The 54,938-nt window shown below is 61.3% G+C and carries 47 protein-coding genes and 3 pseudogenes; 14 read left to right on the top strand and 36 right to left on the bottom strand.

Annotation, left to right across the window (positions count from 1 at the left end):
- The 6 genes from DH08_RS16960 to DH08_RS16935 all read right to left on the bottom strand — a co-directional run.
- Positions 1 to 275 (bottom strand): DUF1403 family protein (locus DH08_RS16960; RefSeq protein WP_246800894.1); only part of this gene is annotated, 275 nt, incomplete at its 3' end.
- A 118-nt stretch (positions 276 to 393) separates the two neighbouring features.
- A complete protein-coding gene (gene rlxS, locus DH08_RS16955) occupies positions 394 to 2,367 on the bottom strand; it encodes a relaxase/mobilization nuclease RlxS (RefSeq protein WP_192180385.1) in 1,974 nt (657 codons plus the stop codon).
- 179 nt (positions 2,368 to 2,546) lie between these two features.
- The gene (locus DH08_RS16950) at positions 2,547 to 3,230 is read right to left on the bottom strand and encodes a lytic transglycosylase domain-containing protein (protein ID WP_192180384.1); all 684 of its coding nucleotides are present in this window, start codon (positions 3,228 to 3,230) and stop codon (positions 2,547 to 2,549) included.
- Positions 3,218 to 3,766, bottom strand: coding sequence for a S26 family signal peptidase (locus tag DH08_RS16945; protein WP_192180383.1), 549 nt, complete (start codon positions 3,764 to 3,766; stop codon positions 3,218 to 3,220). Before DH08_RS16945 ends, DH08_RS16950 begins: the two co-directional genes overlap by 13 nt.
- Positions 3,763 to 4,032: a helix-turn-helix transcriptional regulator gene (locus DH08_RS16940; protein ID WP_192180382.1), complete on the bottom strand. Its 270-nt coding sequence runs from the start codon at positions 4,030 to 4,032 to the stop codon at positions 3,763 to 3,765. The genes DH08_RS16945 and DH08_RS16940 overlap by 4 nt, the downstream gene beginning before the upstream one ends.
- Positions 4,033 to 4,208: 176 nt before the next feature.
- Positions 4,209 to 4,532, bottom strand: a complete 324-nt coding sequence (locus DH08_RS16935) for a DUF736 domain-containing protein (RefSeq protein ID WP_192180381.1) — start codon at positions 4,530 to 4,532, stop codon at positions 4,209 to 4,211.
- 891 nt (positions 4,533 to 5,423) lie between these two features.
- Here DH08_RS16935 and DH08_RS16930 point away from each other — a divergent pair.
- Positions 5,424 to 6,605 carry a TlpA disulfide reductase family protein gene (locus DH08_RS16930; RefSeq protein ID WP_192180380.1) on the top strand — a complete coding sequence of 394 codons (1,182 nt, stop codon included), beginning with the start codon at positions 5,424 to 5,426 and terminating at the stop codon, positions 6,603 to 6,605.
- A 393-nt stretch (positions 6,606 to 6,998) separates the two neighbouring features.
- Complete coding sequence (locus tag DH08_RS16925) at positions 6,999 to 9,263, top strand: S8 family peptidase (protein ID WP_192180379.1); 2,265 nt, start codon at positions 6,999 to 7,001, stop codon at positions 9,261 to 9,263.
- A 310-nt stretch (positions 9,264 to 9,573) separates the two neighbouring features.
- Here the strand turns inward: DH08_RS16925 and DH08_RS16920 are convergent, their stop codons facing one another.
- The 5 genes from DH08_RS16920 to DH08_RS16900 form a co-directional block, all read right to left on the bottom strand.
- The gene (locus DH08_RS16920; RefSeq protein WP_192180378.1) at positions 9,574 to 11,304 is read right to left on the bottom strand and encodes a ParB/RepB/Spo0J family partition protein; all 1,731 of its coding nucleotides are present in this window, start codon (positions 11,302 to 11,304) and stop codon (positions 9,574 to 9,576) included.
- Between the two features lie 77 nt (positions 11,305 to 11,381).
- Positions 11,382 to 11,801, bottom strand: coding sequence for a DUF2958 domain-containing protein (locus tag DH08_RS16915; RefSeq protein WP_192180377.1), 420 nt, complete (start codon positions 11,799 to 11,801; stop codon positions 11,382 to 11,384).
- 128 nt (positions 11,802 to 11,929) lie between these two features.
- The gene (locus tag DH08_RS16910; RefSeq protein ID WP_192180376.1) at positions 11,930 to 12,892 is read right to left on the bottom strand and encodes an ArdC family protein; all 963 of its coding nucleotides are present in this window, start codon (positions 12,890 to 12,892) and stop codon (positions 11,930 to 11,932) included.
- Positions 12,893 to 13,787: 895 nt separating this feature from the next.
- Positions 13,788 to 15,695: a putative bifunctional diguanylate cyclase/phosphodiesterase gene (locus DH08_RS16905; RefSeq protein WP_192180375.1), complete on the bottom strand. Its 1,908-nt coding sequence runs from the start codon at positions 15,693 to 15,695 to the stop codon at positions 13,788 to 13,790.
- 372 nt (positions 15,696 to 16,067) lie between these two features.
- Positions 16,068 to 17,942, bottom strand: a complete 1,875-nt coding sequence (locus DH08_RS16900; RefSeq protein WP_192180374.1) for an acyltransferase family protein — start codon at positions 17,940 to 17,942, stop codon at positions 16,068 to 16,070.
- 46 nt (positions 17,943 to 17,988) lie between these two features.
- Here DH08_RS16900 and DH08_RS37445 point away from each other — a divergent pair.
- A pseudogene (locus DH08_RS37445) lies at positions 17,989 to 18,241 on the top strand (transposase); the annotation flags it as partial.
- Between the two features lie 330 nt (positions 18,242 to 18,571).
- On the opposite strand, the gene ubiM reads toward DH08_RS37445, so the two are convergent.
- The 9 genes from ubiM to ccoN form a co-directional block, all read right to left on the bottom strand.
- Positions 18,572 to 19,753: a 5-demethoxyubiquinol-8 5-hydroxylase UbiM gene (ubiM, locus tag DH08_RS16890; RefSeq protein WP_192180373.1), complete on the bottom strand. Its 1,182-nt coding sequence runs from the start codon at positions 19,751 to 19,753 to the stop codon at positions 18,572 to 18,574.
- A 457-nt stretch (positions 19,754 to 20,210) separates the two neighbouring features.
- Positions 20,211 to 20,366, bottom strand: a complete 156-nt coding sequence (gene ccoS / locus DH08_RS16885) for a cbb3-type cytochrome oxidase assembly protein CcoS (protein WP_192180372.1) — start codon at positions 20,364 to 20,366, stop codon at positions 20,211 to 20,213.
- The gene (locus tag DH08_RS16880) at positions 20,363 to 22,648 is read right to left on the bottom strand and encodes a cation-translocating P-type ATPase (protein WP_192180371.1); all 2,286 of its coding nucleotides are present in this window, start codon (positions 22,646 to 22,648) and stop codon (positions 20,363 to 20,365) included. Before DH08_RS16880 ends, ccoS begins: the two co-directional genes overlap by 4 nt.
- Complete coding sequence (locus tag DH08_RS16875; protein ID WP_192180370.1) at positions 22,645 to 23,142, bottom strand: FixH family protein; 498 nt, start codon at positions 23,140 to 23,142, stop codon at positions 22,645 to 22,647. The genes DH08_RS16880 and DH08_RS16875 overlap by 4 nt, the downstream gene beginning before the upstream one ends.
- A complete protein-coding gene (ccoG, locus tag DH08_RS16870) occupies positions 23,139 to 24,701 on the bottom strand; it encodes a cytochrome c oxidase accessory protein CcoG (protein ID WP_192180390.1) in 1,563 nt (520 codons plus the stop codon). The genes DH08_RS16875 and ccoG overlap by 4 nt, the downstream gene beginning before the upstream one ends.
- A 205-nt stretch (positions 24,702 to 24,906) precedes the next feature.
- Positions 24,907 to 25,770, bottom strand: coding sequence for a cytochrome-c oxidase, cbb3-type subunit III (gene ccoP, locus DH08_RS16865; protein ID WP_192180369.1), 864 nt, complete (start codon positions 25,768 to 25,770; stop codon positions 24,907 to 24,909).
- Between the two features lie 2 nt (positions 25,771 to 25,772).
- Positions 25,773 to 25,922 carry a cbb3-type cytochrome c oxidase subunit 3 gene (locus DH08_RS16860; protein ID WP_095496049.1) on the bottom strand — a complete coding sequence of 50 codons (150 nt, stop codon included), beginning with the start codon at positions 25,920 to 25,922 and terminating at the stop codon, positions 25,773 to 25,775.
- 11 nt (positions 25,923 to 25,933) lie between these two features.
- Positions 25,934 to 26,665 (bottom strand): cytochrome-c oxidase, cbb3-type subunit II, encoded by a 732-nt coding sequence (gene ccoO, locus DH08_RS16855; protein WP_192180368.1) that lies wholly within the window; start codon positions 26,663 to 26,665, stop codon positions 25,934 to 25,936.
- Positions 26,665 to 28,287: a cytochrome-c oxidase, cbb3-type subunit I gene (gene ccoN / locus DH08_RS16850; RefSeq protein ID WP_192180367.1), complete on the bottom strand. Its 1,623-nt coding sequence runs from the start codon at positions 28,285 to 28,287 to the stop codon at positions 26,665 to 26,667. The genes ccoO and ccoN overlap by 1 nt, the downstream gene beginning before the upstream one ends.
- A 395-nt stretch (positions 28,288 to 28,682) precedes the next feature.
- Here ccoN and DH08_RS37440 point away from each other — a divergent pair.
- Positions 28,683 to 28,856: pseudogene (locus DH08_RS37440) on the top strand (hemerythrin domain-containing protein); the annotation flags it as partial.
- 107 nt (positions 28,857 to 28,963) lie between these two features.
- Here DH08_RS37440 and DH08_RS16840 read toward each other — a convergent pair.
- Positions 28,964 to 29,704, bottom strand: coding sequence for a Crp/Fnr family transcriptional regulator (locus DH08_RS16840; protein WP_192180366.1), 741 nt, complete (start codon positions 29,702 to 29,704; stop codon positions 28,964 to 28,966).
- Positions 29,705 to 29,860: 156 nt separating this feature from the next.
- On the opposite strand from DH08_RS16840, the gene hemN reads away from it, so the two are divergent.
- On the top strand, positions 29,861 to 31,210 hold the full coding sequence (gene hemN, locus DH08_RS16835) for an oxygen-independent coproporphyrinogen III oxidase (RefSeq protein ID WP_192180365.1): 1,350 nt from the start codon (positions 29,861 to 29,863) through the stop codon (positions 31,208 to 31,210).
- 493 nt (positions 31,211 to 31,703) lie between these two features.
- Here hemN and queE read toward each other — a convergent pair whose 3' ends face one another.
- From queE to queC, 3 genes are read right to left on the bottom strand one after another with little or no spacing between them, the layout of a single operon-like run.
- Positions 31,704 to 32,438, bottom strand: coding sequence for a 7-carboxy-7-deazaguanine synthase QueE (gene queE / locus DH08_RS16830; RefSeq protein WP_345892410.1), 735 nt, complete (start codon positions 32,436 to 32,438; stop codon positions 31,704 to 31,706).
- Positions 32,435 to 32,791, bottom strand: coding sequence for a 6-carboxytetrahydropterin synthase QueD (gene queD, locus DH08_RS16825; protein WP_192180363.1), 357 nt, complete (start codon positions 32,789 to 32,791; stop codon positions 32,435 to 32,437). The genes queE and queD overlap by 4 nt, the downstream gene beginning before the upstream one ends.
- Entirely contained in the window at positions 32,791 to 33,489 is a 699-nt protein-coding gene (queC, locus tag DH08_RS16820) for a 7-cyano-7-deazaguanine synthase QueC (protein WP_192180362.1), read from the bottom strand. Before queC ends, queD begins: the two co-directional genes overlap by 1 nt.
- 593 nt (positions 33,490 to 34,082) lie before the next feature.
- On the opposite strand from queC, the gene DH08_RS16815 reads away from it, so the two are divergent.
- Positions 34,083 to 34,466 carry a hypothetical protein gene (locus DH08_RS16815; RefSeq protein ID WP_192180389.1) on the top strand — a complete coding sequence of 128 codons (384 nt, stop codon included), beginning with the start codon at positions 34,083 to 34,085 and terminating at the stop codon, positions 34,464 to 34,466.
- 878 nt (positions 34,467 to 35,344) lie between these two features.
- Here DH08_RS16815 and DH08_RS16810 read toward each other — a convergent pair.
- From DH08_RS16810 to DH08_RS16760, 12 genes and pseudogenes are all read right to left on the bottom strand, one after another.
- On the bottom strand, positions 35,345 to 35,599 hold the full coding sequence (locus tag DH08_RS16810) for a helix-turn-helix domain-containing protein (protein WP_192180361.1): 255 nt from the start codon (positions 35,597 to 35,599) through the stop codon (positions 35,345 to 35,347).
- Between the two features lie 372 nt (positions 35,600 to 35,971).
- On the bottom strand, positions 35,972 to 36,268 hold the full coding sequence (locus DH08_RS16805) for a hypothetical protein (protein ID WP_210328771.1): 297 nt from the start codon (positions 36,266 to 36,268) through the stop codon (positions 35,972 to 35,974).
- A 281-nt stretch (positions 36,269 to 36,549) separates the two neighbouring features.
- A complete protein-coding gene (gene glmS / locus DH08_RS16800; protein ID WP_192180360.1) occupies positions 36,550 to 38,373 on the bottom strand; it encodes a glutamine--fructose-6-phosphate transaminase (isomerizing) in 1,824 nt (607 codons plus the stop codon).
- Positions 38,374 to 38,975: 602 nt separating this feature from the next.
- Complete coding sequence (locus tag DH08_RS16795; RefSeq protein ID WP_192180359.1) at positions 38,976 to 39,950, bottom strand: hypothetical protein; 975 nt, start codon at positions 39,948 to 39,950, stop codon at positions 38,976 to 38,978.
- Between the two features lie 200 nt (positions 39,951 to 40,150).
- A complete protein-coding gene (locus tag DH08_RS16790) occupies positions 40,151 to 40,717 on the bottom strand; it encodes a DUF2285 domain-containing protein (RefSeq protein ID WP_246800893.1) in 567 nt (188 codons plus the stop codon).
- Positions 40,620 to 40,994: a transcriptional regulator domain-containing protein gene (locus tag DH08_RS37435; RefSeq protein WP_428338487.1), complete on the bottom strand. Its 375-nt coding sequence runs from the start codon at positions 40,992 to 40,994 to the stop codon at positions 40,620 to 40,622. Before DH08_RS37435 ends, DH08_RS16790 begins: the two co-directional genes overlap by 98 nt.
- Positions 40,995 to 41,015: 21 nt before the next feature.
- Positions 41,016 to 41,648, bottom strand: a complete 633-nt coding sequence (locus DH08_RS16785; protein ID WP_192180358.1) for an acyl-homoserine-lactone synthase — start codon at positions 41,646 to 41,648, stop codon at positions 41,016 to 41,018.
- A 92-nt stretch (positions 41,649 to 41,740) separates the two neighbouring features.
- Positions 41,741 to 42,001, bottom strand: coding sequence for a helix-turn-helix domain-containing protein (locus DH08_RS36885; protein WP_345892407.1), 261 nt, complete (start codon positions 41,999 to 42,001; stop codon positions 41,741 to 41,743).
- 731 nt (positions 42,002 to 42,732) lie between these two features.
- A complete protein-coding gene (locus DH08_RS16775) occupies positions 42,733 to 44,124 on the bottom strand; it encodes a TolC family outer membrane protein (protein WP_192180386.1) in 1,392 nt (463 codons plus the stop codon).
- Between the two features lie 484 nt (positions 44,125 to 44,608).
- Entirely contained in the window at positions 44,609 to 45,334 is a 726-nt protein-coding gene (locus DH08_RS16770; protein ID WP_192180357.1) for a LuxR family transcriptional regulator, read from the bottom strand.
- 118 nt (positions 45,335 to 45,452) lie between these two features.
- Positions 45,453 to 46,355, bottom strand: coding sequence for a pantoate--beta-alanine ligase (gene panC, locus DH08_RS16765; RefSeq protein WP_192180356.1), 903 nt, complete (start codon positions 46,353 to 46,355; stop codon positions 45,453 to 45,455).
- Positions 46,356 to 46,429: 74 nt separating this feature from the next.
- Positions 46,430 to 46,579: pseudogene (locus tag DH08_RS16760) on the bottom strand (3-methyl-2-oxobutanoate hydroxymethyltransferase); the annotation flags it as partial.
- 173 nt (positions 46,580 to 46,752) lie between these two features.
- Between DH08_RS16760 and DH08_RS16755 the strand changes: the two are divergent.
- The 8 genes from DH08_RS16755 to DH08_RS16720 all read left to right on the top strand — a co-directional run.
- Complete coding sequence (locus DH08_RS16755; protein ID WP_192180355.1) at positions 46,753 to 47,721, top strand: NUDIX hydrolase; 969 nt, start codon at positions 46,753 to 46,755, stop codon at positions 47,719 to 47,721.
- A gap of 64 nt (positions 47,722 to 47,785) precedes the next feature.
- Positions 47,786 to 48,760, top strand: a complete 975-nt coding sequence (gene nadA / locus DH08_RS16750; protein ID WP_192180354.1) for a quinolinate synthase NadA — start codon at positions 47,786 to 47,788, stop codon at positions 48,758 to 48,760.
- Positions 48,757 to 50,301: an L-aspartate oxidase gene (locus tag DH08_RS16745; protein WP_192180353.1), complete on the top strand. Its 1,545-nt coding sequence runs from the start codon at positions 48,757 to 48,759 to the stop codon at positions 50,299 to 50,301. The genes nadA and DH08_RS16745 overlap by 4 nt, the downstream gene beginning before the upstream one ends.
- Positions 50,298 to 51,152, top strand: a complete 855-nt coding sequence (gene nadC / locus DH08_RS16740; RefSeq protein WP_192180352.1) for a carboxylating nicotinate-nucleotide diphosphorylase — start codon at positions 50,298 to 50,300, stop codon at positions 51,150 to 51,152. The genes DH08_RS16745 and nadC overlap by 4 nt, the downstream gene beginning before the upstream one ends.
- Positions 51,153 to 51,304: 152 nt before the next feature.
- Positions 51,305 to 52,246 carry a biotin synthase BioB gene (gene bioB, locus DH08_RS16735; RefSeq protein ID WP_246800895.1) on the top strand — a complete coding sequence of 314 codons (942 nt, stop codon included), beginning with the start codon at positions 51,305 to 51,307 and terminating at the stop codon, positions 52,244 to 52,246.
- Positions 52,243 to 53,379 (top strand): 8-amino-7-oxononanoate synthase, encoded by a 1,137-nt coding sequence (locus DH08_RS16730; RefSeq protein ID WP_192180350.1) that lies wholly within the window; start codon positions 52,243 to 52,245, stop codon positions 53,377 to 53,379. Before bioB ends, DH08_RS16730 begins: the two co-directional genes overlap by 4 nt.
- The gene (bioD, locus tag DH08_RS16725; RefSeq protein ID WP_192180349.1) at positions 53,376 to 54,011 is read left to right on the top strand and encodes a dethiobiotin synthase; all 636 of its coding nucleotides are present in this window, start codon (positions 53,376 to 53,378) and stop codon (positions 54,009 to 54,011) included. Before DH08_RS16730 ends, bioD begins: the two co-directional genes overlap by 4 nt.
- Positions 54,011 to 54,938, top strand: a 928-nt coding sequence (locus tag DH08_RS16720; RefSeq protein WP_192180348.1) for an adenosylmethionine--8-amino-7-oxononanoate transaminase, incomplete at its 3' end; no start/stop codon positions are given. The genes bioD and DH08_RS16720, both read left to right, overlap by 1 nt.

Below are 54,938 nucleotides of genomic sequence, written 5' to 3'. Positions count from 1 at the left end.
TGCCGCCAAGCGCCGGCCCAGGCAGGCTGCGCGCTTGCGAGCGTGTCGAGGGCACCCAGGGCGGCGCCGGCTCGGAAGGCGGCATCCGCGTCGCTCGGCCCGCTGCCGGCGGCGCGCGCCCAGGCCGGGACGATTGGCGGCGCGGAGGAACTGGCGGTCGCGGGATCGAGGCGAATCATGCTTTCGAGGGTAAAGCGGCCGTGCGCTTTTCGCCATCGATTTCGGCTCAAAACGCACAGCCTGTCGGCGCACCAAAACGAATGATAATGTTGCATTATCAGTCGTTTAACTCTTCACGACTTATCGTCCCAGCTAAAGCTAGCCGGCTAATAAATCAGTTCTCGACAGGGCGCCCTTCTGCACAGCCCGGATGAAGATTCCCGTGCAGTCATGTCACGAAACACTCGGCCCGCTCCTCTGCCGGCCGATGCTCCATGAAATCCCCTCCCCCCGCATGATGCCAGAGACGTCCTTGCCGATGTGATTATCAAGCACGGACCGCCAGGGGACGAGCGTGAACTCGCGCGACTTCTCGACCACGGCATATTTACCGCTGGTCAGTTCGATCGATCGGCGCAGCGTGCCCTCCACTCGATCTCCTGTTCGAACTTCGGCATAGGACAGACCGAGCTCATCCGATAGTTGGCCGGCAACCCGGTTCAGCTCACGCTGACGCAGGACAGAAAGGAGGTTGGCTCGATAGACGACCCGACCCTGGTCTTCGTGCGCGAACCCTTGAGCAATCAGCCACTGCCGCCGCCGCGCCTGCGCCTGTCGGACCTCACGGCCGAACCCGGAGTTGCGGACGGCCACCGGCGTATCGGAAGTCAGTTCCCGATCGATCCAGGTGGCGCCGTCGAAGCTGACCTGTCGCTCAAGCGGAATTGACGAGAGGTTGTCGACAGCGACAGGCTCGCTCCTGGCCCGCTGGCGCTCATACTCCGCGACCCGCACGAGATGATCCGGCGCGATGATCCAGGTGCCGTCCGGCTGGCGCTCTACGCCACCGGTTGCGCGGCGGATTGCCTCCAGCCGCCGAACGTGCGTCTCGGCGAAGCTTTGGGTGGCGGACGGATCATGCTTGAGATGGATGTCGACGTTGTAATGCCCGTCATGGGCGGCCGCGATCTCGACGATCGTATGGTCAACCTGTCTTGGCTCGAGGTTTCTCGGCGTGACGCGGACTATGCAGCCATCGGGCGTCGGTTCAGTTGCCTCCGCTTTGCCGATGTCGATGTAGTGGCTTTTGCCGTCCAGGCCATCGACGATGAGGTAATGCCGGTCGTTGATTTCATCGGCCAGCCCACGCGTGACAACGCGGCCGATCACACGCTGAGTGTCCCGTTGTTCCGGCTGGCCATGGAGGACATAGTCTGCGGCACTGCGCGCGAGCCCCTTGCCGGTCAGCTCACGATGCATCGTCTTGATGATATCGCCGCGCTGGCCGATGCGGCGTAGCGTGGTTTCGAGCTCGTCATCCAACCGCCAGCGGCCTGAGCCGAATTCCTCGGCCAGACCCATTCGCTGGAGCTTCCGAAGCCGGCCCTGGTGCAGGGTGTGGCGAAAGGGGTCGTGGCCATCCGGCGAAACAAGTCCTTCGATATCGCGCATACGCAGCAGCTGCCGGTCGATGCTGGTGAAGCGTTCCTGCTCGATTTCCTGGCGCAGGCGCTGTTCGATCTCGCGGTCGGTGCGGGGGCCGAGGTCGAGGCTGACCAGCTCGGCCGCCCGTTCGCGGAGTCCACTCGCAATGTACTCCGGCGCGATGACGAGATTGTCGCCGCGGTCGTCCTTGCCGCGCACGATGATGTGGGTGTGGGGATGGCCGGTGTTGAAATGGTCGACGGCAACCCAGTCAAGCTTGGTGCCGAGGTCTTCTTCCATCTGCGCCATCAGGCGCCTCGCGAACGGCTTGAGGTCGTCGTACTCGATGCCGTCTTCGGGCGCGACGATGAAGCGGAACTGATGCCGGTCACCGTCGGCACGATCGATGAAGGCCTTGCCATCGACGTGGTCGCTGTCGGCACCATAGAGCCCGCCAGGCTCGCCTTCGCGGGTGACGCCGTCGCGCTGGAGATAGCGCAGGTGCGCACGCGCCCCGTCAACACCCTTGCCGGCCAGCTTCACAACCCGTGCCTTGACCATCACACGACGCTGACGGAAGGCAGCATATCGGTCGCGTGACTTGAGCAGCGCGGCGGCAGCCCCACCGCGCCCAACCCGGCTTCCCGTGAAGCGGCCGCCGCGCTGGGGCCTGCCCCCGGCCCTGTTGATTGCTGCCCGGACCTGACCGGCGAAGCGTTTTCCTGCCTTCGAGCCCCGCGACCCGATTTTGCCAAGCTTCGGCCTGAACTCGTCGTCTGTCACGCCAGCCTCCCGGATAACCATAGAAAGATCAGTCGCGTATGCGCCCCACCCTCCTGGCGCCGCAGGCAGCCTCCTAGGAAAACGATGTGCAGACAAAGACTTCACCGCCTCTTGGAGGCGGTGCCTTTATCTTGCCTTACGCGCCCTCCCCTCCAGGACACCCCCCGCCCCGCACATTGCTAGCGATCCGGCCTCTTCAGCCGCGCGCCATCCGTCCCGAGCGGCACGAAGAGATCGCCGTTCCTGTCGCGGGCGCGAACACCATCATGAAGGAAGAAGAGCGAGCGTCCGGAGGGAGCGTTTGGCCCCGTTGAAGCGGCCGATTCGCCTTTGAATTCGTTCATGTCATTCGCCGAAACCCCCGTCGCCTTGAGCTGTTTGAGGTAGTCAACGGTCTCCCTTGGCAGCGGGTTGCCACGCTTCAAATGGCTTGCGTAGCCCTCCGGTCCGGCGTTGTAGGCGGCAAACAGACCTGGGAATCCGAAGCGGTCATACATGGCGCGCAGATAGGCGGTCCCGGCCAGAATATTGTCGCGCGGATCGTGCGGATCCGGTCCCAGACCGTATTCGACACGCATATCGTGATAGGTGCCAGGCATCACCTGCATGAGGCCCATCGCGCCGGCGCGTGAAGTGATGGGGCGGCTGTCGAGCAGGGTCTTGCCGCTGCTTTCAGCATTCATGACGGCGTAAATCCAGGCTTTGGGAATGCGGAAGCGTCTGCTTGCTTCCGCTACGAACTCCTGCCATCGTTGAAGTTGCGGATCACGGGAGATGACGGCCGGCTCAGCGCCGGTCGAGGCGGAACAGGCGCATGGCGCAATAGCGATCATGCCGAGCATCAGGAGGGTCACTCGGTCCATAGCGGCACGAGCCTCCCGATGATATTTGCGGCCGGCACCGGCCCGAAATAGCGGCTGTCGAAGGATCGGTCCGCGTCGTCGCCGAGCAGGAAAAGCTCGTCGTCAGCGAGCTTGCGGCACCCGTTCCACCATGGCAGCGTACGGCCTTTGGCGTCGGTTGCGAGCCGGCGGGCGACGATCTCGCCGCCGATGATGATGGCGTCGTTGAAGGCGCATACATGCTCTGCCGGCAGCGCGGCAAGGCGCTTCACCAGTGGCACATTGCGAGGCAGATAGCCGCGTTCGGCGGCGAGACTGGCAACCGATTTTGGTGGCAAGACGAGCACGAGATCGCCGCGAGCCGGTGCTGCAAACCCGATGCGATAAAGGCCGACGGGCGCGCTTGCTGAGGCGTTCCAGACCAGCCAGGGCGATGGCTTGACGAAGTCGGCGAAGCCGATCAGACCCAGGCCAAACGCGGCAATGATGATCGTGTTGCGCGCCCGGATGCGCCGCAGGCGACTGCCGATCAGCCGGATGGAAGGGCGCCGGCTCATGAGCGGCCTTCCTCGACGGCAGCGCTAGGACCGGCCTCGCCATCTTCGGGCGTAGCGTCCTGCGAGCGGCCTTTCGACCAGTCGTCGAGCTCGTCGATGTGGTAGCGGACATAGCGGCCGTGCTTGCGGAATTTCGGGCCACCGCCCTTGAGCCGCATCTTTTCCAGCGTGCGCTGGGAGAGCCCGATATAGAAGGCGGCTTGGGCTGTGTTGAGAAACGGGCTGCCCTTCTTGGCGCGGGCCGCGCGTTCGTTTTCGTCGTCCATCATGGTCCTCGTTTGCTTAAGGAGAAGCGAAGGCGAGGATGGGCGAGCGAGGTCGTCTCGGGGACGGGCGAAGAGTCGGGGGAGAGTTTTCGCCGCCCCTTGGAGTGGCGAGCTTCGCAGTAGAAACCTGGAAAGAGCCCCGCGCCGGTTGCGGCGCGAGGCTCGAGTTCGGCCGTTCAGTCGGCCGGATTCCAGATGATGGCGTAGGTGCCGTCATCGTCCTGGCCGGCGGCGCGGCCGAGATTGGCGTAGAGCTTGCGCTGGCCGAACTCCGGGGCAGCAATCGACAGGCTCACATAGTCCTTGCCGGAGGTCTCGCCGGTACGGATCCAGCCGGCACCCACTTCGACCCCTTGCGTCAGCACCCGGAAGTCGGGATGGTTGTCGGCGCTCTTGGCCTGATTGGGCACGATGTCGATGTCGGCGCGGACGCTGAGCGTCTTGAGCTGGCCCTTGTAGCCGCCGTTTTCTTGGCTAGTGACGTAACCGATCGCGGTCATTTGAAGTCTCCTTTTTGCTGTCGCAAGGGACCATTCCCCTGCGATGGCGGACCGTGATGGGCGCGTCCGGACCGTCCGAACCCGACAGGGCCGCAGCGGCAGCGCAGGACCCGAGCGGGCAGCTTTTTTGAAGCGAAGCGGCGCGAGGAAGCCGCCGCAGGCGGCGGGGAAAAAAGCTGTTGGCGAGGGTTTCGGGCGGGCCGGATCCGCCCATAGGTCAACAAGCCAGCCGCAGGGGAATGGTCTTTGAAGAGAGCACGGAGACGGTCGCCGCGAACGGGTGACGCGACGAGCAGCAGGCAAGGCAGGGCGACGGCTTGCGCGCTCCGACGCATCCCGGATCGGCATAGTTGCCCATGCGCATGGCGCCTCAGCAAGCATGCCATCGTGCTGGAGCGCTGCCGAATGGCGTCGAATTGGCGTCGGGATTCCTCGCGCGATACGCGCTCGAAGACGGTCAAATGTGCAGTCGGCAACGCCCGGAAAGGCCCCAAGCGGCGGGACTCGAAAGAATCGCTGCTCAGCTTGATTGATTCATTCCGCGACGAACAGCGGCTGGACTCTGCCCACTGATCGGCAGTGCGGAACCGCCTCGAAGCGCGGGTGATGCGTGTCCAAAACCTGACAGCGAACACAAAACATGTCGGGTTCAATACAACCGGCCATCTCGAGCACATGGCGGTTTTTCGAAGCCTAATCATGCGCTTATTGCGCGATGAGCGCGCTGGCACGGCCTTTGCAAATTGAGATGCGGCAACACGGACTGAGGGCTGACTGCATGCAGACGCGCGAGACGAGCGATGCTCTCCTTTCCTTGAACCCGTGTGCCCCCGTCTTAAGGGGCAAACAAGCTCGCGCATGAGGTCGCGCAACATAGCTTTGGAGAGCAACATGGTATTGCGGATGGAGTCACCGGCTCCTTCGATCAGAGTGGAGAATTGGCTGCGTGGCGAGCCTCTCACGAACTTCCAGCCCGGCAAAGTCTACATCGTCGAATTTTGGGCAACCTGGTGCGGACCCTGTGTGGCGGCGATGCCCCATCTGGTGCAGCTGCAGGAGCAATACAGGGATAGCGGACTTGAGGTCATCGGCGTCGCGGCTGATGAAAACGCTCCAACGGCCGAAGAGGCCCGAACCAAGTTGGACGCGTGGTTGAGCGAAAAGTGCTCGAATCTGAACTACCGGATCGCGTTCGACCACACCGGCGAAATGAACAAGCTTTGGAGGGAACCCAGCTTTTCTGTCGGGATTCCGGCCTCGTTCGTGGTCGACCGAGACGGCCACATCGCCTTTGTCGGTCATCCGATGCAACTCCATGAGGTTTTGCCGAAAGTGCTTAACGGCAGCTGGCGCGCCAGCGATGAAGCGAAAGCCGCCGATGCGGAGCGGATTGCCAGGCACCAACGCAAAGCGCGCGAACTGACGCTGACCAACCCGATATACGCCAAACTTCGGCCGGCGATGGAGGCCCAGGATTGGACGGCGGCGCTCTCGGCTGTCGAAGAGGGCGTCGCCTTGATGCCCGACAATATCGACTTGCGGGAGACTCAGGCGAATCTACTGCTTCACAAAATGCGCGACATGCAGACCGGCTTGCCGGTTATGCGCCAATTAGTTCGGGACGCGATCCGCAAAAAGTTCGAGGCCGAGCATTGGACGGCTATGGCCCTCGACCAACTCTTCGATCCCGCGACGGACAACTCGCATCTCCCGCCTGCTGAGCGCTTTGCGATGGGCAAGGAGCTCTCCGAACAGATCCTGGCCCTGAATCCCCCGCAAGGCGACGGCCCCAAGTTCTGGTCTTATCCGGCGGTCGCTCGGTACTATCATGAGAGTGGCAATAAAAATCGCGCGATCGAGTTGGTCGAGCTGGCATTGAAGTCACTGGACGATCCTCAGATCTCGGACGGACTGAAACAGCGCCGTCTACCGGATTTGCTGCAGGCGCTGGCCAATTACAAGGGCGAGAAGGTTTGTTACGGCGCTCTCTGTGCGGCTCCGCAAAACAATTTCCCGAAGCTGCCAAAGCGCGCCCGGACGAGGACAAAACATAAAACCGAGGAGAAAACGTAAAGAGGAGTGATGGTCAGAATGATTACTGGCCAATCCATTTCTCCGGCGTGGCCGCTGCACGCAGGGTCCATGCAGCACCTGCCGTTTGCAGCAGGTTAGAGACTCCAACCTTGCGATGAACTTCGGCCGCATCGCGGCCAGCTGAAGTGCGGTGCGGAACTTCGTCCGCGTCGACGGCACGCAGAAGGTGGAGAAGGAGAATTTGACTTGAAGATGCACAAGAGGACTTCTTGAATGCCCTTCCTTGACGTTTGCACCATAAGCTCGGCGCATCGCTGCTCCCTCTCCACCCTTCGCAAGCATCTCAAAACGACAGTTGTATTAACGGCGGCGCTGCTCGCCGCAGCGTCGGCGCGAAGTGAGGCGCGGCAGTATGTTGATGCTGACGGCAGCATGACCTCCGACCTGGAAGCCGCGCGCGCGAGCTGGCGCAATGACGTCGAATTCAACGGCAACGTCGGACTCGGAGTCATCAACGCGGATGCCGCCTATGCCATGGGCTTCACCGGCAAGGATGCGAATATCGGCTTCATCGACCAGCCGGTCTGGGCGGCGCATCCAGAGTTTGCCGGCCGGCTGACCTTTCTCCCCACCTCGGGCACACGCGTCTATACAGACCCTTACATTCCGGTCGAAGCCGGCGATCCGTTTGTCGCCGACGGCCGGCAGTACATCGACGGCTTGGACACTGTTTCGGCGCACGGGACCCATGTGGCGGGCATAGCCGGCGCCAACAGGGACGGGACCGGCACGATGGGCGTGGCGTTCGATGCCGACCTTTTCGCCGCGAACAGCTACGACCCCGGACCCGAGGATGGTCGAGTGAAGGGCAATGACGGCGCCGTTTATGGCGCGGCCTGGCAGGTGATGATCGATGCCGGCGTCGACATCGTCACCGACAGCTGGGGCATCGGCCTATCGGTTTCGTCGTGGTCCTACGTGCAGGCCTATTCGCAGTTCCAGGAGATCGAGGCGATCCGCGGCACGCCCGATGGCGGCGCCTATGACGGCGCCATCAAGGCGGCACGCAGCGGCATCGTCGTCGAATTCTCGGCCGGCAACGACGGCGGGCGGCAGCCGGATGCGATGGCCGGGCTTGCCAGCTTCGTGCCCGACATCGAAAAACACTGGCTGACGACGATGAGCGTCGTCGCGGATACGAAAAACCCGCATTCGAAGAGCAGCTCGTCCAGCATTTGCGGCTACGCGAAGTATTATTGCGTCGCCGCGCCAGGGACCCAGATCAACAGCAGCATTCCAGGAAGCGACATTGTCGGCCTTAAGCGGGGCGACATCGTCCACGAGTACCGTCTGCACACGGCTTACCACAAGTTCGGCGGTACCTCGGTGGCCGGTCCATTCGCCACCGGCGCTTTCGCAGTGATGAAAGAACGCTATCCCTACCTCGCCAATGGCGAGCTCAACGAGATTCTCAAGACGACGGCAACTGACCTCGGCGACGCCGGCGTCGACGACGTTTTCGGCTGGGGGCTCATCGATCTGGAGAAGGCGCTGAAGGGCCCCGCTCAGTTTCTGGGGCGCTTCGAGGCAAAGCTGCCCGGCTTTTATCGCGGCTCCAGCGAGGAGGTCTGGAGCAACGACATTTCGCAGGGCGGCCTGGATCAGCGCAAGGGCGAGGACCAGCAGACGATCGCCGATTGGGAAGCAAGGAAGATCGCCGAACGTTGGCAGAACGGGGTGAGAGAGGAGGCGATCCAGAAAATCAGGAACGACGTCGCGGCAGAAGTGACGCCCCACGCCTTCAGCGAGGCGATCAAGCTGGTGCGGGTTCGCTACGAAGCGGCCGACGCTGTGGCATGCGAAGGCGGCTCCGAAGAGGCCTTCAACGCGGCTGAGAAGGCCATGCATGCAAATCCGATCGCCATCGCCCTATGGAACGCATTCGGTGCCATGGCACCCAACACGAGCATTCCGCAGACGGCGCAATTCGTCGACTTCACCGGTACTCCCGAAGGGAGCCTTGATACGATACGGGCAACGACCGCCGAGGAGCGGGTGGCCGGGGCAACTTCAGAGTTCAATGCCTATGAGGCACTCGTGCACACACTCGCCGCCAAACGCACCGAGCCCAACAACTATTCGGGAGGCCTTACCAAATCCGGCATCGGTACGCTGAGGCTAACCGGCCACAGCACTTATAGGGACGATACATTGATCAACGGCGGCCTACTTGCGGTGGACGGCTCGATCACCTCGAAAGTCGTCGCAAATATGGGCACGTTGGGAGGCATCGGCGCAGTGGGCGGCATTGAAGTAGCCGTCGGCGGCATCGTGTCGCCCGGTAACTCGATCGGCACGCTGACGTCGAACGGCAACGTGATCTTCGACAAGGGCAGTGTACTCCACATCGAGGTTGACGAAGACAACAGCGACCAGCTCGTCGTCGACGGCCCGGTCAGGCTGTCGGGGGGCGTGGTGACGGTCACCCCGCCAGCCGGCGCCGACCCAGAGGCGCTCATGGACCGGACCTATACCATTATCACCTCGACCGGCGGAGTCAGCGGCAAATTCGATGACGTGCAAGGAGATGCCTTCAGCGACACGACGCTGTTATACCTGCCGAACGAAGTTCGCCTCCATGTGACTCGCAATGCCACGGCTTGGTCGACTTCGCCCATACCGGAAACCAAAGGGTGACGGCCGCGTCGAAGCGGGGGCTCGGCAATATATCCATCCAAGCGAACACGTTTCCGCTACGCACCAAACCCCTTCGGGAGAAATTCACGGCACGCTAAAAAAGGGTATTGGCGCAAGACGGCAATTCCTCGGCCAGCGGCTATCGATCGGGTGCATTCCGCCTTCGGCGGCGTTGCGGGACGCTATGCTCGGCGGTGTCGTCAACCGCCATACTGCCGCTGACGGGCTTGCGGCCATGTGCGCTTCTCGGCTGGCGCCCGGGCGCCCAAGGGGCGGCACTTGAGAGAACCGCCGCTCGGGCTTCACAGGCCTATTGCCAGGCGAACAACGCCTGAACTCTGGCCCACTGATCGGCGGTGCGGAAACCGCCGCGGGTCGTGTAGCTTTCGGCCGGGAATTTCATCCAGCGCGGCAGCCAGGCCTCGACTTGTCTGCGACCGTTTTCGCCCGCCAGGAAGTCGCGGATGATCTTCTTTTGCGTCTTTGCCTTCTCGGCGACATTGCTGTCCGCGACATGCTTGCCGCCGACATCGGCGAGCATCGAATTGGCGATTTCCTTGTCGCGCAGCAGGTCGAAGAAGGCGTCATCGGGTTGCCAGTAAGCGCCCATGTCGACGTTCAGATGGTTGCCGAGCGCCTCGATGACGGCGCTGCCGGCCTCTAACGTCTCGGCCATGACGATGGCCAAAGCGCGCATGACGTCATCGTCGGAGAGCGCCAAAAGCCGGGCGAAGACGCTGGCGGTAGCAAAGGCGTCGCCATTGCCGCCGGCGACCCTGCCATCCTCGTCCGGCACGGCGAGCAGGGCCAACATCGCACGCTGCTTTTCGGCGAATGCGGCTTCGGCCTTGCAGCCGGCAAGACTGGCCGTCACCGACTGGCTGGCCGCGCGCTGCGGCTCGCGGCGCACCTGCCACAGGCCGGAACCGGTGATGGCGTGCGCCACCATGAGGCGCAGCGCTACTGCCGGATGGTCGAGCATGGCCGCGCGCACGGCGGCGTGGCGGTGCAGATCGACATAGTTCTGCATCGGGCCGGTGAGTTCCGGACGCGATGGCTTGGCGGGTGTTTCAGCTTCGTCTGGCCCCTCGCCTTTATCGCGGGCGCGCCGGGCTTCCCTGCGCGAGAGCCAGCCCTCGTGATACTCGACCTCGCCGCGATGGGTCACCGCAATGAAGACCTTGCCGCCCTTTTTTTTCGGCGTCTTCTCGTAATCCCATGAGTGGAAATGCTGTCCCGGTTCCAGCACGACCACCTCGCACCAGCCGGCTTCCAGATAGGCGTCGCGTGTGGCGGCAATCGCTTCGTTCTGTTTTTGCCAGAACTGGTCGGCATCAGCGAAATAGCTGTCCTGGCCGAACAGATCGGAGACGGTCAGGCCGGGATAATCCTCGATGGCAAACAGCGCCACCTTGGTGGAGATCGACTGGCCACCGAACAGCCATTGCTTCAACTGAAGCCCAAGCGGCGCGTATTGTTCGGGATTGGCAAACAGCGCCAGCCAGTCCTTCTGCTGCGCCTTGGAGGCCATGGTGAGATAGCGCGCGGTCTCGGCGTCGATCTCGTCCCGCCGATAGGCCTCGCGGATCTTGGGCAAGAGGTCGCCAAGCGCCAGGATGCGTTTGACCATCAGCTCGGTGATGCCAAAGGTCGCGGCGATGTCGGCAACGGTGCGACCCTGGCTGATAAGCCGCGAAAACGTCTCCCATTGCGAGACTTCGTCGGGATCGAGGCGGGCTATGTTTTCGATCAGCGAGGCTTCGAGCGCATCGGCGTCGTCGCCGTCCTCCATGATGGCGCAGGGCAAGGGATCTTCCTCGCCGCGCTCGTCGGCGATCGATTTCGCGGCGAAATAGCGCCGCCTGCCGGCGACGATCTCGAAGCTTTCCGGCTCGCCATTGGCCCGCACCAGAAGTGGCACAAGAACGCCGCGCGCGCGGACGGAGGGCAGAATGTCGGAGATATCAGGCGCGCGTTTTCCGTGGCGCATGTTGGCGGCGGAAATCTTGAGCCTATCAAGCGGAATGTGGGCAAGCTGCATGGTTACTCTCCTTCGCTTTGGTTGGGGTTGTCCCCGCCGCGGAGGCCGCAGGCCGGCGCGGCGGGACGGTTTTGCGCCTACCGGCGCGCTAGTCCCGCCGTGTTTGGCGGAAGCTCGGAATGGGATTTTGAAAGGGCGTCTGCTGCCTGTCGCAGAAGCCGCTCGGCTTCGGTGATGTGGCCGGCGCAGCGCGCGGCCTCGGCATAGACGGAGAGCGCAAAGCTGGCGTGAAAATAGAGGTCGCGCTCGATGCCGAGGCCAAGCCGGCCCTTGACGCTTTCAAGCTCGGCAAGGCTGACGCTGCCGAGTTCGGGAAAGCCGAAACCGAGGTCGCAAAGGCCGAACAGCGTGTCGCCATCGGCATCGAGTTCGGCCAGAAGCCAGGTCGCCGGCCCGGTCGGATCGAACAGTTTCACGACCGGGACATGGTCGGTTTCGGTGTCGGCTGCGCCATTGGCGAGAAGCCGGGCGCGTAGGTGATCGGTGATCAGGATCATGGCAAGAGTTCCTCTTCAGAACGGGTCGAGTTGGTTGCGGGCGGCTTGGTCGAAGCGGCCGATATCGCGCGGCTTCTGCGCCGCGCGGGCGGACGCCGGGAATTTCGGTGTGTGGGGATCGCGCGCGCTCATGCCGCGATCTCCTCTCGGTCCGCGCCTTCGGCCTCGCCGTTACGGCCAAGCAGGAAATCGGTGGCTTTGGAGGCTTGGCTGGCGGCGCGGAAGATGGCGCGGTTGTCCTCGCGCAGAACCTTCAGCCATGAGCCGATATAGTCGGCATGGCGCACGGTCGGTTCGATGCCGAGACTGCTGCAGACGAAGGCGGCAGTGATTTCGGCGACCAGTTCCTCGCGCGCGTAGCTCTTGGAGCCGAAAGAGCCGGAGAGGTCGCGAGCGAGCCGCGTCGGGTGGCCGGTCCAGTGGCCAAGCTCGTGAAAGCAGGTGCGGTAGTAGTCGATCTGCTGGAAGAAAGCGGGCTGCGGCGGCACCTGAATGGAGTCGCTGCTCGGCATGTAGAAAGCGCGATCGCCGCCGATCCTGAAATCCGCGCCGCTTCTGCGGATAAGAGCCTCGGCCTGCGGGACGATCTCGCGCCGAGGCAGCGGCTCGGCGGCGGCATGGAGATGTTCGGGCAGGTTATCGCACTGCGCGACATTGAAGACGGTAAAGCGCTTCAAAAAAGGAACGGCCTGCGGCTCGTCGCCATCGGCCTTGGCGCGCTCTTTTTCGTCTTTGGGAACAAAGCGGTCGGCATGCACGATGGTGGTGCCGCGCTCACCCTTCCTGACATTGCCGCCAAGGCCGAGCGCCTGCCGGAAGGTCAGCCAGCTCTGGCTGGGGTAAGCGCGCTCGATGACGGCGCCCCACAGGATAAGGATATTGATCCCGGAATACCCGCGCCCGGTGGCGGCATTCCTCGGCAGGCCGAGGCCGGCCTTTGCGCTGCCCCATGGCTTGACCCATGGCACGGTGCCGCGCTCCAGTTCGGCAATGATGCGGTCGGTGATCTCCTGATAGAGGCTGGCGCCCGAGCGCCCGCCCTTGCCTGCGCCAGCCTTTCCGCTGGCGGAACGCTTGCTGTTTGCACGCATCGTTTTATCCTCCGCTCACCAATCGCGCCTTTCCCCGGAAGCGGGGTGGGCGGCGAGTCGCGACCGGAAAGGCCTGCCGTCGGAGGCGGACCGCATCCGAAGGACCGGAACGAAGAGAAGGACCCGAAGCGAGAGCGAAGGGTTGCGGGATGCCGCGGCGGGCCTAGAAGGGAGTGCCGCCCACCCCGCGCCACCGGGAAAGGCCAAAAGACAGACCGCGCCGGCCGCCTGGCCGGTGACCGTCAGCAGCCGACAGGCTGCCCGCGCCAGGGGGCGAAGCCGAATGGCCGAGACCGCCTGAGCCTGGCCGAAGAAAAAGCGGGCTCGGTTCACGAGCACCCGGCGCGCGCCCCTCAGGCGCGCGGGCGCCCGCTACGTCCGGAGGCTGGACAGAATCTCGCACGCATCAGGTCAAGCGCCGCAGTTACGTCGAGAAACTCGATCACATCGAGACGCCGCTCTCGGACTATCCCATTTTGGGATATGCTGCGTTGGATCCAGCGCTCAACAGGCGAGGTTCGCAGCAGGCATGGATCGATCAACGGGAACAGATGAGACTCGAAGCTCAACGCTGCGCGAGGAAGTCCCCTGGTCGGAGAACCTCACGAGTTACGACAGGGAGCATTTCACGATTTACCTGCGGATCCTGGACGCCTGCGCCGACAATGCCGGCGAAGAGGAGATGGCCGATCTCATTCTCGGCATCGACCCGGCGCTTGAACCGGTCCGCGCCCGCAAGGCTCTTCGCAGCCATATCGACCGGGCACTGGATGGTTACGACCGGCTAACTGTTCGCCGGCTGACGCGGAGGGCGGAGTGTCACGCTTTTCAAACAAGGAAGTCTCGATACCCTCATGAGCGCGCGGCCGCGAGAGATGGTGGCGGCGGGTGCCGGTCACGACTCCTTCGCGTGCTCTTTTGCTGCCAAATCGAGCGCCTGGCTCAGAGGCATCGCCTTAGAGAACAGAAAGCCCTGAGCGATTCTGCAGCCAAGCTTATGCAGGGTTTGCCGATCCGCCTCCGTCTCGACGCCCTCGGCCATGACCTCGATCCCGAGCGCCCCGCCAAGATCGATCACCGTTTTGACAAGCAGCCGGTCCTCTTGGGACCTGGCTAAGCCGCGAACGAAGCCCTGGTCTATTTTCACCTTGCGTATCCGGCTGTCCTTGAGCGACGCCAAGGTGGAAAAGCCGGTGCCGAAGTCGTCGAGCGCGATGGAAATGCCGGCGTGTGAAAGCCGTGCGAGCTTTTCATCCACTCTGTCCGGGTCCACCGGGGATTCTTCGGTAATCTCGATTTCGAACATCGTTGCAGGCAGACCTTTTGCCGCCAGACCATCCAGAATCATGTCGTCGATATCGCCGGCTTCCAGTTCGCGCGGTGAAACATTCATCGCCACACGGACATCACGGCAGTCAGCCCTCACCAAACCGTCGATAAGAGCGCAACAGTCGGCGAAGACCGTTTGGGTCAGCAGCTGAAGCAGTCCGGTTTGGCGTGCGGCCGTGATGATTTCGGGTGGAGAGATGGAGCCATGAATCGGATGGGACCACCTTAGCAAGGCTTCAAAACCGACCACGGCCTCGGTGTCGAGTGTTACGATGGACTGGAACCAAGGCACCAGGCTTCTCGTCTTTATCGCCGAATGAAGGTCGCGTTCGATGGACTGGCGGCGTTGCAGTTCCCTGTCGAGTTCGGCATCGAACAGGCAAAATTCGTTCCTGCCACGACGCTTGGCCGTGTAAAGGGCGATATCGGCCCGCAACAACATTTCCGTCAGTCCCGGGCTTTCGGCCAAGTATATTCCGATAGATGCCCCGACCCGGACGGACGCGACCTCAGGATAGGGGCGGGTAACTTTGGCTATGATATTGGATGCGAGATTACTGGCAGAAAGCGAACTCCTGAGTGAGGGAAAAAACAGCACGAATTCATCGCCGCCGATGCGGGCGAGCGTTGAGCCTTCCGGTGCTTCCTGCTCTATGCGGCGGGCGATCCTGACAAGCAGTTCATCACCAGTCCTGTGGCCGTAGGTGTCGTTAACGGATTTGAACCCGTCCAGATCAATCAGCATGGCAACGAAGGGCCCGGCTGCATTCTCGAACCGACCGATAGCGTGTTCGAGGCCACGCCTGTTAAGAAGGGCCGTCAGGTGGTCCTGCCTGGAATTGACCTCCATTTCGGCCGCAAGCCGCTCGGCCTCATGCCTGAGGCGGCTCGCATCGCGGAAGCGCGCTTGTCCGACAAACGCGGCTCGAACCAGGCCGCCTAGGAAGAGCAGAACAGTGAAAGCAAGAATATAGCCTTCAAGGTTGCCTTTCGCCAGCAAGCACCCCGCTGTGACGAGGAGCGGGGGTGTGATGAAGTTGGTCGCTGCCGCGGCGTATGAACTGCCATATGTAACCGCACCAGCTGCGATGCCGGCCAGAATAATCAGATGCAGCGGTGCGTGAGCTGTCGTGTATCCAACGGTCAGGACAGCAAGAAAGGACCAGGCAAACCCCGCCAGAAGAGCAAGGAGGCCAAACCAGCGAAGCCGCGGCGAAATCCGCGTTAGATCGCCCTGGCGTCTGGTGTCCTTCAGCTGATAACGGGCGAATGCAAGGCGGCCGACATTTATCGCATTGACGACCAGGAACCAGATCGCGGCGCCAGAGCCGTTGCCTGAAAGGGTCTGCACCGCCAGAATCAGGCCTGACAGAACAGTGCTTATGGGCATCGACACGAAGAGACCGGCCCTCAGGTCAGCAAGCTGATCCTGAAGGATTCCGGCCTCCAGCGTGTCTTCTTTCTTCAGGGCCATGGATGGGTTAGCTTGCTTCCGAGGATTTCGTCGCAGCGCAAGCCTATGCAGGCCCACTGAAGGACGGGTTAACTATTCAGCGGGGTACAGCTTTCTGGAAACGTTCAGCCAAGAAATCACTGCCGAGGCCCGCTAGCCCGTCATAACAGCGTGTCGGGAGACGATTGGCGTAGGATTCGGTCGCTTAGGCCAGCCTTCTACCAACTCTCGCGAGCCAAACTCACCACGAGCGGCTCCATCTCCTCTGGCTATGGTCATCGCTGTAGCGGACCTCGGTGAGGCAGCATTGCGTTTGGCAATCCACCGGCGGTGCTCCTGCTGCTGGCGAGATTAATGTGGCCGAGAATGTGGTACAAGACAACACGGCCCAGCTCACAAGTTGGCGGGATCGATGAGCTTTCGAGCGGCGTGCTTGGCGAAGTATCGTGCACCGCTCTGGGTCAGGTGAGCCGCATCATAGAAGATGGGGTGTTGCTTTTCATCTAGCACCACGCACTTATCTTGGTCGGGGCAAACTGATGAAAAGATGTCCAGATAGCGATTACCAAATTGCTGAGCCAGCATGTTGTTTATAAAGAGAGTGTCGGAAGCCTTGAACCGCGCAGCCAAGCTCCCGAGCCCGTCCAACTTCCCGTTCATGTTAACGAAATCGATGCTGCTCTTGAGGAGGTTCTTTCTGCCTAGGACATATACGCGAGCTGGGCTGATTGACTCAATTTTGTCGGCGGCAGCACGCATGCGTTTCGCACCGTATCGTTCCCATAGGAACGCGACGATAACCACATCCGCCTTTTTGAGTGCGGGGCTGGAAAGGAGCGCGTTGCTTCTCTCTTTGCATTTCTCCTCAAGGGAAGGGTCTGACGTGGTGTAGATATTTTCTTGGTCCCAATACTGCTGATCATCGGCATATGGAATGTTGCAGCCATAGTTGAACGTATAGGTGACTATGTCGACGTTCCGCTCGTGGTTTCCTTCCAACAGGATGTTCGTAAAATCAGCGGACTGGCTGTCCCCCACGATGAGGATATGTTTTCTGCCAGGCTTAAAGGTGTTGCTGCTCAGGCGGATGTCATTCGCCCATACGTATTTCATGAGAACATCCATATCGTAGCTGTTTACTCCGCGAAGCGCTTCTGGCAATCGCCAAGTCCAGCCTTTTGTAGCCCAGCTATGCAATGACGGTGCAACAATCAGGGCGGTGGCCGAAGTGCAGATCGTCACCAGCCGCCGGCCCTGCAAGGCATGGGAGTATCTTAGTGGACGCTCGATGAACCCATGAAGCAAATAGCCAAGCAGTATCGATAGAGCGATGGCGGCGACGCCCTGGAACGTGTCGAGGTCGCGCCCGGTTGCATGGAGCCAAAAGACGACAATGGGCCAGTGCACGAGATAGATCGAATAGCTTGCTCGGCCAATCAATAGAGCCGGTGCCGTTTTAAGCGGCAAGGCAGCGACGGCGTTGCGCCCGCCGTAGATCATCATCGCGGTCCCTAGAGTGGGAAGTGCCGCATGCCATCCTGGAAACGACGTCCCGGCATCGAACTGAAGAATGGCGTAAAGGATTGCCAAGCCACCGGTGGTGTAAGCAATGTCGGAAGACAGACGCCCTGGCGTCTTGGCCCACACAAGGGCGGCTCCGCAGGCAAACTCAAATATGCGAAACGGTGTAAGGAAGAACGCGGCCGTTAAATCAAAGCGCATAGCCAAAAGGCACGCCGTGAAACTGATGAGACCAAACGCGGCCACGGCCACAAGGGCCAGTCGGCCCTTCCGCACCGAGGCAGAGATGATGGCTGGCCAGATCAAATAGAATTGTTCTTCGACCCCAAGCGACCAAGTGTGCAAGAGTGGCTTGGTCGTTGCGGCTGCATCGAAATAGCCGCTTTGCATCCAGAAATAGACATTCGACAGCGACAGGATCGCCATGGCGGCAGAGCCGGAAAAGCTGCGAAAGTCCTCTGGGCCTTGGATGAATGCGGCACAAACGAATGTGACAAAGATCGTGGAAAATAGTGCTGGAAATAGCCGGCGTGCGCGCCGGGCGTAAAAGTCGGAAAAGCTGAATGTTCCGGCGCGCACCCGTTCAACAACTATCTTTGTAATCAAATAGCCACTGATCACGAAGAAGACGTCGACGCCGACATAGCCACCGGAAAGGGTTGAGAACCCTGCGTGGAATAGGACAACAGCAGAAACCGCAAAGGCACGAAGGCCGTCAATATCCGGCCGGTAGTCGAATCGATTCATTCGCTCCTCTAAGCACGGCCTCGGCTGTAACATCAAGGCATTCGCCATGGCCGACATCCTGCGCGCCCGTATCTTTGCGATCGCCTGCGGCTACGAGGATGCCAACGATCTCGACCGGCTGCGCACCGACCCGGCCTTCAGGCTCGCCTGCGGACGATTCTGTGTTGGCAGCCGACATGCTCGCGACTGGAGAACCTGCCCGAGCTCAAGACGGCATTCAGCTCGGCGATGTGCTGGTCGACCTGTGGCTGATGACCCGATGCCGCGCGCCCGAGACGGTGGCGCTCGACATCCACGATAAGCTCTAATTTCGAGGGGTTCAGCGTATCAATGCGACCGTAGCGGTGATCGACGCGTCGGCTCGGAAACCCGTGGTCATCATGACTTCGGGTGGTAGGCCTGCCTCGTATAGCATTGCCGGCTGATTGTCGAAGTCTTGCCCAGCCATGCCTTGAACCGGATCCCATTTCGAGGCCTTGCAACGCAAGACCATGGAAGCGGCATTGGCACGGGCAGAATTATCTGGTCGTCGCTCAGGAGATGAAGACGCGCGCTTAGACGGCGAGATAGAAGAGGAGCCCGGGCGAGATCGCGTCCTCAGATTTGTCGACGGTATCGTGACTGTGGTCTCACCGCCTAAGCATGGCCGAAATGCCATGGCGGACAAATGGAAGATATTGGGCAAAGCGAAGTCCCGCATGTCTTGCAATCCGTGCCGCCGGGTGCTCGCCTGAGTACAGTCCGACAAGTATGTTCGTAGCATGATAGAGCGGTGCCGCTGACCGGCGAAGCCAGCTTTCGTACTTCTGGAGCGTGTCCGGATCGGCAATGTCGCGACGTTCGCGACATGCTGCCAGAATTTGATCGGCGAGTTGCTTCTGGCCGCTCAGGCCGATGTTGAAGCCATGCGCAGTCACTGGGTGCATGCCAATGGCAGCGTCGCCGATGAGTGCGGCGCTCGGAGCCCAGAATTTGTGCGCCCACGTCGTGACCAGCGGATAGCTATGGCGGGTGCTTGCCAAACTCATTTTTCCGAGGCGTTCTCGACACCGGTTTGTCAATTCCGTCAGGAACAAATCGTCGTCGAAAGCAAGCAGTCTATCGGCTGCGTTTAAGGGCAAAGTGACAAGCAGCGACGACACACTTTCCGTGAGCGGCAACATCGCTATCGTCTGATGGTGATCGAACCATTCGACTGCGATCTGGTGATGGAGGCGCTCGTGCCTCACCCGGCAAATCAGCATCGCCTTGCCGAGCCGATTGATATCGGCGCCGATGCCGAGCAGATTGCGCGTGGCGGACAACCGCGAATCCGCTGCAACGAGAAGCCGAGCGGTCAGTCGCCTGCCATCGGAGAGCGTTATGACTGCTCCTTTGTGGCTGTTTGTTGCATCAACGACCGAATGGCCGCATATCAGCTGGGCATGATCCTGCAAGCGGATGGTCTTGAACAGGGCATCGCGGATGCGACAATTTGGGACCAGAAATCCGAGTGGTTCCTCAGATCCTCTGGGAGGATCGAAACACACAGCGAAAGGGCTCAATCCGTTGAGCACGCGCGCGCCTTGCAGCGGTGATTTTTCCGAAGCGGGGATGGCATCCCAGGCGCCGAGCTCGCGAAGGATTCTGATCGAGGCGTAGGTCAGCGCGATCTCGCGACCGTCGAAAGCCGGATTCGCCAGCCGTTCCAAGGACTGCTGTTCAACAACTGCCACCTTCAGTTCGCTCTGCCCCAGCGACGCGGCGAAGGAAAGTCCGACCGGCCCGCCTCCGACGACAACGATGTCGAAACTGTCGTCGTAGCCGACCATCAGCGTGCCGCCATCGAGTCGGCTATCTGCGTGAGATGCTGGTGGAGTTGAGCCACAAACTGTGGACCGATTGCGCTGGGTTCCAGTGCCCGCCGCGTCGCCTCGGCTGACTTTTGGCTTTGGCCATTCTTCGTGTCGGTCTTGATCCAGACCGGTCGCCGAGGTGTTCGGCGGCGCGATTCATTGAAGGAGCCGACCACTACCTTGAAAAAACCCAAAAACCGCCAAGACGCTGATGGTGACGACTAAACTGTCCGTTAGACATGCGTTCTCCCTTGAAAGGCTAGTCGACGAAACCACGCCGATGAGGAGATAACCTTGATCTGGATCAGCCAGACACGACAAATCCGGGCGACGCAGTCCTTCGACGACAGGGGCTTTTCGCAAATCTACGTCAAGCGCGGCTTAGCTAAGCTGCTATGGAGCCTCAGCAGGTTTTTCGGCACGGCGATCTGGGTCAGCGTTCCGGCTTGTCATCGGGGTCGATGAGGATCCGCTCGGCGGCTCCATCGAGATCCTCGTATTGACCACTCCTCAAGGCCCACAGAAAGCCGGACAGCCCCAGCGCGCCAAGGAACAGAGCTGCTGGTATGAGGTAGACAAGCGTCGTCATGACGGGTGCACCGATGCGCGAATGCCCGAACGCGTTGCCGAGGGAGCCCTCGTCACCGCGGCGAGCACAAAACCCTGCAGGCGCAACGCATTTCCGATGACAAGCAGCGACGAAGCAGACATCGCGATTGCCGCGATCAGCGGCGTGACGTGCCCCAGAATGGCTATCGGCACGGCAATGGTGTTGTAGACGATCGCGATGGCAATGTTCTGGCGGATCAGCCGTCCGGCCTTCCGTGAGACGTCCAGGGCAAGGGGTACGGCCAAAAGGCTTTCGCGCAGGAAGACGAAGTCGGCCGTGTTGCGGCCAATGTCGGCGGCGGTGGCCGGAGCGATCGAGACGTGCGCAGCGTTCAGCGCGGGGGTATCGTTGAGCCCGTCGCCAACCATCAGGACCTTGTGGTCGTCCTTCGCCAGCGTTTCGATGCACTCGACCTTGCCCGAGGGAAGCAGGGCCGGAACGAAGTCGTCGATACCCAACGTTTCCGCGACTTCGCCGCAGGCGGCTGCGGTATCGCCCGACAGCATCTCCACGGACACCCGGGCATCGTTCAACTGCACAATGGCTGCCCTGGCGTCGGCACGCAGTGCGTCCTCGAAAACGAATGAGGCGACAATGATCCCGTCTTTCGTCAGAACCGTTCCGCCATAGCTATGTTTGCCTTCGCCAACGGTTCGAGCCTTCAATCCAGCCCAGCCGCGCCGGCCCAATCGCCAAGTGCTGCCCGCAGCGGTGGCTTCGATCCCGAAGCCTGGGTGCTCGCTGACGGATTCGAGTTTCGGCTGACCGGCAAAGCCCGCCATGCCGGCTATGGCCCTTGAAAATGGATGGCGGGAATGCGCGGCCATTTCGGCTGCGATCGCCAGCATGCCCGGATCGACTAACGACGCATTGACGAGCCGGGGCTGGCCGAGCGTAAGCGTTCCGGTTTTGTCGAACACCGCGGTATCGATCGTGGCCAAGCGCTCCATGGCAGAACCATCCTTGACCATGATGCCGTTTTCAAACAGGCGCCGCGCTGCGACCACCTGCACGATCGGGACCGCAAGGCCGAGTGCGCATGGGCATGTGATGATGAGAACGGCGATGGCGATCGTCATTGCCCGGTGCCAGTCGCCGGTCGCCGCCATCCAGCCCGCGAACGTCACGAAGGCGGTAAGGTGAACCACTGGCGCATAGAGCGCTGAAACGCGGTCGGCAACCCGGCGATAATGCGCGCGACCGCCCTCGGCGGCTTCCATCAGCCGAACCATTTCTGCCAGGAAGGAATCTTTTGCGGCGCCTGTCGCCTCGACGGTCAGCGGGCCGGTGAGATTGAGAATGCCAGCCTGGACGGCTTCTCCTGACGTCACGGTTCTGGGAGTGCTCTCACCGGAAACCAGTGAACAGTCGAGATCCGAAGAGCCTCGAATGATCTTGCCGTCGACGGGAATCCTTTCGCCCGCCGCGATCAGCAGCTGCATGCCAGGTTCTATCTCGCCAACCGGCAGGTAGTCGCGCGTACCATCGTCGCGCAGTACTATGGCGCCGCGCGCCGCCAGCCGTGACAGGCCGTTCACCGCGGTCCGGGCTCGTTCCCGCATCACGTGGTCGAGCGTGCGGCCGATCAGCAGGAAAAACAGCAGCGATACCGACGCGTCGAAGTATGCGTGGTCGCCATGGTTGATAGTTTCATAGAGGCTCATGGTGTAGGCAAGCGAGACCCCAACCGCAATCGGCACGTCCATGTTCATGCGACCGTGGCGCAACGCGTTCCAGGCCGAGCGGAAATAGATGCCACCGGCGAAGGCGAGCGCGGGGATGGCGATCAGCGCCGAGACCCAATGGAACAGATCGCGGGTCGCACCTTCGGCACCGGACCAGACCGAGACCGAAAGCAGCATGATGTTGCCTGCGGCAAAGCCGGCAACAGCGACGGCCCGGATCAGTTCGGAAAGCGTCTTGTCCTTCTCGCCGGTCTCGGGGTCGAACAGATGCGCTTCGTACCCAAGCCGTCCAAGCGCGGCGACAAACGGCGGAACCTCATTTCCGCGCCACCGGATCGCGACGCGTTTCGTCGACAGGTTGACGCGCGCGCCCTCGACGCGATCGAGCTTTGCAAGTGCTGTCTCGATCGTCTGGATGCAGCCCGCGCAATGAACCGTCGGTACTGAAAGATCGGTCTGGCGAAGGTCGTCGCCAAGCGAGCGACTCGCCAATTTGATCTCCTGGTTCGACGGCTGGACGGATGTGGCCCTGTCCAGAGCCAGCGCCATTTCGGCGCCCGGCGCACAGCAGCTCATTGCAGCGCTCCTTGGGAGATCATGATCCGACGGACGTCGCGATAGGGTTGCGCAAGGCCGGCATCGGCGTCCATTTCGACGATCCAGACGCCATCCCTCGGCGTGTGTTGCGCGGCAAATTCCTGGCCCACAGCAGAGGCCAGTGTGATGGACTTGTCCTCTGCCTCGTAGGCGGGATGGCGAAACAGCACCTTGACGCCTTGCAACGGAACCGGCTTGCCGTCGGCATCGCTGAGGCTGTAGCGGACTTCACCCCCTGCGATCGTCAATTTGCCCGTCCAGCCAAGTGCAGCCTGTACACGACCTTCCTCAGCCTTCTGGTTGAACTGCTGGCTCGCCACGTAGGTGTTTTCGACGACAAGGCCGGTCCAACTGGTGTTGGCGAGTGTCGCCATGGTCAGATTGACGCCTATGACCACACCAAAAAAGGCAAGAATAGTGAGCAACATATGCTTGCCGGTAAATTCGCGGGGCTCTCGCGTATCAACGCTCATCTGGCGGTCTCCGGTGCGTTGAAAGTGGCTGTGTATTCGTCAGATTCGAAGCGCGCCATGTCCTCGACGCGGAACTTGAAGGTTTGCGCTGTGTCGTCCACCTGGTTCGCCGGCTGGCGCACGAAAACCTTCAGCATCTTCAGCCGGTCGGGTTCGACCGGGATGGCGAAGGAACGGGCCGCAGGCAGGTCGATGCCGACGACGCTCATTTCGGCTCCCTGCAAGCCCTGCATGGTGACGACGATCGTCCTTGGCTCGGGGACCATGTTGAGCAGCTTGACGGTATAGCCGTTGCGGATGGAGCCGTCGGAGAGCGTGACGAACTGCGGGTTGCGGTCGTGCAGCACGTTGACCTCGAGCCGCTCGCGTGCCAGCAGCGAATAGAGCAGCGCAAGCCCGACCGCCGACCACGCGCCCATGTAGGCGAAGGTCCGCGGCCGAAAGATCTTGCGAATGTGGAAATGCGCCAACCTGTCGGAGAACGTGCCGTCGGCAGTGAGCACCAGCGAAGGCTTCACCGCGCCGGAGCCACCCCCGGTCGCCACCGCCATATTGGCGTTGTAGTCGGACAGCGTCGCATAGGAGATCAGCCCGCGCTTCTTGCCGAGCTTGTCCATGACGCCGTCGCAGGCATCGATGCAGAGCGCGCAGGTGATGCATTCGAGCTGCTGGCCGTAGCGGATGTCGATCCCCATCGGGCAGACCGCGACACAGGCATTGCAGTCGACGCAGTCTCCGACCGGCTGCCCCGCGGCCTGGACCCTCTTGGCGTGCCGCGACCGAGGTTCGCCGCGCCAGTCATTGTAGGTCACGGTGAGCGAATTTTCGTCCAGCATGGCCGCCTGGATGCGCGGCCACGGGCACATATAGGTGCAGACTTGCTCGCGCATCAGCCCACCGAATGTGTAGGTCGTCGCCGTCAGCACGGCTATGGTGATGTAGGCGACGGGCGCGGCGGTTCCGGTGAACACCTCTCGAAGAAGAGTTGGCGCATCGGCGAAATAGAAAATCCAGGCGCCGCCGGTGGCTGCCGCAATGACCAGCCAGATGGCGTGCCTCGTTGCACGCAGCACCAGTTTGCGCGCTGTCCAGGGGCCGGCATCGAGCTTCATGCGCGCGTTGCGATCGCCTTCCATCGCCCGCTCCACGACCAGAAAAAGATCGACCCATACGGTCTGCGGGCAGGTATAGCCGCACCAGGCGCGGCCGACGGTGGAGGTGATCAGGAAAAGGCCGATGCCAGCCATCATCAGCAGGCCGGCGACGTAGTAGAATTCCTGCGGCCAGATCTCGATGAAGAAAAAGTAGAAACGGCGGTTGGCAAGATCGAGCAGCACGGCCTGGTCCGGGGCAAACGGCCCCCGATCCCATCGCAGCCAAGGCGTCAGATAGTAGATGCCCAGGGTGATCGCCATCACCAGCCATTTGAAGCGGCGGAAACTGCCCGAGGCCCGCTTGGGGAAGATCTTCTTGCGTGGGGCATAGAGCGGCTGACGGGTCTTGGTGGAGTTGACCGCTTCGGCTTCGAGCCGTTCTACCGTTTTATCCAGCACGTGCATCTCCACTCGCGCGCAGCCGATGAAATTGCCGTTCAACCGGACTCGTCTGCTTCGGCTGACGTCCGGAATGCTGCGTTGAGCAAGCTTTGCCGCGGGCAGCGCCGCGTTGATGCAGGTCAATCGCCGCATGCCGGAATGGTGTCGAGGCCCGGCTCGCGCCGGGCCTCGTCGCTTGGCGGGGAGGGCCGAGAATAGGCTTCCGTTCCTATTCTCCGCCGCCAAGCGAATGGATGTAGACGGCGAGTTCCTTGACCTTGGTCTCGCCGAGACGCCCGATCCAGGCCGGCATGACGCCGTGCTTCGGCGCGCGAACCTGCGCGGCAATGGCCGTCTCGCCCGGTCCATAGAGCCAGATCGCGTCGGTCAGGTCGGGTGCGCCGAGTTCCTTGTTGCCTTTTGCATTCTCACCATGACAGGCGGCACAATTCTCGGCGAAAACATTGGCGCCGGGTTCGATCAGCCTTGCGTCCCGGACCAAGCCGGACAGGCTGGCAACGTAGGTGCTGACCTGCGCGATCTGATCTGCCGTGATGATGTCACCAAAAGCGGGCATTTCCGACACGCGCGTATCCGGGTCGGATGCGAAGCGGATGCCGTGCGTGATCGTCTGCTGGATCTGTTCGGCCTTGCCGCCCCACAGCCAGTCGTCGTCATTGAGGTTCGGAAAGCCCTTGGACCCTTGGGCGCCGGAGCCATGGCACTGCACGCAATTGACCCTGAATGCCGCACCGCCGGCAGCGACAGCGAACTCGCGCAATGCGTCGTCGGCAGCAATCTCCGAGACGGTTTTCGATTCCACCGCCGCGACATATTTGGCCTTGGCGGCTTCGGCGGCTGCCAGTTCATTCTTGACATGGTTGCGGCTCGAATAGCCGAGCACACCTCTGGTCGCGGAAGTAAGCATTGGCCATGCCGGATAGGCGATGGTGTAGCCGATCGCCCAGACAATGGTGATGTAAAAGGTCGTGACCCACCAGCGCGGAAGTGGGTTGTTGAGCTCTCGGATGCCATCCCACTCATGGCCGGTCGTTGAGATGCCCGAGACCTCGTCGATGTGCTCGCTGCTCATGATCAATCGTCCTTGAGAGGAATTCGTGCGGCTTCGTCAGCTTGCCTGCGGCCGCCAGGGCGAAGCGCGAAGGCAACGCATCCGACGAAGAACAGCGCCATGGCGAGCAGGCCCCAGCTGTCGGCGAATTCCCGCATCAAATTGTAGTCCACGATCACACTCCTCAGCGGTAGCCGGCGGCTTCGTCGTAGGTCTTGAAATCGACCAGCGTGCCGAGCATCTGCAGGTAAGCGACCAAGGCGTCCATCTCGGTGACCTGTTGGGGGTTGCCGTCGAAGTCGCCGACCTTGGCCCTCGGATAACGGCCTTCCAGACCGGACGTGTCGGCATTCGGATCGGCCTGTATCATCAGGTCGGCATTGGCGTTGGCGATCATGTCATCGGTGTAGGGGACACCGACACGCCCGTTCGCGACCAGATGCGTCGAGAAATCCTTCACCTCGATCGGCGTGTCCTTTAAGAACGCATAGCTTGGCATGATCGATTCCGGCACCACCGAACGCGGCTCGGCAAGATGCTGAACGTGCCATCCGTTCGAGTAGCGGTCGCCGACCCGGGCAAGGTCCGGCCCGGTTCGCTTCGATCCCCACTGGAACGGATGGTCGTACATCGACTCGGCCGCCAGGCTGTAGTGGCCGTAGCGTTCAACTTCATCGCGGAACGGCCTGATCATCTGGCTGTGGCAGAGGTAGCAGCCCTCGCGCACATAGATGTTGCGCCCGGCGAGCTCGAGCGGCGAATAGGGCCGCATGCCTTCGACTTTCTCGATCGTGTTGTCGAGATAGAAGAGCGGCGCGATCTCGACGATGCCGCCAACCGTCACCACAAGAAGGGAACCAACGAGAAGAAGCGTGGCGTTCTTCTCGATGATCGCGTGTTTGTCCATCAAGCCCATCATCTGGCTCCTGATCGCGCAGGCCGGAGGGCGGGGATGGAGCCCGGCATTGGCTCCTCCTCGCGCTGGTGGCCGAGGATGGTCATGGCGATGTTCCACGCCATGATCAGGGCGCCAGACAGGTACATGGCGCCGCCGATGGCACGCATGATGTAGTAGGGATGCATGGCGGCGACCGTTTCGGCGAAGGAGTAGACCAGGAAGCCCTGCTCGTCGTATTCGCGCCACATCAGGCCCTGCATGATGCCGGAAACCCACATCACTGCGGCGTAGACGACGATCCCGAGCGTCGCCAGCCAGAAGTGCCAGGTGACGAGCCGCAGCGAATAGAGCCGTTCACGATTCCATAGCTTAGGCACCATGTAGTAGATCGCGCCGAACGAGATCATGCCGACCCAGCCGAGCGCGCCGGAATGAACGTGGCCGATGGTCCAGTCGGTGTAGTGCGACAGCGAATTGATCGTCTTGATCGACATCATCGGGCCTTCGAAGGTCGACATGCCGTAGAAGGCGACGGCCATCACCATCATGCGGATGATCGGATCGGTGCGCAGCTTGTCCCAGGCTCCCGACAGCGTCATCAGGCCATTGATCATGCCACCCCAGGAGGGCATCCAGAGCATGATCGAAAACGCCATGCCGAGCGTCTGCGCCCAGTCGGGCAAGGCAGTGTAATGCAGGTGATGCGGCCCGGCCCAGATGTAGAGGAAGATCAGCGCCCAAAAGTGGATGATCGACAGGCGGTAGGAATAGACCGGCCGGTTCGCCTGCTTGGGCACGAAATAATACATCATGCCAAGGAAGCCGGCGGTCAGGAAGAAGCCGACGGCGTTGTGGCCGTACCACCATTGCGTCAGGGCATCCTGGACGCCGGAGAAGGCGGAGTAGCTCTTCGAGCCCAGGAAGGATGCGGGCATCGACAGGTTGTTGATCACATGCAGCATCGCGATGGTCACGATGAAGGACAGGTAGAACCAGTTGGCGACGTAGATGTGCGGTTCCTTGCGCTTCAGGATGGTGCCGAGGAACAACAGGAGGTAGGCGACCCAGACGATGGTGAGCCAAAGGTCCACATACCATTCGGGTTCGGCGTATTCGCGGCTCTCGGTGATACCGAGCAGGTATCCGGTCGCGGCCATGACGATGAAAAGCTGATAGCCCCAGAACACGAACCAGGCGAGATCGCCGCCGAAGAGCCTGGCGCGGCAGGTGCGCTGTACGACATACAATGACGTGCAAAGCAGCGCATTGCCGCCGAAAGCAAAGACAACACCGGACGTGTGCAGCGGCCGCAGGCGGCCGAAATTGAACCAGGGCTCGACGTTGAGATCCGGATTGGCAAGCTGCAGGGCGATGACCACACCAACCAGCATGCCAACGACACCCCAGAACATTGTGGCGATGGCGCCATAGCGGATTGGCCCATCCATGTAGGCAGAAGGATCGACCGGTGCTGCCGGCGCAAAGCTGGTGTTGCGCAGAAGGATGGCGATAAAGCCAAGCAGCACGAAGAAAAGCACCCACATGTGCTGGCGAAACGGCTCGTCCACACCAAAGCCTGCCGCCACCAGCGCCATAAACGCAAAAAGGCCCAAAGCGACGATTTCTATGCCGATTTTCATGACATGTCCCGACCTCGGATTCCGATGCGCGGACGCCAATCCGCGGTGCATTAATTCCGCAGCCGCGGCCTACTCGCCCTGATCCATGTCAGGGCCACACGATTTTGCTTCGGGCAGATCGAGTTCGGTGCGATCAGAAGGTGGCGATTGAACGAGGAAACGCAGCACAGGCCGCCGGCTCATGGACAAGTCCGGCGTCCCCCCGGGCGGGGCCGGAGCGGCATTCCGGGCGATGTAATGAAGCGTCCATTGGGAAAAGCTGCGGCTCTGCGACGCGCTGGAAAATATTGCCGATGCCTTGCCAAGCGTCGATCGCTTCAAATGCCTTGGCATAGCCCGCGCGATCGTTCGCTGCTTCGCGACTTCATTGGTTCGAGGAGACGGTCATTTTCCCCGTGGATGAGGCGGACTTGACCTCAGCCGAGGCCAATCTTGCCTCCACCAGCCGGTTGCGCGCCGAGCATGTCGAGGATCGATGCTTCGCCGACGAGGTGGCCGAAACGCTCATGGCGATCGGTCATGGTGATCCGATAGAGCCTGCGGAAGCTGTCGGGTTCATGCTACGCGGCTTCTTCGAAGGCTTGCGGCGACACATCGCGTTCGAACGCGAGCATGTCCTGCCGCGGATCGGAATAAGCGACGGAGGCCCGGCGCCTAGGTCTCATTCCAAGGGCGGTTACCGCGCGCCTCGGCCGCCGCAGCGCTGCTCCAGCCGGCTCATGCTGTCCACCGTCACCTGGCGGTTGTTCTCGATCCGGATCACGCGGTCAGCCCGCAATCGCGTCAGCTGGCGGCTCACGGTCTCGTTCGTAAGTCCAAGGAAATCAGAGATGTCGGCACGCGTCAGCGGCAGATCGAAGCACACCGACCTGGCCGCCGGGTCAACATTGGGGTCGATATTCCGGGCGATCAACAGGAGAAAGCTGGCCACCTTTTCCGAGGCCGTCTTTCGCCCCAGCGTCACCATCCATTCGCGTGCCTCGTCGAGCTCGTTCAGCGTCTGCTTGAGCAGGCGATGTTCGAGCTCCGGTGATTCCTTCATCATCCGTTCGATGGCGGCTTTCGGAAACGAGCACAGGGAGACAGCCGTTGCCGCTTCCGCATTGATCGCGCTTTTCACCTTGAAGGGCCGTCCCAGAAAATCCGGTGCAAACTGGAGGCCGACGATCTGCTGGCGGCCGTCCGAAAGGCTCTTCGTCAGCTTCACCACGCCTGAAAGCACGTTTGAATAGCTGTCGACGGCCTCGGCGTCGCCCATTAGTTCGACCCCCGGCTCGATCTTGTGCCGCGACGAAGTCTTGGCAAGCCGCGCCAAATGGTCTGGATCGAGCGCACCGCAGACGCCACGGTGCCGTGCCTCGCAAGGTAGGCAAAGAACGGGAATGCCGGAACTGTGAATATCCTGCCGTACTGTCATTCGATGGCTCTACCGATCCCAAGTGCCGGCAGGATAGCAATCGACGGTAGAAAAATCCTTGCGGCAGTTTGTCCGTGCTGGAGGCTGACCGAAATCAGGGCTTTGGCTGTTCGACGCGTCCAGAGTTCCGGCGACGCAAACACGGTGGACCACGACATGCGACCGGAATTAGCTGCCAGACTTGGCGAGAACGTCCCCCGCTACACCAGCTACCCGACCGCGCCGCATTTCCATCCGGGCGTCGACGCGGCGGTCCAGAAAGGCTGGTTGGAGGCGCTCGAAGGCGGCGACGAGATATCGCTTTACCTGCATATTCCCTATTGCGACAGGCTCTGCTGGTTCTGTGCGTGCCATACCAAGCAGACGCGTCACTATGAGCCGGTCACCGCATTTCTGCGTTCGCTGCATGCGGAGGTCGCGACGATTGCCGGTCATGTCAGAGGCAAGGCCTCCGTCCGTGCAATCCACTTCGGCGGCGGTTCACCGACCATGCTGAAGCCCGAGGATATGGTGGCCTTGGGTACTGTCCTGCGTGACAACTTCGATTTTCTCCCGAATACGAAAATCAGCGTCGAGATCGATCCCAACGATATGGACGATGCACGTCTCGATGCGCTCGCCGAGATCGGCATGACGCGGGCGAGCCTCGGCGTCCAGGATTTCGATCCGAAAGTGCAAAAGGCGATCAACCGCGAGCAAAGCTTTTTGCAGACCAAGACAGTCGTCGATGGAGTTCGTTCTCGCGGCGTCGAATCGGTCAATCTGGACCTGCTCTACGGTCTGCCGCATCAGACCCGGGAGAGCGTCTGTTCCACCGTGGCGCAGGCGCTCACCCTGGAACCGGACAGGATGGCGCTTTTCGGCTACGCTCACGTGCCCTGGTTCAAGAAGCATCAAACGATGATCGACGAGGTATGGCTCCCCGGTCCCACGGAGCGGTTTGCCCAATCGCAACTCGCCGCACGAGCGATTGTCGACAAGGGATACGAAGCAATCGGGCTCGACCATTTCGCCAAGCCGGGCGATACGCTGGCGCTTGCGTCGCACACAGGGGCCTTGCATCGCAATTTTCAAGGCTACACAGAGGATCGTTGCGAGACATTGATCGGCCTTGGCCCTTCGTCCATCAGCCGATTTCGCCAAGGTTACGCGCAGAACATGCCTTCGACCGCTGAGTACGGACGTATGGTCGCCAATGGCGGGCTGGCCGGCGTCCGCGGCATCGCCTTTTCCGACGACGATCGTGTCCGTGGCTGGATCATCGAGCGGCTGATGTGCGATTTCGCCTTCTCGGCGATCGACCTGGTGGAGCGCTTCGGGGAAGCTGGCCAAAAGCTCCTTATTCAGGCAAGCTCAATCGCCCTTCAGGATCCTGATCGACTGCTTGAACTCCAAGGCGACAGTTTCGTCGTGCTGGCGGAAGGTCGTCTCTTCGTGAGGAGCATTGCGGCGAAGTTCGACAAATATTTCGAAAGTGGAACGGCCAGGCACTCGGTGGCAGTCTGAGCACCGCAGAGGAACGGTCACGGAGCGAAGCCATACCGTGTGCGCGATGATGTCGGAGGAAGCGATGGCGCTTGTGGCTGCCGGGCGAGGTATTCATCAGCGACCAAGAGCTGGGCAATCGTGATTGTGCTGACCGCGAGCCACAATAAGTTTGTCCCGTGCCTTACAATGATTCATCAAGGCGTTTAGTGGCGTTCCTTCGCGGGAATCAGGTGACGTTGAACATCACCAGCCTGCCATGACCGCCATCTCTCAGCGAATTTGCAGAACTCTCACACTACCTGGATTCCGCTGCCAATTGGAACAACACGATGCCGCCCTAACACACCTCTTGACCTCAGCATCGTCATGTGAGCCTGGGTTCAACACGGCTGGCCACGCTCTCGGTGCCGATACCAGAAGTCCGCAAGTACCCCGGCAGCGCCGTCAAATGTGGGCCAACCCGGCCAACCGAAGATCCGCAGGCGCAGTTCCAGTACAAAGCAGGCGCAGGCTAGACGGCCCTCTTGTTGCCCCAGAGCATAACGTGCAGCTGCGGCAGCACGCGGGCTTCGAACCACTTGTCACGGGTCACCTTTTCAACCAGCCACTCCATGCGTTTCATTATTCCGTCCAGATCAACAGACTCGTCTTGGTTGCCGGGACGGGGCGGCGTGTGATTGCCGGGTTGCAGGTAGACCGGAAGGCGCGGAAATCGCTCCGCGGCGCCTTTCGCGTAGGCGTAGTCGCTCTCGTCGAAAACAACGAGCTTGAGCACGATTTGCGGCTTCTCCTGCGCCGCATCGACGCACGCCTCGACAGCGGCCCAATCTGTCCTCATTTCGCTTGAGGGCGGCTTTGGGCTGAGAATCAGCACGTCAAGGTCGGCAAACCAGTCCTTGACCACGGAACCTTGGGTTTCCAGCGCAAAACGGTAACCTTCACCATGGCCTCGCTCGATGAGCGGACCGAGCGGCTGGATGGCCGGATTGCCGCCTGACAGCGACACCATCACCGGGCGGCCGCCGGAAAGCGCAACCACGTTTTGCCACACCGCGCCGATGGACATCATCTCCCATTGATGGCGGAATTGATTGTCCACCGCATGCAGGCTGTCGCACCAGGAACAGCGATAGTCACACCCGCCGGTTCTGATGAAGACCGTCGGCAAACCGATGAGCACGCCCTCGCCCTGGATCGTCGGTCCGAAAATCTCGCTCACGCGAATTGCGGGATGCGTATCGGTCACGGCCGGTACTCCGCCCAGGTTTTCGGCGTTTCGCTCACCCGCACGGCCGAGGTTTCGGGCAGGCGCGCCTTGCACCATAGATAAAAATGTCTGGCCAGGCATTCCGCGGTAACTTGCTCATGTCCCAGCACGTCATTGAGATGTCGGTGGTCGAAACGCTCGTCGATATAGCGTTTGAGTGGCGCCAAATCGTGATAGTCGCGCACGAAGCCGTCATCGTTCAGTTCCTTCGCCGAAAGATCCACTTCGACGATGTAATTATGCCCGTGCAGGCGCGCACATTGGTGATCGGGCGGCAACGAGGTGAGCTGATGCGAGGCCGAGAAGTGGAATTCCTTGGTGATGCGGAACATTATGCGCTCCTCCTTCGCAGCGCATCAAGCCAGAAGTCGGAGTCCTCGTAGTCGGTGGGATCCGGGTGCCCAGAAAGATGGAACGCCTCGCGCCGCTCGACGCAGGTCCCGCACCTGCCGCAGTGACGCTCGGCGCCCTTGTAGCAGGACCAGGTCTGCGCAAATGGCGTTCCGTATGTTGCTCCATCCCTCACAATGTCGGCCTTCGTGAGATTCACATAGGGCGCATAAATGCGAATCTTCGCGTAGCCGTCGAGCGCACGGTCTTGCATCATCTGGAAAGTGTCGATGAAGGCCGGACGGCAGTCGGGATAAATGAAATGATCCCCACCATGCACGGCAGTCGCCACCGCTTCGACCTTGTGCGCGGCGGCAAGCCCGAAAGCGGTGGCCAACATGATGGCGTTCCGGTTCGGCACCACCGTCACCTTCATGGTATCTTCGGCGTAGTGCCCGTCCGGCACATCCACACTGTCTGTCAGCGCGGAGCCGGAAAGGCCGCGACCGATTTCGCGGATGTCGATGATGCGATGAGGGACGTTCAGACGCTCAGCGCAAAGGGCTGCAAAGCGCAATTCCTTCCGGTGCCGTTGGCCGTAATCGAAAGATAGAAGGCCGGCGAGCTCGTACTGCGCTGCCACCTTGTGAGCAAGAGTAACGGAGTCCAATCCGCCGGAGCAGACGACGAGAGTCTTCATCATTGGGTCCTTGTTTTAACCGGGTAGGCTGCGACCGGAGATTTCTCTGCGCTCCCCGTACTTCAGGAAATCCATTTTGTGAAGTGAAGGGGGGACGAGTTTGATGCGCTGACGCGCCGCTGTGTGCAAGGCGCCCTGAGGCGGTGAGCCGGCAAGGAACACGGACGAGCGAAACGGCACGCTTCAGTGGATGAAGCCGAGTGTCCCAGAATATGTTCTGTAGGAGGACCGGATCATCGGAAAACAAGGTTCTCGACGCTTCGATCAAGCGCCTGGCGGCCCGAGCTTCGAGGACGCCACCGCGAGGTTTTCATGTACAAGACGGCCCGAGATTGGGCTTAAGAACGGACTTACCAGGTGGCCGAAATGCAGATGTCTGGAATGATCACGACATCAATTGTCGCGGCAACTTGGCTGGCCGGCTCTTCGGGTTCCGTAGATCCCGCGCATTCCGCTTCAGGATCGGTTCGAACGGAGCACGCCTTCAGTCAATGGCCGACCGGCAAACCCCAAAATGATCGCTCGTGACCGACATCTGTGAAAAAGCCGTGTGCGTCGATTGCAATCATCCCGGTGTTGCGCGCAGTTACCTTATGAATGAACTGGATTTGATGGTTTTCCAGATGGCGGTCGAAAGCGTCCGCTCGCTCTCCTTAAGCTTCGCTGAAAAAGCCACGGAGATAGCCATCAGGAGCCGCGGCATCCTGCTTTTCGACGTGCGGGTCGACGGTGACGCGGAGGTCCAGCGGGTCGCAGCCATCCGATATCAGGGTGAGCAGACCGGCGTGCTGGCGTTGGACAGACCGGGCCTCGTTACCCACCATTGCATGGTCAACGGCACTTTCTCACATTTCATTGCGCCCTTGGAGAACTGGCACAGCATGCCCCTGTCGATGCAGGCCAAGATCGATGCCAACGGCCATGCAAGTCTCTTCCTAGGGGCCTTGCGAAATGCCGGACATATGCTGGGCAGCTAGCATTTGGCTACAATCATTTGTGGATTTTTGCATGCGGCATCGCTGCCGGCATTGCTGGCACGATTGTCGTAAACGGCTTCGGCGATCGCGGCAAAGCAATGGCCGCGATGGCGATCAAAGCGTAGGCCTTGCATCGATGCTTCATCGTGTAGAGGCGAGGTCTGCGCCTGGCATCGAGCATGAACGGAGATTGCGCAAAGCGCAAATGCATCAGGTATTTGATGGCACGAGCCCCCCTCATGCAAATGGAGCCTGCCGCGGCCGCTGTCGTCCGATCGTGCCGCCGAAGTCGAGGGCGTGCCGATCGACCACGCTGGAGGAAGCGCAAGGCCTCGGGCGCCAAGGCAGAGGCGCAAGCGAAGGCCGAACACTGGCTGGCTGCTCGGGATCTGATCGATGCGTGTCAGACAAGGAGGCGTTGGATTGCGGCCCTACCTCAACGTTCCTAGAAGCGCGCCGGCAGCCTGGGCGGGGGGCTTGGGGTTAGACTGCCGGCGCACGCCACTCACGAAGAGCGGCCCCTTTTCGCTGTTCCGACACCCACAGTCAACCCAGCGCGTCTGGGGCTCGCTGTGCCCCCGCCCTCGTCGGCCAACTTGATGCTGCAGCCAGTATCGCCTTGCTGACCCAGCATGAATTCGCCGTTGCCAATCCTTCGTCGCGAACCGGGCTATCGTGCCCGTGTCACGGCACTCCGGGCGGCAATATCGCCTGGCACAACTTCCTGATCGGTGACCCGGGCAGTGGACGATAATTCTCTTGGCAGTACTGCGCCCGAAGGCCATCGCGTCCAACGGAATTAAGCGTCGACTATCAGTCTCAAAACAACACATCACAAGGTAGCGGATCTTCCACCCATTGGCAGATTATCCGACTGATCACGCGGCATCCGATATGTCCGACTGTCCCTCAAGAATTCCCACAGGTATGGACAGCGATCTCGCTATCCGATCCCGATAGCCCTTGTTGTACCTCAGACCCGACTCGATGTTTTGGATTTCCTCAGCGGCAAGCCCGCTCGCCACCGCGAGGTCCTCGATGGAATATCCAAGGTGCTCACGATAAGCGCGGATGATGTGGGTTCCGTCTGACATAGCCGTCAAGACTGGCTCGGGAATGCGCGAGTCCTTCATAGACACCTCCAAGAAGAGAAGGAGCGCCTGATAAATCGGGAGATTTCCTCCCCAACCTGACGCACCTAGCAAATCAAAAAAATGGACGTCGATCCGGCCGGATTGGCCTCATCCATAGAATGCGCCACCTGAAATTGGCAGCCGGGTCGGGATATGGTGGCTCACCTGGTTCTGATCAAGTTCCAACAAGCGGCCAGCCTGAGATCGCCTGATCGACTATACCGCATTCGTCCTGCGATCCCGACTCATTCTCGCCGATGGCTTTCTTGAGCAGCAACTCGCCGCCCTGCCGCCGCCTCCGTCCAGGAGTCCCCACACTTTTGGGCTCCAGAACCCCGCGTCTTTTATGATCCAACCGCTTGCATACCGCGCTTAGGGCGAGTCGCCGGCTACCGGAACCGACCCCAGTAACGCAACGATTTGTTGCACACGTTTTTGCGAAGCCACTGCCTCAGCAGAGGCGATTTGCAGCTCTTGCAGCAGGGCGGCACGATCGTTCGCCTCCAGCTCCAGTGGACCGGCGCCTATTCCCGACAATAGCCATGAGGGACTCACGGCCAAGATGCCCGCCATCATCGCAAGGCGATTGGATTGCGGCGCGGCGCGGTCGCATTCCCATGCTTTCCAGCATGCCATCTGGACACCAAGCCGGCGTGCGGCCTGCGCCATTGTAAGTTTGGTGACCTCGCGAGCGAACGAAATACGTCCCCCCAGAGTATCGGATGGCGCGAAATCACTAGGGTCGGTTTGAGTAAGAATTAGCTCGGTCCTCCTATGGCTTGGTTCAATCCCTTTCGGGCAAGACCTGCTGCGAACTCCGACCATGCCGGCCATCGTTCCGATTCGAAGCCGGCCAGTCTTGACAGGATTCGGCCCCATCATTAAAGGGCACGTTAAGGTGTTGGCGCTTTCGGATGGAGGAGCATCGCCACCTATAAAAAGCGTCACAATCATTCGACTGTGACCGATTTCGCGAGATTGCGCGGCTGGTCGACATCTGTGCCCATGAAGAGCGCCGTGTGGTAGGCAAGAAGCTGTATCGGCAGCGAGAAGATCATTGGCGCGATAATGTCGTCGACGGCCGGCAGCACGATCGTATGCATGGTGTCGAGTTTCGATGCGGCGGCCCCTTTTTCATCGGTGATGAGGATAATCCGCCCTCCACGGGCAGCCACTTCCTGCATGTTGGAGACGGTCTTGTCGAAAAAGCGATCATGTGGCGCGATGACGATCACTGGCATGTTCTCGTCTATCAATGCAATCGGACCGTGCTTCAATTCACCCGCCGCATAGCCCTCGGCGTGGATGTAGGAAATCTCCTTGAGCTTCAGCGCACCTTCCATCGCCAGCGGGAAACTGGTGCCACGACCGAGATACAGGACGTCACGACACTTTGACAGTTCGCGCGACAGGAACTCGATCTCCGGCTGGATGCTGTTGATTACCTGGCCCATGATGCGCGGCAGTTCGGCGAGGCTCCTGACGAGCGTCTGCACCTCGTCTTCGGTTACGGTTCCGCGGGCCCTGGCGGCGCCGATGGCGAGTGCGGCAAGAACGGCAAGCTGGCAGGTAAAAGCCTTGGTGGAGGCGACGCCGATCTCCGGTCCGGCAAGGATCGGAAAGACCGCATCGGCCTCCCGAGCAATGGTCGATTCGCAGGCATTGACGATGGCGCCAATTTTCAGCCCAAGCTCCTTGCAGTACCTCAGCGATGCGAGCGTATCGGCGGTTTCGCCAGATTGCGAAATGAAAAGAGCCGCCGACTGCGGCGATAACGGGATCTCGCGGTAACGGAATTCGGACGCGACGTCGATTTCAACCGTCAGGCGCGCATAGCGCTCGAACCAGTATTTTCCGATCAGTCCGGCGAGATAGGCGGTTCCGCAGGCAGAGATCGCCAGGCTGGGGATCCTGGCGAAATCGATGCCAGAAACCATGTCGGCGCGATTCTCTATGATGTTGATATAGTGGCCGAGCGCACGGGCGATGACCTCGGGCTGCTCGTGAATTTCCTTTTCCATGAAGTGGCGATGGTTGCCCTTGTTGGCCAGAGCGGCTGCGGCCGTGGAGGTCTGGCGCGGACGCTCGACAGGATGGCCGTCGAAATCGAAGATATGGGCGCCCGTCTTGCCGATAACAGCCCAGTCGCCGTCGATGAGATAGGTAACTTCATTGGTGAAGGGAGCAAGCGCGATCGCGTCGGAGCCCAGGAACATCTCGCCGTCGCCGTGACCGATCGCCAGCGGTGGTCCGTTGCGCGCCGCCATGATGGTCGACGGATCATCCTCAAAGAGGATGGCAAGCGCGTAGGCACCCCTGACGCGTTTCAGCATGGCAGCCATTGCTTCTCGCCGCCTCATGCCCTCCCGGCGGTGTCTTGCCAAGAGATGCGCGACGACCTCGGTGTCGGTGTCGGTCTGGAACTCGGCTCCGGCCGCCGCCAATTCGTCCTTCAGCTCGGCGAAATTCTCGATGATGCCGTTATGGACGACGGCGACACCGTCGGTAAAGTGCGGGTGCGCATTGCGTTCGGTTGATGCTCCATGGGTTGCCCAACGCGTGTGGCCGATTCCGATGTTGCCGCCCAGCGGCTCTTCCTTGAGTCTCATCTCCAGATTGACGAGCTTGCCTTCGGCGCGCCGGCGGTGCAAGGCGCCCTCGGTGATCGTCGCAACGCCGGCCGAATCATAGCCGCGATATTCCAGACGCTTCAACGCGTCGACCAACCGGTCCGACACCGGCTGTTGCCCAACGATGCCAACAATCCCGCACATGTTCGTCTCCGCATTCTTCCCGGGCAGCTTCAGCCCACGCAGTAATCACGAGCACGGACACCCACCCGGCCCGCTTAGATTCAGGATCTTGTAGAAGCATTCTGTAATATTGGTACAATCGATTGTAAGGATAAGTACCATCCACCCCATGGATAGACTAAGACGCCTGGATCATGATCGTCGCCGCCGATCAAGATCCTGATTCCCTACCGCCGCCCTTTGACACGCTGGCTTTCGCCGGCAGAGCTTAGCCCGCGAAGGCATCTATCAGTGCGCTGTTCGTCGGCATGGCCGAAACCGAGATCAACGGGTTCGTTGGCGCAGGCAACAGAGCGCGTCCAGCGACGGTTTCAATGGCCTATTGCAGCAAAAAACTAAGGACCGATCGATTCATTCAAGTTTGGCAGCTCAATCGGTGCCATCTCACCTTTGGCTGGCGCTATGGGTCTCGCCATGGCGCCAGCCAGCGCATAAGTACCTGTTCAAATCAATCCAGCTGTGCAGACAACCGCTTTGGGGCCGAAGAGATTGGAATGGCGGCATAGCCTCATCTTGCCTTACAAGGCTCACGGTCGGGGAAGGCTATTTCGGGACTTTCGAAATCAGCGGAGCACAGGCTCTCCATGGAAGCGGCGGCGCGATGGAGGAGAAACGCCGAAGCCGACTTCCATCATCAGCCGTGGCCTGTGCGTCGGCACGGTACCCATATGGAAGCCGAACGGATCCTCGACGAAACCGAGACCGGCCTCTCCGGTCAGCGTGACCGGGCTTTGCTCGCCGTAGACCTCCAGAACCTCTTGCGCGGGATGGCCGACGAGAAGGGTAAGCTGGTGCTTGAGGGCGCGGCGGTTATGGCTGCCGCGGACATAGACATGGGGGCCGGTGCCCTCATCGACCGGCACAAGGTAGAAGAAGAACTTCAGCATCCGCCAGTCATCGAGGTCGAAGTGGTATTTGCTAAGCGAAGCCATGTTCTTGTCGGCGTCGGAGGCCTGGCCGGTCGGGAAACTCCACCAGACACGCGTGGTGATCAGCTTCGCCTGGCCGCCGAGATAGTGCGCGGCGATATCCATGAGCAGCGGATCGTTTTGGATGGCGAGTGCCGCATTGCAGCCGAGAATGCGCTCGAAATAGTGGCCGCTGAGCAAGGGACGGCCGAACCGGGCCTCAGCCTGCGCATGCTCCGTCGGCATGAATTCGAGGCGGCGGTCGAAATTGCCGAAGCAAGGTGTGCACATGGCGAATGCGGCAACATCTTCAGAGACCGTTGTTGGCAGGACGAGGCCGGAAAACAGCCCATCCGAGCGTAGCGCGTCGACAATGTCTTGGCGATTGACGCCAGCGAACATCGTGTCCTGGGCTCTTTGCGACCTTCGGACCGGCTTTGCACCACGCCAGTGCATTCTCCGTGCCGGCATGGTGCGCGCCAACATGAACATCGGCAGCCATGCCGGATTCTCGCGAATATCCGAGAGATAGGTCGGGATGCGTACAGCGATGCGATGAAGCATGCTGCCGTTTCGCGCGATCGCCTCAAGGCTTGCAGCGCCGGCCTTGTCGGAGTTCATATCGGTCATCAGGGTCCTCGGGGTATGTAATGCACTATCGACGAAGCATTGGTTCTCAGTGCTTCGTCCGTTTACCCAAACCTCGATTCCCGCCGCGAAAGGACTAACCGCGCGTCACGTTTTGTGCAATGCACAATGACCCCATCATGGCAAACGCAGTCAGATCCCGGCGCGTTTTCGAATAGGCCAATTACTAGCTCTCACCACAATCACATCAGGAACTGTCTGTAGCCGCCGCCCATCAGGTAGCGGCCACGTTGGATGGCGCGACGCACCTGGTCGCGAAGATGGTTGCCTGGATGAGACCAATCTTCTTCGACACGCCGTCTCCCGAACAGGGCAATAGCGATCTCCTGATGGGATGCGCCGGCAAGCGAGCCATCCAAAGCCTGGAGCACGATACGCAGACGCCCTCCGCGAGGTTCCGGCGGAAGGCAAGCAGCTGCCAGCCGGCCGCAACCATTGATGTCGTTCAGGAACTGAAGGGCAGCGACATGGAACTTCAGGTGCCGCGGCGGCACGATTGCGTCGACATATAACCGCAACGGGCAGAGAACGGAGGCACCGGAAACGGCGATCTGCAGACTCCGACAGTCCTCCCTCAGCAGCACGTGCTGCATGCCGGCAGGTGTCAGCAGGATGTCCTTGCCGCATGAGAGCGAAGAAAGATCAAGCGGTTCAAAATTGTGGTCGAGCCCAACCGGCTCCGCGGCCGCTCGCAGGACACGGCCGCAGTCGCGAGGATCCCAAAAGACCCTTGCCGACGTGGCGTCCAATTGTGGCGCATCCGCGAAAAAGGAGGCTCCATTGCCTGAGGCAAGATGATCTTGTCGTCAGCTCGATTATCTCCGTATCGGCGCGTGTTCTGACAATGCAGGCGGGCGGTGCAATCTTGGCGTGGTCGCGCTGGAATTGCGGATTGCGCCGAAGAAATTCCCAGGCCCAGGCAGTGCGTGTCAATCGTCTGGCGTAGTGGTAAGCTTCGTGGCGACGCCAGTCCGGCCAGCATACAAGACCGAGCGTCGCATCCTTGGGCAGATCAGCATCCGTCACGGCTCAGATGTCCACAATGGCTTATGCTGAGAGGCCGAGAACCGGTTGCCACAATACCGGTCCGCTCAGACGTCCCCTGCTGCGAACGCGCAAAAGGCTCGCGTGGGAAATCTCGAGAAAGCCGGCCACCGCGTTCGTTTTGCCGACGGCCATCGGCTGTCCGATGCGTAACAATGGCCACGTTGCGAGGCGAAGGATCCGTTCCATGCGCGTATCGGTCACCGTCACTATCCGGGTGAGATCGTTGGCCAAGCCGAACTCGATCATGCCGGCGAACAGCTCGTAGGTTGCCTGGGCCAGCCCGCCCGCCGCCTTGGGCGCTGACGGAGGGAGATCGAGCGCGAAACGACTGCTCTCCCATATGTCGGCGGTCGAGGGCACAACGTCAGCACCCAGCAGCACCGGGAACGTGTCGCGCAACATTGTGGGTCCGGTGCTGGGCAAAAGACGCACGCAACCGCGAATTCGCCAATCGGATCCCTTGAGAAGCAGATAGACAGGCTTGAAGCCATCAAATGCGTCGGTTTCCATCTCGTCTTCGGTCTGAACTTCCCAATCGAGCCTTGCCTTGAACACCCGATATCTGAGCCCGTGCATCTCTTTGAGCTCGCTTGCGAACTCGCCGTAAAGGTCCGGTGTTATCAGCTGCATCATGGTCGCCTCCGTGCGGGATGTGTTCCGCCATCGAAGGGCAAAGCTGACGGTGATTCAGCCTGTAGACGTTTACAGCTATCTTGGCGGAAGGATCACGATCTCGCCTGAGCGGACGCAGCCAGCCGTGCAATGGCCTGGTTGACCGTTCGCACGCCAAGCTTTGCCTTGGCGTTTTCCAGAGGGAAGGTCACCGTGCGCTTCGAGACGCCGAGGATCTGGCTGACGTCCCAGGCCGACTTGCCGCGCGCCGTCCATTTCAGGCATTCGAACTCTCGCGGAGTGAGCGTTACACCATCCACCACGCGATCGTCGGCGAGCCTGCGCCGAACATGGATGTGAAAGTTGATCGCCACCAGCTGCAATGCTTTTTCATAACGTGCCAGTGACCGCAAAAGTGGTGGACGGGTTCGTCGGAAGCAAAGGTCAGCGCAGCAAACCGGCCGCGATGATCATGACATCGTCAATCCGCCGCGGATGCCAAACTGAGCGGCATTATCCAAGCGTTGGCGGCGCGGACGAAAGCGTTCCTGATCTGCCCCCTTCATCCGCCAGAACAGTGCTTGGTGACATATCCCCATTGCAGGGATCGCTTGATCTCCTTTTGCGTCGCCGGGGGCCATTCTCCTGCGATAGGGCGAACCGTCATGGGCGCGGGCCGGATCCGCTAATCCGCAGCGTCAGCGGAGGACCGGAGCGGACGACTTTTTTGAAGCGAAGCGGCCGCGAGGAGCCCACCCTGAGATAGCGAAGGAAGCGGACGGGAAAATGCCGGAAGCGATCTCAACGGAAGGACGCGGCCCGTGCCGCGTGTCTTCCTTGAGGTTGATGTTCAAGCGAACGAGTTTCGCCGCCGTGCGAGAGCTGATACAGGCCTCAGAAAGATTGAGGAATCTCGTGCTTTCTTCGCTTAAGGAACAGATATTGTTGGAGACCAATGAACTTCCGCGTTTGGCGCAAGTGGTCGCTTACTAGACTAGGGCTACGAATCTGGACGGCGTATGATGCTCGAAGTGGGCTCGGAAGCTGCCTTTGCCGTACTCGACTCCGGCCAGGAGGGATCATTCGCAGAGCGTGCGTTGATCGGCTAGCGGCCGTCCGGCGTGCGCAGGCCAATCCACTTGTCCTTGACCGCGTTGTAATGCTTTTCAGGCTTGTACTTTGTCACCTTCAGACCAAGGCGCTCGACCGACAGACGGCCGGTCGCCTGTAGGATGGCATAGCTCGCTACCACCACGTCGTGCTCGGCGCTGGCAACATTGATCTTGGCGGTGATGAGGTCGTTCTGGGCGTTCAACACGTCGAGCGTAGTACGTTGGCCGACATTGCGCTCCTCGATGACGCCGTTCAAGGCAAGCTGCGCGGCTGCGATCGCCTGCCGGTTGGCCGCGACGCTCTGCTGAGCGGCGGTATAAGCAGTCCATGCCGCGGTCACGGCTTGGCGCACTTGGTCGCGGCTGACATCGACCTTGATCCTAGCCTGGCTGAGCGATTCCTTGGACTGGCGCACCAGTGCTGAAGTGCGGCCACCAGAATAAATGGGGACGGTCAGCGTCGCCCCGATGCTGGCCGAATTGGTTGTGCCTTCCGTTCCGGTGGTAATCACGCCGGGCACGGTGTTGCGATAAGCGCTCGAGACGCCGGCGCTAGCGGAAAGCTGGGGCAGCTGCGCGCCTTCGGCCGATTTCATTGAAAACGCCGCCGCGTCAACAAGAAGCTGGGTGGCCAGGATGGCCGGATGCTCGGCTGATGTGATCGCGATTGCCGCATCGAGGCTCGACGGCAGCAATTTTGCCACCGGCGCCGCCGGCCTGAGCTTCCCTGGCTCATCCCCGACGATCTGGCGATAGGTTGCCGCACTTGCCAGCGCCCGCGCGCGGGCGGCACTCAACTTCGCCACTGCGTTGGCGCGCTGGGCATTGGCCTGCGCGATGTCGGTGCGGGTGCCTTCACCAACCTCGAAGCGCGAACGCGCATCACGCGCCTGCTCGGTCAGGGACTGGAGATTCTGCTCCGTCAGCACGGCAACTTGCCGGTCGCGAATTACGTTCATATAGGCCTGGGCCGCGTTGAACAGGGTGTCTTGTTCGGCGTTGCGTAAGCTCTCGACCGAAGCGCCGACCTGCGCTTCGGCGGCCGCGACATTGTTCCTGGTCTGAAAACCGTCGAACAGGGTCTGATCGATTTCGACGCCGAAGTTACCTGTGGTTAGGCGCACGCTCCGGTTCGAGCCGTTGAGGTGGCTGCTGGAATACTCGAGGTCCGCGGAGCCTTTGATGGTCGGACGCCAGCCCGACTTGGCGATGGCCACGCCCTCGTCCGTGACGCGTGTGCCGGCGCGGGTCGAATTCAGCGAAGAATTGTTCTGATAGGCCTTAGATAGGGTTCCGAAGATAGTCTCTGCCGATGCCGTTAACGTCGGTAGCACGGTAGCAGAGCAAAAAATAATAGCAAAAATGCTGTTGCGTATAGTCGGCACAAACATATCCCTCATTTTATTTCGTCATGGCAACTGCGCCGCGTCGGCGGTCGCGATTAACCAGCCGACACGACGTCTCGTGGCCCTTCAGGCTCTATGCTTGCGCATAGAGAGATCCTCCTGAGCGACCTTTTTCATTCCGGTCACCCTGCGTAAAATCGATTGTTTTGATGAGAACGCATCTACATGATGGATATCAACGGAACCCCCGCAAGCTGGAGGCATGACGGTACAGCGTATCGGCGATCGCAATAAAGTTCGCCATCCGGGAGACCGGCATTCGCCACCAAGTTGCCTGGGCCAGCCGCCCGCTGCCTTGGGCGCTGACGGAGGGTGAGCGAGCGCGAAACGACTGCTCTCCCATATGTCGGCAGTCGAGGCAGCTGCAGCATGGTCGCCTCCGTGCGGGATGTGTTCCCGCCATCGAAGGGCAAAGCTGACGGTGATTCAGCCTGTAGACGTTTACAGCTATCTTGGGGGAAGATCACGATCTCGCCTGAGCGGACGCAGCCAGCCGCGCGACGGCCTGGTTGACCGTTCGCACGCCAAGTTTTGCCTTGGCGTTTTCCAGATGGAAGGTCACCGTGCGCTTCGAGACGCCGAGGATCTGGCTGACGTCCCAGGCCGACTTGCCGTGCGCCGTCCATTTCAGGCATTCGAACTCTCGCGGAGTGAGGGTTACACCATCCACCACGCGATCGTCGGCGAGCCGGCGCCGAACATGGATGTGAAAGTTGATCGCCACCAGTTGCAATGCTTTTTCATAACGTGTCAGTGACCGCAAAAGCGGCGGGTGGGATTGGTCGGAAGCAAAGGTCAGCGCAGCAAACCGGCCGCGATGATCGTGCATGGACATCGTCAATCCGCCGCGGATGCCAAACTGAGCTGCACTCTCCAGAATTTGTTGCTGTGACGTCGGCAGACGCTGCCGAGCGCGATCCACGCCCCAATCAAAAGTATCCCAGCCTTGCAGCCCGCGCAGGATCACCGGATCAAGGCTGTGGTACCGTTGCTGCAGATAACGTGATGTCCAGCGCGAAGGATAGTTTGAGATCAAACGCGGCGCATCGCCGGGGACCGACGGGTAAGTAAAATAGGCGAAGAGCGGAAAGTCGAAGCCGGCGGCGGCGGACGCCATTGCCTCACTGAGATCGGCGGCATCAACGCTTGCAGAGAGTTGCTCGACGAAGTTCTCAAACACGCGATGCATGTGCGTTTCGCGTACCTCCGTGAATGTCGCTCGATGCCAGGCAGAGACCTGGGTTTAAACGGTCGCGCTCCGATAGAGCTGGTAGGATGTTGTCGCCTTCATCGCCCCCATTGCTTTCCTACCTCTGCTTGCGGGCGTGGCTCAACGCCGACAACCTCGTTAATGTTGAACCAACCGGTGATGTTCTGACGTTGTCGATGAGCCGTGTGTCGCCAAGCGACGCCGCGACAAGCAAGCGCGCCGGTCGGTCAACGTTTGTCATCGGTTGCAGATCTGCCTCGCCGCGAAGCTCCAGGTATTCGACCTCGCGATAGCCGGCAGACAAAATTGCTGCGCGCGCCTCAGCAAGTGTTGCCGGGAGGGGACCGCCGCGCGCAAGCCGATCAGCCGTCTCGAGCAAGATCGATGGTAGCTTCGGGGCAATGGTGCGCTCGGCTGGCGAGAGCCGGGCATTGCGCGACGATAGAGCGAGACCATCGGCTTCGCGGACTGTCGGACAGGGGACAATGGTGATTGGGATATCCAGGTCTCGGACCATGTTCCTCACAAGCTGAAGCTGCTGGAAATCCTTTTCGCCGAAAAAGGCGAAATCAGCGCCGGTTTGCAAGAAGAGTTTGGCAACGACGGTCGCCACGCCATCGAAATGGCCCGGCCGAAACGCGCCGCACAGGCCTTCACTGACGCCGGAGACTGAAACGGTCGTGGCGAAGCCCGGCGGATACATCTCCTCTGCATCCGGCACATAGAGAAGATGCGCGCCCAGCGACGCGAGCTTTGCCGCATCTTGGGTTTCCGTCTTGGGATAGGCGGCAAGGTCGGCGGCACTGTTGAACTGCTTGGGGTTGACGAACAACGTCACGATGACCCGATTAGCCTTCTGAAGCGCTGCACGCACGAGGCTCAGATGTCCTTCATGCAAGGCCCCCATGGTCGGCACCACTGCGACACTTGCGCCCGAGCGGCGCCATCCCGCCACAACAGTCCGAAGCTCGGCAACGGTTCGAACGATCGGCACGCTCATGCGACGTCTCCGGCCCTCGACGCGGCGGCGTAGACATGTTCGGCCGCCGGAAAGCGCCGGTCCCTCACATCGGCGGCGTCGCCGACGAGGACGATGTCGCAGTGTCGATCAACCAGCTTCGCGATCGGCGTGGTATATGCCGTCAGGCATACGAGTGGAATCTGGCCCTTAAGCAAGCGAATATCCGGCGGTGTAATAGCGTTTGTATCTCCAGCTGCGCTCACCCCGTGCCTCCTTCCCTTGCGTTACCCCCGACGGGCGTCGCGTTTGGCACATTTTTGTGCAAGTGCGAAGAGCTAAAAAAGGCCGTGCAGCACTGCGGTGTTGACGTGCGGGCAGCCACGCTTACATTAAATCGATTAAGGCGCCCGAGACTGGGCTAACCACTTTCGCGAACATGGACCATCAGGCAACAGGAACCAGGAAAGACAAAGGCGCCATCAAGGCTGACGAAGTCAAAGTGGACCTGATCGCCGTTGTCGTCGCCGTAAACGACAGTGAACCCTGTGTCCTCACCATCGGGCAGGCGGACACCCTGCCCTCCGGACCATTTGCGCTTGAGCACCGATCGCCGCAATCCGGTTTGAGGGGGTGGGTGGAGCAGCAAACCGGCCATCCGCTGGGGTACATTGAGCAACTCTACACCTTCGCCGACCGGGACCGCGTCGGCGCCGCGCGCCAGCAGCGCGTCATCGCCATCAGCTATCTCGCATTGACCCGCAAGGAACAGGCCGCGGGTTCGCCCCAGTGCGGCTGGCAAAGTTGGTATGAATATTTTCCATGGGAGGACCACCGCTCCGGCACGCCGCCGGTGGTTCTGGATGTTCTGCGACCGCGCCTGATTGAATGGGCAGACGGCGCCAGCGACGCCGCCACGCGACGCGAACGCCGGCAGCGGGCGGCGATCGCCTTCGGCTTCGACGACCGCCATTGGAACGAGGAACTCACGCTTCAACGCTATGAGTTGGTCTACGAAGCAGGCCTGGTCCAAGAGGCCGGAAGCCGACGGGACGCGACGCCGCCTCCGCTGGTGGCCGGCAAGTTCATGGTCGCCGATCACCGCCGCATCGTGGCGACCGCTATCGCGCGACTGCGCTCCAAGATCAAATACCGGCCCGTCGTCTTCGAGCTGATGCCGCCGGTTTTCACACTTTTGCAGCTGCAGCGAACCGTGGAGGCGCTCTCCGGCAGGCTCATCAACAAGCCGAACTTTCGACGGCTTATCGAGCAGCAAGAGCTGGTTGAGAAGACTGGGGAGACGACCGCCGAAACCGGTGGCCGGCCGGCGCAGCTCTACCGCTTCCGCCACGCCATCCTCGACGAGAGGCCTGTGGCCGGGACAAAATTGCCGCTCACCCGGGGTTGACATGGCTTATAGTCACAACGAATATATAGGTCTTATAATCATGTAGACTATAATTGGAGGCTCGATGAGCGCCGTCTTGCCTTCGGGCGCGTCCCTGTACGACCGCGTTCGGCGCGTCATCCCCCCGATCGAATGGCCGATCTTTCTGGACGATATCGAGGCAATTCTGGCGCTGAAGCGGGAGCGCAACGCCGTTATCCTGGCGCACAACTACCAGACGCCGGAGATCTTCCACTGTGTCGCAGATATCGTCGGCGACAGCCTGGCGCTTGCCCGCAAGGCGATGTCGACCGAAGCGGACGTGATCGTGCTTGCCGGCGTGCATTTCATGGCCGAGACGGCAAAGCTGCTCAATCCGCAAAAGACGGTGCTGATCCCCGACTTGCACGCAGGCTGTTCCCTGGCCGACTCGATTACCGCCGAGGACGTGCGCCTAATGCGTCAGCGCATTCCGAATGTGCCGATTGTCACCTATGTCAACACGTCGGCGGAAGTGAAAGCCGAGTCCGACATCTGCTGCACATCGGGCAATGCGCGGGCTGTGGTGGAGTCCCTGGGTGTTCCTCGGGTGATCATGCTGCCGGATGAATATCTGGCCAAGAACGTCGCTGCCGAGACGGATGTCGAGATCCTGGCCTGGAAGGGCCATTGTGAGGTGCACGAGCGCTTCACTGCCTGCGACGTTCGTGAATTGCGTCAGGCACATCCTGGCGTCGTGGTGCTAGCTCACCCCGAGTGCCCGCCCGAAGTGGTGGCCGAGGCCGACTTTTCCGGTTCGACCGCGGCCATGTCCGACTATGTCGGGCTGCAAAAGCCGCCACGCGTAGTGCTGCTGACGGAATGTTCGATGAGCGACAATATCGCGCTCCAGCATCCGGAGCTCGAGTTCATCCGGCCCTGCAATTTGTGCCCGCACATGAAGCGGATAACACTCGCCAACATCCGTGCGGCGCTGGAGCAGAACCGCCATATCGTGACAATCGAGCCGGAAATCGCCCAGCGCGCGCGGCTTGCGGTCGAACGGATGCTGGCACTTTGAGCGCCGATGTCCGCAGCTTCTTCGGGCGGCCCATTATCATTGGCGGCGGCATCGCCGGGCTCATGACCGCGCTTCATCTGGCGCCGGAGCCAGTGCTTCTTCTGTCCAGGACCCTGCTGGGGGCCGACACGTCGAGCACCTGGGCACAGGGCGGTCTGGCCGCGAGCCTCGGTAATGACGATGATACGGCGCTGCACCTTGCCGACACGCTTACCGCAGGGGACGGGCTCTGCGACAGAGACATGGCGGACCGCGTCCTAAAGGCAGCGCCTGCTGCGATCGAGGGGCTTGCGGGCCTCGGGGTCCCCTTCGACCGGACGCTGAAAGGGTGTCTGCGCCTCGGATTGGAGGCCGCGCATAGCCGGCGTCGCATCGTTCATGCGCATGGCGACGGCAGCGGGCGTGAGATCATGCGTGCCCTGATCGCGGCCGTGCGTTCCACTCCATCGATTGTTGTCCTGGAGGGCGTGGAAGCGCGCCGGCTGGCGGTGAGCGACAATGCGATCCGCGGCGTCTGGGCGAGCTGTTCGCTAGGATCCGTTTTCTTCGGCTCACGGCGCGTCGTCCTCGCCAGCGGTGGGATCGGCGGGCTATTTCTAGACACCACCAATCCATCCGGCAGTTGCGGACAGGGCCTGGCGCTTGCGGCCCGCGCGGGAGCTGTCCTTGCCGACCTCGAGTTCATCCAGTTCCACCCGACCGCGCTTGACGGGCCCGAACGCCCGATGACGCTCATCAGCGAGGCTGTTCGCGGCGAAGGTGCCGCCCTCATCGACGAAACCGGCCGGCCCTTTCTCGGGGGCGTGCCAGGGGCGGAACTTGCGTCTCGCGATGTCCTGGCGCGCGCCGTATGGAACCATCTGGCCAACGGCCACCGCGTTTTCCTCGACGCGCGGCGACGGCCGGGTTCGGAATTCGCGCGACAGTTCCCCACAATCGCATCTGCCTGCCGTGGAGCCGGCATCAATCCGGCGCGGGACCTTATTCCCGTTCGCCCCGCCCAACACTACCACATGGGTGGAGTGGCGGTTGACGGATCCGGCCGCACCTCCGTCAAGGGGCTCTGGGCCTGCGGCGAAGTCGCCTCGACCGGACTGCATGGCGCCAACAGGCTCGCCAGCAATTCCCTGACTGAGGCGGTCGTGTGCGCGCGCTGGGTCGCGGAAAGCGTGGCCGGAACCCCTGCCCGCAGGACAAAGCCTGCGTTTGGAGGCGATTACCCATCGCCTGATCCCATACCCGTGCGTCCCTCCCTGTCGCCCGCACTCGGCATCGTCCGGAATGGTGCAGGTTTGAAAGCAGCTATACGGGCCTTGCTGCCGATAGCCGAAAGCAAGCACGCAGCAGCGGACCCGGCGGCCGTTGGGCTGATGATCGCGATTGCAGCGTTGCGGCGCGAGGAAAGCCGAGGCGCCCACTACCGGACGGATTTTCCCCATCAGGCACCCGTTGCCAGACGGTCCGAAATCACACTCGAAGCGGCCTTAGGCGCAGCGCGGGAACTCGCAAATTCTCCAGCGCTGGCAGGCCTCACGTCATGAACCTCAGCCCCCTTCCCGTCATTATGCTCGAACCACTGGTGCGGGCAGCCCTTCTCGAAGACCTCGGCAGAGCCGGTGACGTAACTACGGACGCCATTGTAACACCCTACCACTATGCAAGAACCGTGCTGGCGGCGCGCCAGCGCGGGATTGTTGTGGGGCTCGATCTGGCCATTCTGGCCTTCCGCCTGATCAGTCCCGATGTTGAAATCTCGGTGGAGCGGCCAGACGGCAGTAGTGTCGTGGAAGGGGAGGTCATCGCATCGGTAAGTGGCCCGGCCAGGACCATTCTCACCGCAGAACGCACCGCGCTCAATTTTTTATGCCATCTGAGTGGCATTGCCACCGCGACCGCGTCGATTGTCGCAGCCGTTCGCGAACACCCTGCGAAGATCGTCTGCACCCGCAAGACGACACCCGGCTTGCGCGCTATCGAAAAATACGCCGTGCGCGCGGGTGGGGGCGCCAATCACCGCTTCGGCCTCGATGACGCCATCCTGATCAAGGACAACCACATCACCATCGCCGGCGGGATCCGTGCGGCCATCAAGCGCGCGCGAGCAAGTGCAGGTCATCTCGTCAAGATCGAAGTCGAGGTCGATACGCTGACCCAGTTGGAAGAGGCCCTGACGCTCGCCCCCGACGCCATCCTGCTTGACAACATGTCGGTTGACCAATTGCGAGAGGCGGTGCTGATGGTCGCCGGTCGAGCCATCACCGAAGCATCGGGCAGGATCACCGCCGCGTCAGCGCCAGCCATCGCCGCCACCGGCATCGATCTTATCTCCATCGGCTGGCTGACCCATAGCGCGCCGATCCTCGATATCGGACTTGATTTTCGAGCGCGCTGATAACCCACGAGCAAACGGTCAGGATCGACACACATTCAACCGGCCTGAATCGGACGACGAAGATACGGCAAGCCAAGAACTGAGAACAGGACGACATGCACGACACCAATCCGACTAAGACGATGCCACGGGCGCAATGCGCTGATCGCGGGATGTGGACCTTGGAGAAGGCTCGCGCGCTCCACGACGCACCTTTCAACAATCTCCTCTTCCTGGCGCAAACCGTCCACCGCGAGAATTTCGATCCCAACAAGGTCCAGCTCAGCCGCCTCCTCAGCATCAAGACAGGCGGATGCCCGGAGGATTGCGGCTATTGCAGCCAGTCGGCGCATCACGAAACGGGCCTGAAGGCGTCGAAGCTGATGGAGGTCAGGCGGGTCATCGCCGAGGCGACCAAGGCGCGCGACGCCGGCGCCACCCGCTATTGTATGGGTGCCGCCTGGCGAAACCCCAAGGCGCGCGACATGGATGCGGTCGTGGCCATGGTCGAGGGCGTGAAAGCACTCGGCATGGAGACCTGCATGACCCTCGGCATGCTCGATCTTGAGCAGACCGCTCGTCTGAAACAGGCTGGTCTCGACTATTACAACCACAACATCGATACGTCGGAACGCTACTACAGCGAGATCATCAGCACGCGCAGCTTTGCAGACCGGCTCGATACGCTCGAACAGGTACGCCAATCCGGCATCAAGGTCTGCTGCGGCGGCATTGTCGGCATGGGCGAAGAGCCGGTGGACCGGATCGATATGCTGGTGACGCTGGCCAATCTGCCGGAACATCCCGAAAGCGTTCCGATCAACATGCTGATCCCGATCGCCGGCACCCCGCTTGCCGACGCCAAGCCGATCGAGCCGATCGAATTCGTGCGCGTGATCGCGCTGGCACGCATCATGATGCCGAAATCGCATGTCCGTCTTTCCGCCGGCCGTACCGCCATGACCGACGAGATGCAGGCGCTGTGTTTCTTTGCCGGCGCCAACTCGATCTTCGTCGGCGACACGCTGCTGACCGCGGACAATCCAGACGAAGACAAGGATACCCTCTTGTTCCGGCGCCTTGGCATCGAGCCGATGGAACTTGAGGCGCAATGAGCGGGGCACCGCTTGCCCGCTATGACGCGACCTTGCTGGGGCTGGCGCGCAGGGACCGGCTACGGACGCTGTCACCGTGCGCCGGGCTCGACTTCTCGTCGAACGATTATCTCGGGCTTGCCGCCTCCAAAAGACTTGGCGACGCGGTTGCGGCGGCGATTGCGCGCGGCACACCGGTTGGCGCCACCGGATCGCGGCTGTTGCGCGGCAACACGCCGGAACACGAGGCCCTGGAGGCAGACGCGGCGACGTTCTTTGGAGCCGACCGCGCGCTGTTCTTCGGCAGCGGCTACATCGCCAACTTCGCCCTTCTGACCGCGCTGCCGCAGAAGGGCGACCTGCTGGTCCTCGACGAACTCGCTCATGCCAGCATGCATGAGGGGGCACAGGCCGGACGCGCCCAGTTCGTGCTGGCCGCGCACAACGACATGAATGCCGTCGAGGATGCGATCACGCGCTGGCGCGCCGAAGGCGGCACGGGACGCGTCTGGATCGTGGTCGAAAGCCTCTACAGCATGGATGGCGACCGCGCGCCGATGGAGAGCCTGGTCGCGCTTGCCGATCGGCACGAGGCATTCATCGTCGTCGACGAGGCGCATGCCACCGGCGTCTGGGGACCGGACGGCCGCGGCCTTGCAGCTGCTTTCGAGGGTCGCGACAACATTGTCGCGCTTCACACATGCGGCAAGGCGCTCGGCGCGTCGGGTGCGCTGGTCACCGGGCCGGGACTACTGTGCGACTATCTCGTCAACCGGTGCCGGCCATTCATCTACGCTACTGCGCCATCGCCGCTGATGGCAGTCGCGGTGCGCGAAGCGCTCGCCATACTGTCCGACGAGCCCATGCGCCGCATTCAACTGCAGGAACGCGTCGCCTTTGCGGGCCGCCAATTGGCCGAGCGCGGCCTGATGCCGAGCGGCTCGCAGATCCAGCCCTTCGTCATCGGCGAGAACAGGCGCACCATGGCGGTGGCGGCGTCATTGCAGGCTCGCGGTTTCGACATACGCGGCATACGTCCGCCGACGGTGCCCGAGGGCACGTCGCGGCTGCGCATTTCGCTGACGCTCAACGTCGACGAAGCCGACATTTCCGCCATGGTCGAGGCCCTCGTCGAGGTGTTAGCGTCAACATGACTGAGCGTATCGTCGTCACCGGAACGGATACCGGAATCGGCAAGACGGTGTTTTCGGCCGGGCTCGCCGGCCTCCTCGACGGTTTCTACTGGAAGCCGGTGCAATCGGGCCTCGACGGCGAAACCGACAGCGAGGTTGTGGAACGGCTTGCCGACCTGCCGCCAGGGCGCGTGCTGCCGGAAGCCTACCGCTTGAAGAGCCCGCTGTCGCCGCATCGCTCGGCCGAACTCGATGGCAAGTCGATCGAGGCTGCCTATCTTTCATTTCCGGTCCTGCCGACACCGCTCGTCATCGAAGGCGCCGGCGGCCTGATGGTGCCGCTCAACCGGCAGACAAAGTTCATCGACATATTCGCGCAATGGCAGCTGCCGGTCATCCTGTGCGCTCGCACCGCGCTCGGCACGATCAACCACACCCTGCTGTCGATCGAGGCCCTGCGGGCCCGCTCAATTCCGCTCATTGGCCTCGCCTTCATTGGCGACGAGGTGGCCGATACGCAACGGACAATCGTGGAATTCAGCGGCGTGCCGCAGCTCGGCAGGCTCCCACTCCTCGATCCGCTGACGAACGAAACGCTGAGGGACGCGATGGTTGCCGGCTTTGACCTTGCCTCGATTGCCGGAGGCGGATGATGTCGCAGTCTCAAGTCTGGCATCCGTTCACACAGCATGCGCTCGAGCCGGCGATCCCCGAAATCGTCCGGACGGAAGGCGCCTACCTTAATAAGGCCGACGGCACGCGCATCCTGGACGCCATCTCTTCCTGGTGGGTCGTTACCCATGGCCACCGCCATCCCCGCATCATGAAGGCCATCGAGACGACCACGGCGAACCTCGACCAGATCATCTTCGCGGGCTTCACGCACGAGCCGGCCGAAAGCCTGGCCAAGGCGCTTGTCGGCCTCGCTCCCTCTGGACTCGACTGGGTGTTCTATTCCGACAGCGGCTCGACCTGCGTCGAAGTCGCGCTGAAGATGGCGCTCGGCTATTTCCGCAACACCGGCCCACCGCGCTCGCGCATCGTCGTCATGGAGCACAGCTATCATGGCGACACGATCGGCACGATGAGCGTCGGTGCCCGCGGTGTGTTCAACGCCGCCTACGAGCCCCTGCTGTTCGAGGTCGACACCATCCCCTTCCCGTCCACGGGACACGAGCAGGAGACGCTCGATCGGTTCGAGGCCGTCAGCCGCGACCGGCGCGCCGCCGCGCTGATTGTCGAGCCGCTGGTGCTTGGCGCCGGCGGCATGCTGATGTATCCGGCCTGGGTTCTGGCCGAATTGAAGAAGATTGCCGATGCCTCCGGCACGCTCCTGATCGCCGACGAGGTGATGACCGGCTGGGGGCGCACCGGGACCATGTTCGCCTGCGAGCAGGCGTCCATCTCTCCGGATATCCTGTGCACCTCGAAAGGCTTGACAGGCGGTGCCATCCCGCTGGCGGCAACGCTTGCCACCGACGCCATATTCCAGGCTCACTATTCCGAGGACCGGAAGAAGACCTTCTTTCATTCGAGCTCCTACACCGCCAATCCGATTGCCTGCGCGGCCGCCCTCGCCA

Source organism: Mesorhizobium amorphae (genome assembly GCF_014843845.1).
Classification (GTDB): Bacteria; Pseudomonadota; Alphaproteobacteria; order Rhizobiales; family Rhizobiaceae; genus Mesorhizobium; species Mesorhizobium amorphae_A.
The sequence above is the reverse complement of the archived record's forward strand: the minus strand, read 5'-3'. Positions and strand labels throughout refer to the sequence as shown.

What these genes read in the sequence shown, in the direction of transcription:
- DH08_RS16930 (WP_192180380.1), top strand. Translation starts at nt 5,424, where the DNA reads ATGGTATTGCGGATGGAGTCACCGGCTCCTTCGATCAGAGTGGAGAAT.
- nadA (WP_192180354.1), top strand. Translation starts at nt 47,786, where the DNA reads ATGAGCGCCGTCTTGCCTTCGGGCGCGTCCCTGTACGACCGCGTTCGG.
- DH08_RS16920 (WP_192180378.1), bottom strand. Translation starts at nt 11,304, where the DNA reads ATGCAGCTTGCCCACATTCCGCTTGATAGGCTCAAGATTTCCGCCGCC.
- bioD (WP_192180349.1), top strand. Translation starts at nt 53,376, where the DNA reads ATGACTGAGCGTATCGTCGTCACCGGAACGGATACCGGAATCGGCAAG.
- DH08_RS16755 (WP_192180355.1), top strand. Translation starts at nt 46,753, where the DNA reads ATGGACCATCAGGCAACAGGAACCAGGAAAGACAAAGGCGCCATCAAG.
- panC (WP_192180356.1), bottom strand. Translation starts at nt 46,355, where the DNA reads ATGAGCGTGCCGATCGTTCGAACCGTTGCCGAGCTTCGGACTGTTGTG.
- ccoP (WP_192180369.1), bottom strand. Translation starts at nt 25,770, where the DNA reads ATGAGCAGCGAGCACATCGACGAGGTCTCGGGCATCTCAACGACCGGC.
- DH08_RS16815 (WP_192180389.1), top strand. Translation starts at nt 34,083, where the DNA reads ATGAATGAACTGGATTTGATGGTTTTCCAGATGGCGGTCGAAAGCGTC.
- ubiM (WP_192180373.1), bottom strand. Translation starts at nt 19,753, where the DNA reads ATGGTCGGCTACGACGACAGTTTCGACATCGTTGTCGTCGGAGGCGGG.
- DH08_RS16910 (WP_192180376.1), bottom strand. Translation starts at nt 12,892, where the DNA reads ATGCGTGCAAACAGCAAGCGTTCCGCCAGCGGAAAGGCTGGCGCAGGC.
- nadC (WP_192180352.1), top strand. Translation starts at nt 50,298, where the DNA reads ATGAACCTCAGCCCCCTTCCCGTCATTATGCTCGAACCACTGGTGCGG.
- DH08_RS16880 (WP_192180371.1), bottom strand. Translation starts at nt 22,648, where the DNA reads ATGAGCTGCTGTGCGCCGGGCGCCGAAATGGCGCTGGCTCTGGACAGG.
- DH08_RS16900 (WP_192180374.1), bottom strand. Translation starts at nt 17,942, where the DNA reads ATGAATCGATTCGACTACCGGCCGGATATTGACGGCCTTCGTGCCTTT.
- DH08_RS16730 (WP_192180350.1), top strand. Translation starts at nt 52,243, where the DNA reads ATGAGCGGGGCACCGCTTGCCCGCTATGACGCGACCTTGCTGGGGCTG.
- DH08_RS16940 (WP_192180382.1), bottom strand. Translation starts at nt 4,032, where the DNA reads ATGGACGACGAAAACGAACGCGCGGCCCGCGCCAAGAAGGGCAGCCCG.
- DH08_RS16810 (WP_192180361.1), bottom strand. Translation starts at nt 35,599, where the DNA reads ATGAAGGACTCGCGCATTCCCGAGCCAGTCTTGACGGCTATGTCAGAC.
- hemN (WP_192180365.1), top strand. Translation starts at nt 29,861, where the DNA reads ATGCGACCGGAATTAGCTGCCAGACTTGGCGAGAACGTCCCCCGCTAC.
- DH08_RS16915 (WP_192180377.1), bottom strand. Translation starts at nt 11,801, where the DNA reads ATGATCCTGATCACCGATCACCTACGCGCCCGGCTTCTCGCCAATGGC.
- DH08_RS16795 (WP_192180359.1), bottom strand. Translation starts at nt 39,950, where the DNA reads ATGACCGATATGAACTCCGACAAGGCCGGCGCTGCAAGCCTTGAGGCG.
- DH08_RS16840 (WP_192180366.1), bottom strand. Translation starts at nt 29,704, where the DNA reads ATGACAGTACGGCAGGATATTCACAGTTCCGGCATTCCCGTTCTTTGC.
- DH08_RS16945 (WP_192180383.1), bottom strand. Translation starts at nt 3,766, where the DNA reads ATGAGCCGGCGCCCTTCCATCCGGCTGATCGGCAGTCGCCTGCGGCGC.
- DH08_RS16925 (WP_192180379.1), top strand. Translation starts at nt 6,999, where the DNA reads ATGACCTCCGACCTGGAAGCCGCGCGCGCGAGCTGGCGCAATGACGTC.
- DH08_RS16935 (WP_192180381.1), bottom strand. Translation starts at nt 4,532, where the DNA reads ATGACCGCGATCGGTTACGTCACTAGCCAAGAAAACGGCGGCTACAAG.
- DH08_RS16805 (WP_210328771.1), bottom strand. Translation starts at nt 36,268, where the DNA reads ATGGCGCAGGCCGCACGCCGGCTTGGTGTCCAGATGGCATGCTGGAAA.
- ccoO (WP_192180368.1), bottom strand. Translation starts at nt 26,665, where the DNA reads ATGGGCTTGATGGACAAACACGCGATCATCGAGAAGAACGCCACGCTT.
- DH08_RS16905 (WP_192180375.1), bottom strand. Translation starts at nt 15,695, where the DNA reads ATGGCCCTGAAGAAAGAAGACACGCTGGAGGCCGGAATCCTTCAGGAT.
- ccoS (WP_192180372.1), bottom strand. Translation starts at nt 20,366, where the DNA reads ATGACGACGCTTGTCTACCTCATACCAGCAGCTCTGTTCCTTGGCGCG.
- bioB (WP_246800895.1), top strand. Translation starts at nt 51,305, where the DNA reads ATGTGGACCTTGGAGAAGGCTCGCGCGCTCCACGACGCACCTTTCAAC.
- glmS (WP_192180360.1), bottom strand. Translation starts at nt 38,373, where the DNA reads ATGTGCGGGATTGTTGGCATCGTTGGGCAACAGCCGGTGTCGGACCGG.
- DH08_RS16785 (WP_192180358.1), bottom strand. Translation starts at nt 41,648, where the DNA reads ATGATGCAGCTGATAACACCGGACCTTTACGGCGAGTTCGCAAGCGAG.
- DH08_RS16875 (WP_192180370.1), bottom strand. Translation starts at nt 23,142, where the DNA reads ATGAGCGTTGATACGCGAGAGCCCCGCGAATTTACCGGCAAGCATATG.
- DH08_RS16770 (WP_192180357.1), bottom strand. Translation starts at nt 45,334, where the DNA reads ATGCATCGCGTGTTTGAGAACTTCGTCGAGCAACTCTCTGCAAGCGTT.
- queC (WP_192180362.1), bottom strand. Translation starts at nt 33,489, where the DNA reads ATGAAGACTCTCGTCGTCTGCTCCGGCGGATTGGACTCCGTTACTCTT.
- DH08_RS16950 (WP_192180384.1), bottom strand. Translation starts at nt 3,230, where the DNA reads ATGGACCGAGTGACCCTCCTGATGCTCGGCATGATCGCTATTGCGCCA.
- ccoG (WP_192180390.1), bottom strand. Translation starts at nt 24,701, where the DNA reads ATGCACGTGCTGGATAAAACGGTAGAACGGCTCGAAGCCGAAGCGGTC.
- ccoN (WP_192180367.1), bottom strand. Translation starts at nt 28,287, where the DNA reads ATGAAAATCGGCATAGAAATCGTCGCTTTGGGCCTTTTTGCGTTTATG.
- queD (WP_192180363.1), bottom strand. Translation starts at nt 32,791, where the DNA reads ATGTTCCGCATCACCAAGGAATTCCACTTCTCGGCCTCGCATCAGCTC.